The organism is Pseudoalteromonas sp. SR43-7 (assembly GCF_014163785.1).
Classification (GTDB): domain Bacteria; phylum Pseudomonadota; class Gammaproteobacteria; order Enterobacterales; family Alteromonadaceae; genus Pseudoalteromonas; species Pseudoalteromonas distincta.
The window spans coordinates 115,343-173,013 of sequence record NZ_JACJDY010000004.1 but is presented as its reverse complement, the minus strand read 5'-3'; the positions used below and the strand labels follow the sequence as shown (position 1 = coordinate 173,013).

At 39.6% G+C, this 57,671-nt stretch carries 54 protein-coding genes, 10 tRNA genes and 1 pseudogene (2 of these 65 running past the window's edge); 34 read left to right on the top strand and 31 right to left on the bottom strand.

The window, feature by feature from the left end; translation table 11 throughout:
• From speA to H5087_RS04785, 5 genes are all read right to left on the bottom strand, one after another.
• On the bottom strand, positions 1-761 hold the start of the coding sequence (speA, locus tag H5087_RS04805; protein WP_002958572.1) for a biosynthetic arginine decarboxylase. Its footprint begins 1,153 nt before the window's first position; only the first 761 of its 1,914 coding nucleotides appear in the window; its start codon is at positions 759-761; its stop codon lies off the left edge, out of view.
• Between the two features lie 547 nt (positions 762-1,308).
• A complete protein-coding gene (locus H5087_RS04800) occupies positions 1,309-1,641 on the bottom strand; it encodes a YnfA family protein (protein ID WP_182671350.1) in 333 nt (110 codons plus the stop codon).
• A gap of 53 nt (positions 1,642-1,694) precedes the next feature.
• The gene (locus H5087_RS04795) at positions 1,695-2,564 is read right to left on the bottom strand and encodes an MYG1 family protein (protein WP_182671349.1); all 870 of its coding nucleotides are present in this window, start codon (positions 2,562-2,564) and stop codon (positions 1,695-1,697) included.
• Positions 2,565-2,796: 232 nt separating this feature from the next.
• Positions 2,797-3,258, bottom strand: a complete 462-nt coding sequence (locus H5087_RS04790) for a GNAT family N-acetyltransferase (RefSeq protein ID WP_182671348.1) — start codon at positions 3,256-3,258, stop codon at positions 2,797-2,799.
• 207 nt (positions 3,259-3,465) lie between these two features.
• Positions 3,466-5,718 (bottom strand): EAL domain-containing protein, encoded by a 2,253-nt coding sequence (locus tag H5087_RS04785; RefSeq protein ID WP_024597466.1) that lies wholly within the window; start codon positions 5,716-5,718, stop codon positions 3,466-3,468.
• Positions 5,719-6,028: 310 nt separating this feature from the next.
• Between H5087_RS04785 and cysZ the strand changes: the two genes are divergently transcribed.
• Complete coding sequence (gene cysZ, locus H5087_RS04780) at positions 6,029-6,739, top strand: sulfate transporter CysZ (RefSeq protein WP_182671383.1); 711 nt, start codon at positions 6,029-6,031, stop codon at positions 6,737-6,739.
• Between the two features lie 72 nt (positions 6,740-6,811).
• Here the strand turns inward: cysZ and H5087_RS04775 are convergent, their stop codons facing one another.
• From H5087_RS04775 to hemA, 14 genes are all read right to left on the bottom strand, one after another.
• Positions 6,812-7,333, bottom strand: a complete 522-nt coding sequence (locus H5087_RS04775; protein WP_182671347.1) for a hypothetical protein — start codon at positions 7,331-7,333, stop codon at positions 6,812-6,814.
• Position 7,334: 1 nt separating this feature from the next.
• Complete coding sequence (locus H5087_RS20285) at positions 7,335-10,643, bottom strand: PKD domain-containing protein (RefSeq protein WP_182671346.1); 3,309 nt, start codon at positions 10,641-10,643, stop codon at positions 7,335-7,337.
• A 16-nt stretch (positions 10,644-10,659) separates the two neighbouring features.
• On the bottom strand, positions 10,660-11,745 hold the full coding sequence (gene rlmM, locus H5087_RS04765; protein WP_182671345.1) for a 23S rRNA (cytidine(2498)-2'-O)-methyltransferase RlmM: 1,086 nt from the start codon (positions 11,743-11,745) through the stop codon (positions 10,660-10,662).
• Positions 11,746-11,762: 17 nt separating this feature from the next.
• Complete coding sequence (locus H5087_RS04760; RefSeq protein ID WP_024595287.1) at positions 11,763-12,131, bottom strand: DUF423 domain-containing protein; 369 nt, start codon at positions 12,129-12,131, stop codon at positions 11,763-11,765.
• A gap of 19 nt (positions 12,132-12,150) precedes the next feature.
• The gene (locus H5087_RS04755; RefSeq protein WP_182671344.1) at positions 12,151-12,786 is read right to left on the bottom strand and encodes an alpha/beta family hydrolase; all 636 of its coding nucleotides are present in this window, start codon (positions 12,784-12,786) and stop codon (positions 12,151-12,153) included.
• A gap of 2 nt (positions 12,787-12,788) precedes the next feature.
• Positions 12,789-13,691 (bottom strand): transcriptional regulator GcvA, encoded by a 903-nt coding sequence (locus H5087_RS04750; protein WP_002958561.1) that lies wholly within the window; start codon positions 13,689-13,691, stop codon positions 12,789-12,791.
• 121 nt (positions 13,692-13,812) lie between these two features.
• Positions 13,813-14,667 carry a 3-deoxy-8-phosphooctulonate synthase gene (gene kdsA, locus H5087_RS04745; protein WP_002958560.1) on the bottom strand — a complete coding sequence of 285 codons (855 nt, stop codon included), beginning with the start codon at positions 14,665-14,667 and terminating at the stop codon, positions 13,813-13,815.
• 9 nt (positions 14,668-14,676) lie between these two features.
• Positions 14,677-15,930: a DUF819 domain-containing protein gene (locus H5087_RS04740; protein ID WP_024595290.1), complete on the bottom strand. Its 1,254-nt coding sequence runs from the start codon at positions 15,928-15,930 to the stop codon at positions 14,677-14,679.
• Between the two features lie 14 nt (positions 15,931-15,944).
• Positions 15,945-16,772: a tetratricopeptide repeat protein gene (locus tag H5087_RS04735; protein ID WP_002958558.1), complete on the bottom strand. Its 828-nt coding sequence runs from the start codon at positions 16,770-16,772 to the stop codon at positions 15,945-15,947.
• A gap of 149 nt (positions 16,773-16,921) precedes the next feature.
• Complete coding sequence (locus H5087_RS04730; protein WP_182671343.1) at positions 16,922-17,296, bottom strand: SirB2 family protein; 375 nt, start codon at positions 17,294-17,296, stop codon at positions 16,922-16,924.
• A 29-nt stretch (positions 17,297-17,325) separates the two neighbouring features.
• A complete protein-coding gene (locus H5087_RS04725) occupies positions 17,326-18,870 on the bottom strand; it encodes a response regulator (RefSeq protein WP_182671342.1) in 1,545 nt (514 codons plus the stop codon).
• Positions 18,871-18,924: 54 nt separating this feature from the next.
• Complete coding sequence (gene prmC / locus H5087_RS04720) at positions 18,925-19,764, bottom strand: peptide chain release factor N(5)-glutamine methyltransferase (RefSeq protein ID WP_182671341.1); 840 nt, start codon at positions 19,762-19,764, stop codon at positions 18,925-18,927.
• Positions 19,765-19,766: 2 nt separating this feature from the next.
• Entirely contained in the window at positions 19,767-20,852 is a 1,086-nt protein-coding gene (prfA, locus tag H5087_RS04715) for a peptide chain release factor 1 (protein ID WP_002958554.1), read from the bottom strand.
• A 7-nt stretch (positions 20,853-20,859) separates the two neighbouring features.
• Entirely contained in the window at positions 20,860-22,116 is a 1,257-nt protein-coding gene (gene hemA, locus H5087_RS04710; protein WP_024594740.1) for a glutamyl-tRNA reductase, read from the bottom strand.
• A gap of 83 nt (positions 22,117-22,199) precedes the next feature.
• Between hemA and lolB the strand changes: the two genes are divergently transcribed.
• From lolB to H5087_RS04630, 16 genes are all read left to right on the top strand, one after another.
• Positions 22,200-22,787 carry a lipoprotein insertase outer membrane protein LolB gene (gene lolB, locus H5087_RS04705; protein WP_033020640.1) on the top strand — a complete coding sequence of 196 codons (588 nt, stop codon included), beginning with the start codon at positions 22,200-22,202 and terminating at the stop codon, positions 22,785-22,787.
• Positions 22,788-22,789: 2 nt separating this feature from the next.
• On the top strand, positions 22,790-23,647 hold the full coding sequence (gene ispE / locus H5087_RS04700) for a 4-(cytidine 5'-diphospho)-2-C-methyl-D-erythritol kinase (RefSeq protein WP_154903382.1): 858 nt from the start codon (positions 22,790-22,792) through the stop codon (positions 23,645-23,647).
• Positions 23,648-23,735: 88 nt separating this feature from the next.
• Positions 23,736-24,683, top strand: a complete 948-nt coding sequence (locus tag H5087_RS04695) for a ribose-phosphate pyrophosphokinase (protein WP_002958550.1) — start codon at positions 23,736-23,738, stop codon at positions 24,681-24,683.
• Between the two features lie 149 nt (positions 24,684-24,832).
• Entirely contained in the window at positions 24,833-25,444 is a 612-nt protein-coding gene (locus H5087_RS04690; RefSeq protein WP_002958549.1) for a 50S ribosomal protein L25/general stress protein Ctc, read from the top strand.
• A gap of 19 nt (positions 25,445-25,463) precedes the next feature.
• Positions 25,464-26,048, top strand: a complete 585-nt coding sequence (pth, locus tag H5087_RS04685) for an aminoacyl-tRNA hydrolase (protein ID WP_002958548.1) — start codon at positions 25,464-25,466, stop codon at positions 26,046-26,048.
• A gap of 53 nt (positions 26,049-26,101) precedes the next feature.
• A complete protein-coding gene (gene ychF / locus H5087_RS04680; protein ID WP_002958547.1) occupies positions 26,102-27,193 on the top strand; it encodes a redox-regulated ATPase YchF in 1,092 nt (363 codons plus the stop codon).
• A 454-nt stretch (positions 27,194-27,647) separates the two neighbouring features.
• Positions 27,648-27,724 (top strand) — tRNA-Met (locus H5087_RS04675).
• Between the two features lie 46 nt (positions 27,725-27,770).
• Positions 27,771-27,855 (top strand) — tRNA-Leu (locus H5087_RS04670).
• A gap of 39 nt (positions 27,856-27,894) precedes the next feature.
• Positions 27,895-27,969, top strand: a tRNA-Gln gene (locus H5087_RS04665).
• 5 nt (positions 27,970-27,974) lie between these two features.
• Positions 27,975-28,051: transfer RNA gene (locus H5087_RS04660), tRNA-Met, on the top strand.
• A gap of 89 nt (positions 28,052-28,140) precedes the next feature.
• Positions 28,141-28,225, top strand: a tRNA-Leu gene (locus H5087_RS04655).
• A gap of 40 nt (positions 28,226-28,265) precedes the next feature.
• Positions 28,266-28,340, top strand: a tRNA-Gln gene (locus H5087_RS04650).
• A gap of 71 nt (positions 28,341-28,411) precedes the next feature.
• Positions 28,412-28,496 (top strand) — tRNA-Leu (locus tag H5087_RS04645).
• 39 nt (positions 28,497-28,535) lie between these two features.
• Positions 28,536-28,610 (top strand) — tRNA-Gln (locus H5087_RS04640).
• 71 nt (positions 28,611-28,681) lie between these two features.
• Positions 28,682-28,766: transfer RNA gene (locus H5087_RS04635), tRNA-Leu, on the top strand.
• Positions 28,767-28,806: 40 nt separating this feature from the next.
• Positions 28,807-28,881, top strand: a tRNA-Gln gene (locus tag H5087_RS04630).
• A 41-nt stretch (positions 28,882-28,922) separates the two neighbouring features.
• On the opposite strand, the gene H5087_RS04625 is transcribed toward H5087_RS04630, so the two are convergent.
• Together H5087_RS04625 and H5087_RS04620 are read right to left on the bottom strand one after the other, a co-directional pair.
• Complete coding sequence (locus H5087_RS04625) at positions 28,923-30,506, bottom strand: bifunctional diguanylate cyclase/phosphodiesterase (protein ID WP_182671340.1); 1,584 nt, start codon at positions 30,504-30,506, stop codon at positions 28,923-28,925.
• 154 nt (positions 30,507-30,660) lie between these two features.
• Positions 30,661-31,830, bottom strand: a complete 1,170-nt coding sequence (locus H5087_RS04620; RefSeq protein WP_259397737.1) for an FAD-dependent monooxygenase — start codon at positions 31,828-31,830, stop codon at positions 30,661-30,663.
• 256 nt (positions 31,831-32,086) lie between these two features.
• On the opposite strand from H5087_RS04620, the gene miaB reads away from it, so the two are divergent.
• From miaB to lnt, 5 genes are read left to right on the top strand one after another with little or no spacing between them, the layout of a single operon-like run.
• Positions 32,087-33,535 (top strand): tRNA (N6-isopentenyl adenosine(37)-C2)-methylthiotransferase MiaB, encoded by a 1,449-nt coding sequence (miaB, locus tag H5087_RS04615; RefSeq protein WP_182671338.1) that lies wholly within the window; start codon positions 32,087-32,089, stop codon positions 33,533-33,535.
• Between the two features lie 50 nt (positions 33,536-33,585).
• Positions 33,586-34,644 (top strand): PhoH family protein, encoded by a 1,059-nt coding sequence (locus tag H5087_RS04610; protein ID WP_002958543.1) that lies wholly within the window; start codon positions 33,586-33,588, stop codon positions 34,642-34,644.
• A 4-nt stretch (positions 34,645-34,648) separates the two neighbouring features.
• The gene (gene ybeY / locus H5087_RS04605; RefSeq protein WP_182671337.1) at positions 34,649-35,107 is read left to right on the top strand and encodes an rRNA maturation RNase YbeY; all 459 of its coding nucleotides are present in this window, start codon (positions 34,649-34,651) and stop codon (positions 35,105-35,107) included.
• Positions 35,108-35,129: 22 nt separating this feature from the next.
• A complete protein-coding gene (gene corC / locus H5087_RS04600) occupies positions 35,130-36,014 on the top strand; it encodes a CNNM family magnesium/cobalt transport protein CorC (RefSeq protein WP_002958541.1) in 885 nt (294 codons plus the stop codon).
• Positions 35,995-37,545, top strand: a complete 1,551-nt coding sequence (gene lnt, locus H5087_RS04595) for an apolipoprotein N-acyltransferase (RefSeq protein ID WP_182671336.1) — start codon at positions 35,995-35,997, stop codon at positions 37,543-37,545. The genes corC and lnt overlap by 20 nt, the downstream gene beginning before the upstream one ends.
• 480 nt (positions 37,546-38,025) lie before the next feature.
• Here the strand turns inward: lnt and H5087_RS04590 are convergent, their stop codons facing one another.
• The 5 genes and pseudogenes from H5087_RS04590 to H5087_RS04575 all read right to left on the bottom strand — a co-directional run bounded on the left by H5087_RS04590 (position 38,026) and on the right by H5087_RS04575 (position 41,690).
• Positions 38,026-38,475, bottom strand: a complete 450-nt coding sequence (locus tag H5087_RS04590; RefSeq protein ID WP_182671335.1) for an ATPase — start codon at positions 38,473-38,475, stop codon at positions 38,026-38,028.
• Between the two features lie 89 nt (positions 38,476-38,564).
• Positions 38,565-38,912: a hypothetical protein gene (locus tag H5087_RS20140; RefSeq protein WP_259397736.1), complete on the bottom strand. Its 348-nt coding sequence runs from the start codon at positions 38,910-38,912 to the stop codon at positions 38,565-38,567.
• Positions 38,913-39,311 (bottom strand): annotated as a pseudogene (locus tag H5087_RS20135) (alpha/beta hydrolase); the annotation flags it as partial.
• 130 nt (positions 39,312-39,441) lie between these two features.
• Positions 39,442-40,452, bottom strand: a complete 1,011-nt coding sequence (locus tag H5087_RS04580; RefSeq protein ID WP_182671334.1) for an RDD family protein — start codon at positions 40,450-40,452, stop codon at positions 39,442-39,444.
• A gap of 152 nt (positions 40,453-40,604) precedes the next feature.
• A complete protein-coding gene (locus H5087_RS04575; protein ID WP_182671333.1) occupies positions 40,605-41,690 on the bottom strand; it encodes an alkene reductase in 1,086 nt (361 codons plus the stop codon).
• A 180-nt stretch (positions 41,691-41,870) separates the two neighbouring features.
• On the opposite strand from H5087_RS04575, the gene H5087_RS04570 reads away from it, so the two are divergent.
• Positions 41,871-42,638, top strand: coding sequence for a hypothetical protein (locus H5087_RS04570; RefSeq protein WP_182671332.1), 768 nt, complete (start codon positions 41,871-41,873; stop codon positions 42,636-42,638).
• A gap of 67 nt (positions 42,639-42,705) precedes the next feature.
• On the top strand, positions 42,706-43,230 hold the full coding sequence (locus H5087_RS04565) for a CIA30 family protein (protein WP_182671331.1): 525 nt from the start codon (positions 42,706-42,708) through the stop codon (positions 43,228-43,230).
• 21 nt (positions 43,231-43,251) lie between these two features.
• Here H5087_RS04565 and H5087_RS04560 read toward each other — a convergent pair whose 3' ends face one another.
• The 5 genes from H5087_RS04560 to H5087_RS04540 form a co-directional block, all read right to left on the bottom strand.
• Positions 43,252-43,788, bottom strand: coding sequence for a hypothetical protein (locus H5087_RS04560; RefSeq protein WP_182671330.1), 537 nt, complete (start codon positions 43,786-43,788; stop codon positions 43,252-43,254).
• A 145-nt stretch (positions 43,789-43,933) separates the two neighbouring features.
• The gene (locus H5087_RS04555) at positions 43,934-44,188 is read right to left on the bottom strand and encodes a hypothetical protein (protein ID WP_182671329.1); all 255 of its coding nucleotides are present in this window, start codon (positions 44,186-44,188) and stop codon (positions 43,934-43,936) included.
• A gap of 25 nt (positions 44,189-44,213) precedes the next feature.
• The gene (locus H5087_RS04550; RefSeq protein WP_024594701.1) at positions 44,214-44,690 is read right to left on the bottom strand and encodes an FKBP-type peptidyl-prolyl cis-trans isomerase; all 477 of its coding nucleotides are present in this window, start codon (positions 44,688-44,690) and stop codon (positions 44,214-44,216) included.
• 2 nt (positions 44,691-44,692) lie between these two features.
• The gene (locus tag H5087_RS04545) at positions 44,693-47,116 is read right to left on the bottom strand and encodes a Lon protease family protein (RefSeq protein ID WP_259397735.1); all 2,424 of its coding nucleotides are present in this window, start codon (positions 47,114-47,116) and stop codon (positions 44,693-44,695) included.
• Between the two features lie 77 nt (positions 47,117-47,193).
• Complete coding sequence (locus tag H5087_RS04540; protein WP_149594549.1) at positions 47,194-47,652, bottom strand: zinc ribbon-containing protein; 459 nt, start codon at positions 47,650-47,652, stop codon at positions 47,194-47,196.
• Between the two features lie 175 nt (positions 47,653-47,827).
• Here H5087_RS04540 and leuS point away from each other — a divergent pair, with 175 nt between their 5' ends.
• The 10 genes from leuS to H5087_RS04490 all read left to right on the top strand — a co-directional run.
• Positions 47,828-50,416, top strand: coding sequence for a leucine--tRNA ligase (gene leuS, locus H5087_RS04535; RefSeq protein ID WP_182671327.1), 2,589 nt, complete (start codon positions 47,828-47,830; stop codon positions 50,414-50,416).
• A 1-nt stretch (position 50,417) separates the two neighbouring features.
• A complete protein-coding gene (lptE, locus tag H5087_RS04530; RefSeq protein WP_024594704.1) occupies positions 50,418-50,909 on the top strand; it encodes an LPS assembly lipoprotein LptE in 492 nt (163 codons plus the stop codon).
• Positions 50,909-51,946, top strand: a complete 1,038-nt coding sequence (gene holA / locus H5087_RS04525) for a DNA polymerase III subunit delta (protein ID WP_182671326.1) — start codon at positions 50,909-50,911, stop codon at positions 51,944-51,946. The genes lptE and holA overlap by 1 nt, the downstream gene beginning before the upstream one ends.
• Before the next feature lie 21 nt (positions 51,947-51,967).
• Positions 51,968-52,603, top strand: a complete 636-nt coding sequence (nadD, locus tag H5087_RS04520; protein ID WP_182671325.1) for a nicotinate-nucleotide adenylyltransferase — start codon at positions 51,968-51,970, stop codon at positions 52,601-52,603.
• A gap of 55 nt (positions 52,604-52,658) precedes the next feature.
• Positions 52,659-52,976: a ribosome silencing factor gene (gene rsfS / locus H5087_RS04515; RefSeq protein ID WP_002958523.1), complete on the top strand. Its 318-nt coding sequence runs from the start codon at positions 52,659-52,661 to the stop codon at positions 52,974-52,976.
• 37 nt (positions 52,977-53,013) lie between these two features.
• Positions 53,014-53,484: a 23S rRNA (pseudouridine(1915)-N(3))-methyltransferase RlmH gene (rlmH, locus tag H5087_RS04510; protein WP_182671324.1), complete on the top strand. Its 471-nt coding sequence runs from the start codon at positions 53,014-53,016 to the stop codon at positions 53,482-53,484.
• Positions 53,485-53,493: 9 nt separating this feature from the next.
• Entirely contained in the window at positions 53,494-55,362 is a 1,869-nt protein-coding gene (gene mrdA, locus H5087_RS04505) for a penicillin-binding protein 2 (protein ID WP_033020633.1), read from the top strand.
• Positions 55,359-56,465: a rod shape-determining protein RodA gene (gene rodA / locus H5087_RS04500; RefSeq protein ID WP_182671323.1), complete on the top strand. Its 1,107-nt coding sequence runs from the start codon at positions 55,359-55,361 to the stop codon at positions 56,463-56,465. Before mrdA ends, rodA begins: the two co-directional genes overlap by 4 nt.
• On the top strand, positions 56,465-57,229 hold the full coding sequence (locus tag H5087_RS04495) for a septal ring lytic transglycosylase RlpA family protein (protein ID WP_182671322.1): 765 nt from the start codon (positions 56,465-56,467) through the stop codon (positions 57,227-57,229). The genes rodA and H5087_RS04495 overlap by 1 nt, the downstream gene beginning before the upstream one ends.
• Positions 57,230-57,328: 99 nt before the next feature.
• On the top strand, positions 57,329-57,671 hold the 5' portion of the coding sequence (locus H5087_RS04490; RefSeq protein ID WP_002958518.1) for a serine hydrolase. The gene runs 821 nt beyond the window's last position; only the first 343 of its 1,164 coding nucleotides appear in the window; it begins with the start codon at positions 57,329-57,331; its stop codon lies beyond the right edge, outside the window.

Here is a 57,671-nt window from a genome sequence, read left to right as displayed (position 1 = left end):
CCTAAGTGAAAATGCACAAGCTGCAATAAATCAAGCTGGTTTGCGCCTTTTAAACGATTAACTACATGTAAAACTTGCGATGCAGATAAACCAAATTTTGATTTTTCGCCGCCACTCGCTTGCCACTTACCTTTACCTTGCGACGCTAAACGTACACGAATACCAATGCGTGGTTTTACGTTAAGCTCTTTTGCTTGGCTAAGGACCATGTCTAGCTCAGAAAGCTTTTCAAGTACGATATACACTTTATGACCTAGCTTTTCGCCAATAAGTGCTAAACGTACGTATTCTTTATCTTTGTAGCCATTACATACAATAACAGCGCTGGTTTTTTCAGCCAGTGCTAGTACCGTTAGTAATTCAGGCTTGCTGCCGGCTTCTAAACCAAGTTGTTTTTTTTCTACTTGTGCTTGGCTTGCTACTATTTCTTCAACCACTTCACGTTGTTGGTTTACTTTTATTGGGTAAACTAATAGGTAGTCTTTAGGGTAACCATAGTTTTCAATCGCAGTATTAAATGCGCCGCATAAGCTGTGTACACGATGGTGTAAAATTTGCGGAAAACGAACTAAGGCTGGTAAGCTTAAACCTTTATCTTGTAGTTGCTTTGCGATATCTGTTAGTGCAATGGTTTGCTCTGGGGCATGAGCCTTGGGCGCAACATACACATCACCTTGATCATTAATACCAAAAAAACCTTGGCTCCAATGACGAACATTGTAGCTCGTGCGAGCTTGTTCTAGTGATGTTGTCTCTTTCATTTATCTTTCTCTTTTGTTTAATTAATGCCGACTCGGCTAGTGCCGCGCATTAAAAGAAAAATAGAGATTCAAGTCCAACAAGTATTTTTACTCGTAACGAGTGATTTTTGATGTTAAAAAAATAACCAAACAACTATTGCCCGCTGGCATATATAAAACAGGACTTTAATGATTTTTAAAGATAAGAAAAGTTATAAAAAATGGCTATTTTTAAATGACTCATTATAAATTTTATTAGTAAAAATGAATTAGCTCGTTCAATAAAATTCATCTTGAGTTACTTTGTTTATAAAATTTACTTTTGATGGATTAGAGCAAGACGTTCTCAACACCTCAATTACTCACAGTTGAGGCTGCGTGTTGTGACCAAGTAATACCTATGTATTCTGCAAAGTGAATAAAAACTGCACGTCAAAAACGTTTAGCATACATCCACCAGCTTCAATCATGACTTGGCGCATATGTAGCGTTAGGTATTGCCTGTGGTATTGAAAGTAGGAAATTGCAGTAGTGTATAAGCGAATTCGATTAATTGAGTATAAGCTAGCTATGCACTTTTTGGGGCGAACATAATTATAGCCATACCTAGCAGTGCAACTAGACCACCAATAATATCCCACATAGTAAGCTTTACGCCATCTACAACCCATAACCATAATAGCGCAACACAAATATATACGCCGCCATAAGCTGCATATACCCGCCCTGCTGCAGTAGGGTGTAAAGATAGCAACCATGCAAATAGTCCCAAACTTAACGCTGCAGGAATTAAAAGTAAAATGCTTTTATCTTGTTTTAGCCAAAGGTAGGGCAAATAGCACCCCACTATTTCAGCTAAGGCTGTAATAATAAAAAGTGCGATTGTTTTTAATTCAAACATAATGCTCCGCGCAAGCATAACAATCTATATAAATTGTTATGCTTAGTGCGTTGTTATTCGCTAAGCGCCATAGTGGCAAGTTTCATTGTACTTTCAAACGACTTAGTGCCCGCTATAAATAAACCGTTGTGACAGAACACGGCATCGGCAATACCTGTTTCATCTACAAACGCTTGATCAGATAAACCAGACCACGCTTTAGGAAGCGGTTTTCTATCTTCAAACGAGCCAGGCTCAACGGGTACTGTTTGTAATATCCATTGCCCAGAATGCGATGGGTAAACCATGTATAGCGCCTCACTTGATAAAATATGCACTGTTTTTTTCCACGGTGTGTACTTTTCAAGCACGATTACTCTAGCATCTTCTGCACTTTCAATTGCTTTGGCGACAATCTCTTTTGCATTAACACTACCGTGAGCTGAAGCGATAAAACGAATGAGCATGCGAGCTGCAAATTCAACGGCTTCATCAAAGCAGGTATCAAAGTTACTTTCTTCTTCCCATGTAGGGTTAAACATTGAAATTGTTTGGCTCAAGCTTATCCCTTTTGATACACCTTCAACATGACCACAATCAATGGCGTCAATAGTTGAAACTAAGCCTGAATCCACTCTATCAGCAACGGCCTGGTTATCATCACACAGTGCTAAGCCGTATTTTTTCCACACTAAACCAAATGATGAAAAAGGAATGCCATTTTCTCGCTCGCCTGCACCACCACGTTGATGATGATCAAAGCGATTAGTTTCAGGGTCGTATTCCCCACCTACATCTATTACGTAGTCGGCACTTTCTATAAGCGCTTTATCGCGTGTGCGTACCAATTTAAACGTTGGCAAAACATGCCTAAGTACCGCAATACTAAAAACGTCATCTGCATGAAAATTACCATTGTGGGTTACTACTGTTATTTCGCTCATTTGTTTATTGCTACTTTTAGAAAAGATAAAAATTCTCGCTTTGTAAGTTAGTCACTAATTATCGAGGCAGATTTTATACGAAGACAGGTGTTAAAAACAGTGAAGTATTTTTGCATCACTATAAAAGCTGCTTTTATAGTTACTAGTTTGAGTATGACTTTTATTACAAGATAATAATGAAGGCAGATATTTACGACACATTAAGCTTTAACATGTCGCAGCGTTAATGAACTTATTTACTAAGCCCTAATTCCATAAAAACACTTTGTGGATTATCTACATATGAGCCAAAACTGCTACAGCGTTTAAAGCCTAAATTTTCATATAAATTGATTGATTTTATTTGTTTTGGGCCTGTTTCTAAGCGTATTAACGGGATTTTTTTTTCGCCAGCTTGATGCAATAAAATCTGCATAATACGTCTTGATAGCCCTTTACCACGATGACTTGGTTTTACATATAAACGTCTTATTTCGCCATAAGGCTGAGTATCAAATTTCTCTACAATCGCACCGCAGGCAATAATACCTTCTTCAGTTTTTAAACCAATAGCGTACACATTAGGTAAGGTTAATTCGTTTAACTCCAGAGACTGTGCGGTAGCAACAGGGTATAAAGAGTTTATAAGCCGGTCTATATCATCAAATACATTTACCACGTCGGGATCATTCGGGTTCAAATCGACTAACTGCATAAAGCTTCCATTCATTGTTATAAGTTTATTAAGCTTTAAATAATATATTTAAGCGGTCATAGCTTAGCATTGTTTAATTAAAAAATCTTTACTCCTTATTTAGCATATGGGTTATGACATTTCACCAGCTAAAAGAGCAAAAGTGGCCTAGCAAGTGTGTAAATTTTGCTAAATTATTACTAATTAATAAATAGTAGTGTTCAAGTATTATTGCGCATTAGTATTAGCGCTATGCCATTTTGCATAGCCTTCTTTATCCATCGGCCTTGCAATTAAGTAGCCTTGCATGGCGTCAATATTCATTTTTTTAAGTAAGTCATATTGTTCTGTTGTTTCTACGCCCTCAGCAACTACCTCTAAGTTTAAGCTTTTTCCTAGGCTGATAATTGTTTGCGCAATATTAAAGCCAACCGTGCTATCTAAAATTTTATCAATAAAGCTTTTATCTATTTTTAATTCTTTAACAGGAAACGCACTTAAGTACGCTAAGCAGGAGTAACCGGTTCCGAAATCATCAATCGAAAATAAAAAGCCAGCGGCAATGAGTTCTTTCATTTGTCTAATTGTATAATCTATATCGCTTGAGAGCATTGACTCAGTTATTTCTAACTTAATTTGCTGCGCTCGAATATCAAATTTATTGATAGTGCTAAACAGCTCTCCTTTTAAATTTGATGAATTAAACTGGCTTTGACTAATATTAATTGAAACACTAAACGAATCGTCAATTATGTTATCTGCTTTAAGTTCGTTTATTAAAATACATATATCATGTAAAACAATATTTTGTAGTTTTTGAATAAGCCCGTATTGCTCTGCAATTGGTATAAATTCGTTTGCCGCTATTAACCCTTTTTGAGGATGGTTCCACCTAATGAGTGCTTCAGCACCAATAACATCACCATACGTATTTACCTGAGGCTGAAAATAAGCACAAAACTCATCAGATGCAATCGCTCTGACTATATCGGTTTCTAGTTCAGTTTGTTTTTCAAGCAGTGTTTGTAAGGCTGGATCGTAAAAGCTACTGCTATTCCCCCCTTTATTTTTAGATCGATACATAGCCGTGTCTGCAAATTTTAATATATTGCCTGCCTGCGCATTTACGCTATCAATTAGACAAATACCTATGCTGCAGCTTACTTGAAATGCAAGGTTGCCCACTTCAAATTTATCATGAAAAGCTCTTTGAATCTCTTTGGCTACTATTTTGCACTCGATGCTCGCCTGCTGTGTATTTTCTCCAACGTGTTTTAGTAAAATAATAAACTCATCGCCACCCGCTCTGGCCAACGTATCAGAGCCTTTTATTATTGCGCTTAACCTTTTTGATAATTCCACAAGTACTTCATCACCCGCACTGTGCCCAAGTGAATCATTAATACGCTTAAAATTATCTAGGTCTAAAAATAATAACGCCCCTATATTTTTATCACGCTTAACACTCTCCACACACATGCTTAATTTGTCGCTAAGCATTCTTCTATTTGGAAGATTCGTTAATGGGTCATAAAAGGCAAGCTTATGTACTTCTTGTTCGGCCTTTTTCTTTATTGAAATATCTCTGGCCATCCATACTACGTGCCTTTTTGTAGGACTATTGGGGTGGTAATGATCTAATGCAGCAGCCCTGCCTTCAAAAACTATATTCCCCTTTGGTACAGCTAATTCATATTCAAAAATTTGTGTCTCGTTGGTCGAGAGTGTTTTTTTAATAACGTCCATTATCATTTGTGCATCGTCTTGAGAAAGCAGGTCCTTAACACTTTGACCAATAAGGTCCTTGCTTGAATCAAGCAGTAACTCATTAGAAGTTCCATACACATCGGTATAAATTCCCTCTTCACTTAAAATAAGGATGAGATCGGGCATTACCTTAGTGAAGGCTTTAAACTTTTCATTACTTTGCTGTAAATTCGCGAGAAGCTGTTTTGCTTTGTTAAATTCGTTACTTTTTTCAAGAGCGATACTAGAAAAGTGCACAAAAAAATCGATTAACTCTAAATCTTGCTTTGATGGTGATTTAGGAGTGCTGTGATAGATAGCAAAGGTGCCTAATAAATCGGCTTGAGTTGAGAAAATAGGCGTTGACCAACATGACTTAAGACCAAACTTTAGTGCTAAGTCTTTAAAGTCCTCCCATAGCGGTGAAGTTTCGATATTTTCAACAATAGTGCGCGATTTCGAAAATGCAGTAGTACCACATGAGCCCACTTTTGGCCCTATATAGACTCCATTAAGCAAACTACAGTACTCTGGATGAATATTAGGAGCTGCGCAATGAAAAAGCTGCTGGCCTTTAACTGATAAGATTGAACACCTAGCGGATTCATCATCAATAATCTGCTCGATTGATGAACAAATTTCAGTAAGCACCTCACTTAAAGGTACCCCTAATGCAATTTTAGATAAAATGCCTTGCTGGTGAGATAATAACTTTTTTAACCTATCCGTACCCATTTTCCTTTACCCGTATTATTTATACACATTGAAACAACAAAAGCTTTAATCAAGCGCTTTTTTCTTACGCAGTAAAGTTCAGTATAGTCATGATTAGTAAGTTTTTTATTTTATTGGCAAAAAATAATCGGGCCTGTCTTAAATAATCATAGTTGCATATTACTGAACACCTATTGTTACTATATAAACAAAACCACAATATTAAAGCTAACACTTTGTTACTTAAAAGTACTGTTCAAAATTTTTAAGCTATTTATACTATAAGTAATGGTAAATATTTTTTGAGGTTACAGTGCAGATCACACAAGGTATGGAATACTTTTTTTCGGGGTTTAAATTAATTAGCCAAAAAGGGCTAAAGCGTTTTGTCCTTATTCCGCTATTAATTAATATTTTGCTGTTTGGTAGCTCGCTGTTTTTTTTAGTTGGCTGGTTAAGTGATAGTTTTAGCTACATAAACAACATGCTCCCCGAGTGGTTAAGCTGGTTAGAGTGGCTAATGTGGCCTATTGCTGTATTAGTTGTTTTGTTTAGCTATAGTATGCTCTTTACAGTTATCACTAATTTTATTGCAGCCCCTTTCAATGCGCTCTTGAGTGAAAAAGTTGAGCTTTACCTAACAGGTCAAAAAATTAACGATGACGGCTTTGCCGAACTAGTTAAAGATATACCTCGCATGCTTGCCCGTGAGTGGACAAAACTATGCTACTACCTTCCTCGCGCAATTGGCTTTTTTATATTGTTATGGGTTTTACCGGTCATTGGTCAAATACTATGGGTGTTATTTACTTGTTGGATGTACGCAGTTCAATACGAAGACTATGCGTTTGATAATCATAAAATTGACTTTAAGCAAATGAAAGACGATTTAAAATCTAAGCAAGGTTTGTCATACGGATTTGGTTTTGCTGTTATGTTGTTAACTGCTATCCCTTTTATAAACTTAATAGTTATGCCAGTCGCAGTGTGCGGTGCAACACGTTTATGGGTAGATAACTATCGTCCAAAATATCGCAGTTAATTAAAAGGTTGCTGACTTTTTTAATATTCGAAGGACACCGCATTCTAGATTAAAAAGCACCTAAGGTGCTTTTTAATCTATTTTTAAAGCAATAAACTCAAGCGATGCACGCCTTGGTAATGCATCGCTTTGTTTATCTACTTCTTCAAATTTTTTAATCAAAATACTAAAGCGCTGATTATTAATATTAACGGCTGTAACTTCACCAATTTTTATACGGAAGTTTTGCTGCTGATCAAACAGCTTTAGTATTTGACCTTTTACACGCTCTACGTATAAATAAGGTGTTTGGTCTGGCATCTTTAAACGAATGACATTGATTTTACTTAGTTCATGTACCGCGACCCAATTCTGGCTCTGCATTAACGTATTATAACGACTAATACCTTCAGGCTGATAAACAACATCTTGGCTTATAACGCATGTATTACAGCCCTTTACTGATTCAATTCGCCAGTCAACAGCTGTATTTTTATAATACAAATTATCATTTTTTAGTAACCACTCACGTGCATTGTTAGTATCGCTACACGCTATTAGTAAGCTAAAAAAACTACTCAAGATAATAAACTTAGTGCTTAGCATTGGCTTCATACTATTGCTCTTTAATTGCTTTTAACTCAGCAATAATTGCACTACTTGGCTGTGCTTCTTTTATATAACTGGGCAGCGTTTCAATATTAGCAGGCGAGCTTTGTAAATTATGCACCTTACTGTTATTTGTATTTGGCACGCCAAATCGATTACCTGCACTTTGCATATAAAACTGTAAATTAAGCATGCTCCACTCATCTACATCACTCAGTATTGATATTGTATTATCTTGGTTAGTATCAAAGCTGGTTAAGCTTTCGGTGTTAATTGCATTACAATTAAAATCAACTGGTAGTGAGCTATTTCTATTTAACCCCTGTACTTCAAGTATGGTGCTTTCATTTAAATCTGCTGAACTACCATTTGAATAATCAATAATAAAATCATCCGTAGAGCCTAAATGACTATTAGTATTTGGTGCAATATCGCAACTAGCATTGCCTGGGTAAAAACGCTCATAGTAGCGATCGCCTTCGTTATTACCTATTGTTGATAAACCCGCTAATTGATATAAATAATTCATAGAGCTTAAATGATTAGGCTTAAAATTAACTTCTTCATCACCGCCATGGTATAAACCTAAGTTATGACCTAACTCATGAAATATTGTTGATGCTTGATAATTATAAGTTACATTGGTTGCTACTTGCGTATCAAGCGTTAAACCCCAGCCCCCCATAGTTACCATTAAATCATTACCGCTTATCTCAGCAATACCCGAACCACTAATACTACCGTCTTCGTTACCACTACTTGCCATTAATAAATAATGGAAAATGGGCCTGCGAGTTATATCGCTATATTCCATTTTATAAGCAAATAAATTAGGGCTACTTAAATCGTATTCAAACGGGGTATAGCTATTAAAAGGGACAAGATTTCCGCCACCTAAATCAAAGTTTTGCGGTGCTGTATTTGTATTTTGATCAAACAAATCACCTACGTCAAAGTGGACTGTATAGCCTTTTTCTGCAAAAACAGTGGCTACTTTTTCAAGTGCTGTTCGATGTGGAGTAATACCTACATCACTGCTGTCCATATAATCAACTTCAATAAATATATCTTTTTGTGCGGTACGCGCCCCCCACTCATAAAGTGGTAAACCCGCGAATGTTGTACCCTGTTGCTCAGCGCAATCAGGAATACCATCCTCATCATCATCTATTGTGCAATTTATATTGTTTGGCCCAGCGGGTGTGTTAAACACAGAATAACTCCAATCAGTACTTTGATTAGTGTCTTTCGCATTAAGATCGCGCTTTAAGCTGCCTCCTTGCTCGGAGATGATTTGCTCTGCGTTACTACCTTGCCATTGTGATGGCGTTACTGGTTCTTGTACTGAGTTACCAAATTTTACAAAGTCGATTGTTTGTGTACCTGCACTATTAAGTAATTCTACAAAACCGTTTATGTACCAATAAGGTCTAATTTCATCACTAGCATTACCTACAAGCGCTATTTTAGGGTTGTTAACTGACGCATTTACTAAAAAATCATCTCCAAACTTACTTTGTAAAATAAGGTACTCACCATTTTCAAGCTCTTTATTGGGCAGTGAAAAAGTTGTCTGCGCACTAGTCGAGCTATTAATCATATTAATACTGCGGGATTTAAGCGAATAACTCTGTAAGTTTACAGCAGCCCCTGTGCCGTTATAAATTTCAATCCAAGGTAAGTCGTTACTAAATTGCACAGAAGAAACTTCCGTTATTTTTATATCTTGGCTAGAGGTAGTAAAAGAAGTAGCTGTTTGCGTTTCAATGGCCGTATCATCAAAATTAGTTAAATCAGCTGTAACACGGACAATATATTGGGTATCTTCATTAAAGCTTGCGCTTACATTTAGATTATGAAAATAAGTACTTGTGTCACTAGTAGTACCCGACAAACTTTCAATATTTAAGGCCAAGCAAGTAGTAAAATCATCTGCTGACACTTGTACACTTCCTGTACAAGCACCACTACTAGAATTAACTGCTAAAGTGCTCGTTAGCATAATATCTGAAAATGTAATACTAACAGGGCTATCTACAAGAACTGGGTCATTATTACTTTGGGGTGTTACATTACTAATTGTAGCGGGCGTTGAATCAACCACCGTAATATTCAGGGTAAATTCGGTTGTGTCTTTTGAATCAGACGCAGTTAACGTATAGCTTTGTGAAGTGATACTGTTTGCAGGAGGCGTGTAGCTAAAAAGTAAGGCTTGTGCATCAATAACACTAATTTGTGCACCATTTAAATCATCACCAAAATCAATCTGAACGGTATCGTTATCGGCATCGTTAACTACTAAACTAAATTCTGTGGCTTGATTATATTGCACGCTAATACTTACATCATCTGCAGTTGGTGGATTGTTTGGTGCTAATACTACAACTGTTTTTTGAGCGCTATTTGTAGCGTTATCGTCATCGGTTACAGTAACCACAAATGTAACATTGGTATTTTGTGAAACAGTGGGCGCATTAAAGCTAATGCTTGTTTGTGTTTGAGTAAGTTCAACTACAGGACCACTTATTTGCTGCCAAGTTATGCTATTAATACTACCATCGCTGTCTTGTGCATCTGCAACTAAGGTTACACTGTCACCTTTTTCAGCTTCTTCAGGGCCTGTAACAATGACTGTTGGCGCGCTATTTACTTGATTAATTAAAACCGTTTTACTCGCTTGAGCGCTTTTACCTGCATTGTCAGTTACGGTTACGCTAAAACCTAGTGTTGTATTTTCAGATACATTAGGGGCGGTAAAACTAAGGACTCCATCAGTTTGTGAAAACTCAATATTGTCCCCAGCAGACTGAATCCAATTAATATTACTTATAGTGCCATCTGTATCTTGAGCGTTAGCAACTAAACTAACTTGTGTGCTGGCAAGTGCACTACTTGGGCCTGTTATATTAACTGTAGGAGCATTATTTTGAGAGGTGATAGTGCCTGAAAAAACTTGTTGTGCAGTAGCACCTGAGTTGTCAGTAACTGTAACCGAAAAGCTAAAGGTCGTATCGGTTGTTACACTAGGTGCAGTGGCTGTAAGCGTGTTACCGTTAGAGGTAAACGTAAACTCGGGCCCGCTAAGTTGTTGCCATTGATAGCTGGCAATTTGTCCGTCGCTATCATTTGCAAGCGCTGTAATAGTAAATGATTGATTAGAAGTAATAACGTTACTGCTAACTGAAAGCGTAACACTGGGCGCAGCGTTACCAGAGGGCGTAGTTGTATCACTACTTTCGCCTCCCCCGCCACAACCTGTGATTAAAAGTGATAAAAAAAGTAAACTTAGCCATTTATTAATATTGTTTTTTACCACTTTTAGCCTCTACATATTAACTATACAAATTTTGTGGCACCTTAGTAACGTTTAAATGAACGGTTATTTCCTCACGATCATGATATAGATGTTTAGCTTGCAACTCGTAATTGATACCTTGTTTCTCAAGCTCTTTTCTGATCATCGAAAGACATTCATAAACACTATCAAAGCGTTTTTTCATAGGCAGCTTTAAGTTAAATATAAACTCTTTTGCGTATGCATTTACTGCCCAGTCAATCATTAGCGTAGTCACTTTGGTCGGTTTTTCCACCATATCGCACACTAACCAAGTAGTATTTCTTTTTTCTGGGCGATATTTAAAACCGTCAGCTCTAAAATGTTTAACTTGCCCAGTTTGCATTAAATCGTCATTCATTGGGCCGTTATCAATCGCACTTACAAACATACCACGGCGTACAAGCTGATAAGTCCAACCACCAGGGCATGCACCTAAATCAACACTGCGCATACCGGCAGCTACGCGTGACTCGCGTTGTTGCTCAGGTATAAATACGTTAAATGCTTCATCGAGTTTTAACGTTGAGCGACTCGGTGCATCGCTTGGCATACGAAGGCGCAAAATACCCATGAAAAATGGAGAATTATTAAAGCTATACGAGTAACCAACATAAGCCGTATTGTTTGTTAAAAACATGACATGCATTACTGGGCGATTTGCTTTTGGCTCACGTAGTACAGTATTTTGTTTTTCGAGGGCTTTTTTAAGCGGTGTTGAGATTTTTTTACAGAAAGTTAAAAGCTCTTTGCCTTCGTTTGTGTCTGGCGTTTCAACGCGCAGTTCTGAGCATAATGTAAAATCTTTAGCAGCTTCAACTACTGCGCTCACACGGTCCTCTACTGGCATGTTTTCAAGTAATGTGCCGGCAAACCATTGACGTGCAAACACCATGTTTTTAAAATCAACTTTTTTGATTATTTCATCGCTGTGATGCGCTTCAAAACATTCGTAAACAACATAACCTGTATTTGGTTTTGCTTTTACATACCCTGCAAAACCTTGCTCTGCAGCATGAAACGTTATTTCAGCAGCGGCATCGTTTTCAAAACCACTACGACAAAAAATCACAACACTAGACATATTAACCCTTAAACTCTTTAAAACTTAAATCGTGCAACTTGCACTAAAATAACAATCCAACCAATAATAAAGCACAACCCACCAAGCGGTGTTATAGGCCCAAGCCACTTCATTCCTGTTAGAGCGAGTAAATATAAACTACCACTAAAAAGTAGTGTGCCCATTATAAAAAAGCCACCAGCCCAACTCAGGTTTATGCCCCATTTAATTAAAATAGCCACCGCAATAAGTGCAAGTCCATGTACCATTTGATACTCAGCAGCCGTTTTAAAAACGCCTAATGAATACTCCGATAAGCGGCTTTTTAAACCATGGGCAGCAAATGCACCTAACATCACCGAAAGCATACAAAAAATACTACCAGTCATTAAAAATAATTTAATCATCTAACCCCCTGCTCGAGTCTTAACGTATCTCAATTTGTTGCTTAATAAATTCAACGGCACTTAACGCTGCTGTTTCTCTATTTTGCAGTTCAGTTACGCCACTTTTTTTACGTGGTTTTAATGAGTGATCGCCATCACTCAGCCAAGTAAACAAAGGCTGCTTTGGCATTTTCATAGTAAGAAGTTCTTCACGTGTACCAAATGTATCTCGCTCGCCCTGTAATACTAAAAAAGGGCAAACAATATCAGCAAAATGATCGGTGCGTAATTTTTCTGGCTTACCCGGAGGATGAAATGGATAACCAAATGCAATAACACCCGAAAGTCTTTGCTCTGTGCTGCACGCAAGCATTGATGCCATGCGACCGCCCATCGATTTACCACCTATAAATAACGGTAAATCTGGCTGCGCATTCGTTAGCACTCGTTCATAATAAGTAAGTAACTTTGGTGCTCGCTCAGGAGGCCTGCGTTTATTAGTTTGTTTAGCGATTTGCATATATTCAAAATCAAATAAACCAACATCAACACCCTGCTCGCTTATTAATTTTGCCATGTGCTGCATAAAGTCAGAATCGCTACCAGCACCTGCGCCATGTGCAAATATAAACTGTGCTATTGCAGGTTGCTCCGTGCTTTTAAACCATTCAATCATTATTAATACTCATGTTCTTGCTCATGCTCTACTAAGCTCAGCATCCACTCTTTAAACGAAACTATTTTACCAAGCTCTGTTTGCGACTCACGAAGCACTAAGTAATACGCATTTTTACTCTCTAGGCTATGATTAAACGGAATTACCAAACGCCCTGCGTCTATGTCGGGTTTAGCTAATACACTATTGCCAATTGCTACACCTTGTCCATGTACCGCTGCTTGTAACACCATAGAGGAGTGGCTAAATATAGGCCCTTGATTTACCTGGATGTTACGCACGCCTGCGGTTTTCATCCACGTTTTCCAGTTTTTACGTGTAGTGTCGTGTAATAGTGTGTGATGCGCTAAATCACTAGGTTGATCAAGCGGCTTTAATCCGCTTAATAACATAGGACTACAAAGTGGTACTAAATATTCGGTATGAAGCTTGTACGCTTGTACGCCATTCCAATGACCCCTTCCATAATAAATAGCAATATCTACGTCATCCGTGAGTGAGTTTTCATCTTGGTCTTGTGCTTTTATTCGCACATCTATCTCTGGATGTAACTCATTAAACAAACTCAAACGAGGCACTAACCACTGAATAGCAAAACTAGGGGTTAGGCTTACCGTTAGTGAGCCCTTAGCGCCACGAGCTAATAGCTTTTCAGTTGCATCAATAAGCTGAGTAAAAATCTCTTTAATATCTAAAAAATAGCCTTGGCCTTCTTCAGTTAATAATAAAGAGCGATTTTTACGTAAAAACAACTTCAGCCCTAAATGCTCTTCAAGTGTTTTTATTTGATGACTTACTGCCGCCTGCGTTACATAAAGCTCTTCTGCAGCTTTTGTAAAACTTAAATGGCGTGCAGCCGCTTCAAAGGCTTTTAATGCGTTTAATGGAGGTACCCGTCTTGACATAATAACCAAGCTTAGAATTAGTTTTTCTTATGCGTGAGATTATATACATCATATAAGTTTGTGTATATTAAAGGCATAAAAAAAGCGACCTGAGTCGCTTTTTAATAAACATCATGCTTAATTATAAATCGCTTGCACTTGTATCAAGTGGGGCAAAACTTTTAATTAAATCATCAACCGCTTTCATTTGCGTTAAGTAGCCTTCTAACTTACTAAGTGCTAGCGCACATGGGCCATCACATTTAGCTTCGTTAGGATTTGGATGCGCTTCGATAAATAAACCAGCAATACCCAATGCCATACCGCTACGCGCAAGCTCTGCAGCTTGTGCACGACGACCATCAGCAGAGTCAGCTCGTCCACCAGGGCGTTGTAGCGCATGTGTTGCATCAAAAATAACAGGTGCCATTGCCTTCATGTCATCCATACCCAGCATATCAACCACAAGGTTGTTGTAACCAAAGCTAGAACCACGCTCACAAAGAGCTACGTTGTTATTACCAGCTTCATTAAATTTAGTAATGATATGACGCATTTCATGTGGCGCTAAAAACTGTGGTTTTTTCACATTAATAATTGCACCTGTTTTAGCCATCGCCACAACTAAATCTGTTTGACGCGCTAAAAAAGCAGGTAACTGAATTACATCAACAACTTCTGCAACAGGTGCAGCTTGATGCGGTTCATGTACGTCAGTAATTAGTGGAATTTTAAACGTGTTTTTAATTTCTTCGAATATTTTTAAACCTTCTTCCATACCTGGACCACGGTACGAATTGATTGAAGAGCGATTAGCTTTATCAAATGAGGCCTTAAATACATAAGGAATATTTAGTTTCGTCGTAACTTCTACGTAATGCTCTGCAACACGCATTGCTAAATCGCGAGATTCTAATACGTTAATACCACCAAACAGTACAAACGGTTTATTGTTTGCAAGTTCAATTTCATTAATTTTAATAATTTGGTCTTTCATTTAAATTCCTTAAGGTGCAACTGCTTGCATCATTAATCCACAAATATAAGCCATATAAGTACCCACACCGTAGCCTAGTACAGCTAACAAGACACCAACAGGCGCTAATGACGGATGAAACGCTGATGCGACAACAGGTGCTGACGCTGCGCCGCCCACATTAGCCTGAGAACCCACTGCCATATAAAATAACGGTGCTTTAATCAGTTTAGCCACAATTAACATAATGCTTGCATGCACTAACATCCAAATTGCACCCACTAAAAATAGCCCAGGGTTATTGAAAATAGCGGTTACATTCATGTGTAAACCAATCGATGCAACCAAAATATATAAAAAGCTAGAAGCTACTTTTGAAGCGCCAAACGCTTCTATTTGCCTCACTTTAGTAAACGATAAGCCTATACCAATCGTTGTTGATATAACAATTAGCCAAAAAAATTTACTGTTTAAGCTGTATTCTTTTGCCCATTCATAAGTAGTGCCAAAGTACGGCCCCAAAAAGTCAGCGCAAAAGTGTGCTAAGCCAGTTATACCAAATGCAATTGCAATCAGCGTCATGTAATCATTAAGAGTTGGGATGCGTGCATGTTCTGCGTGATATTCTTCCACACGCTTTTTCAAATCTTCAATTGCGCTTGTATCAGCACCCGTCGCTGCATCAATCTTTTTATGATTTGCTGCCATTAACAATAAAACAGCCATCCAAATATTAGCGACAATTACATCTACTGTAATCATTACTGAGAATATATCACCACCAACTTCAAACATTTCTTTCATTGATGCTTGGTTAGCACCGCCGCCAATCCAGCTACCTGCAACAGTTGTCATACCGCGCCATACGGCATCTGGGCCATGCCCACCAACAATACTTGGGTCAAATGCGCTCACCACTAAAATAGCTAATGGCCCACCAATAACAATGCCTAAAGTACCCACTAAAAACATAATAAGTGCTTTAGGGCCTAAGTTAATAATCGCTTTTAAATCAATACTAATGGTAAGTAGTATCAAACAGGCTGGTAGTAAGTAGCGCGAAGCCACATAATAAACATTAGATTTATTACCATCTACAATACCAAAGGTATTTAATAACGAAGGTAAAAAGTAACACAGTAATAAAGCAGGTACGTATTTATAAAATCGTTTTAAAGCTGGACGCTCACTGTTTGAGGTTTTAAAAATAAACCCCAAAATAATAGCAAGCAAACCAAGCACAACGGCATCATTTGTAATTAATGCGCTTTGAGTTTCAACCATAATTATTCCTATTCTTAATGGTGCGTTTTATTATTATCTTCTAGTTCTTCTATTTGGTGTTGAATAATCTCTATTGCAGGATCGTCCGGACACTCATCTACAAAAAACTGTAAATCATCACGTGCCATTTTAGGGCAACCGAGCTGATTTAATAAGTAACCTCTGTCGCGTCTCTCATACGGGTCGTCGCCTATTAACTCCATTAGCATCTCTACACAGGTTAAAGCATGACCAAATTTATTTTCGCTAATGAAAGACCATTTTTGCTGAGCTAAAAATAACTTATATACTTCGTCATCAAAAATCAGTTCTAGTGGCTCTTGCTCTTGACCATCATCTTCATCTGCGTTTTCAGGGATAATATACCAACTTTGTTGTCCACTGCTTGGCTCTATTATGTAGCCTTCTTCGTCACTAATCGCCACATGTACGCCAACATCACCTTGGGTAAGACTAAGGTTCGCGTCACAGTTAGCTTGTTGTAAAAAATGACAAAGTATAATTGCCAGTGTTGTAGGTGAACCACTGCGCATAGAAAGCGTATAGCTTAATGTATTTAATTTATATTCAGGCACTTTTAAACCTGATGCACTAAATAGCCAATCACTGTAAAACATATCTAATAATTTTTCGAGGCGATCGTGCTCATCACTCACTTTTAAACACAGCGCTGAAATTTGCTGTTCAAAGTCAGTTAAAGTTTCATAACATGGTGTTAAATCTATCTGAGGGTCCCACTTTGACTCTGCTTTAATACAGCGGTAAATCGCTGGAGGTGTAAATTCATCGTAAGCATCATCAAGATAAGATTCATCGTGTTCGTCAAACCCGAGGGTAGTCATTAATACTGCAACATTTTAGAAAACGAAGGCGTAGTTTACCTAACTTTAAAGCTATATACCAATATAGAGGTGTATTTGAATATTTTCTGAGAGGGAGTTGTATTTGAGCTTTACAAAACAACTATAAAGCTCAAATAGTCAGGTATTACTTAAAGCAAAAAAGCTGATTTAGACGCCGCTAAATAACCTATCGCTAAAATAACAGCAGTGTTAACTAAAACGTAAGAAACTTTAGCCGCCATTTTAGTTTGTCTGGCGCTTTTAGCCCCAATACCAATGTATATAACCACTAAAACTATTTTTTCTAATAGCCAATATTGTTCAAACGGATTAATTTTAGCCATAAATATAAGCGTAAGTGCAGACACTAACAATAAAGTATCTATACTGTGACTACCAATCATTACCGCTTTATTTTTTGCTAATTTACCACTGCCCATTCGCGAAAAAGCGCGAACATAAAATAATATTACACTTAACATCGCAATTGCCATATGCGAGTGCTTTACTGCTAAATAATCCATATGCCCCTGTACTTCTGTTTTATAAAAATTTAATCAGGAAAACGGCTAAGAACCGCCTCTAACTCATCAAGCTTTTCGTTAAATACTTCAACCATTTTTGGTTCAAAATGTGTGCCTTTTTCAGCATTAATTTCATCAACCACATTTTGTAATGTCCAAGGCTCTTTATAACACCGTTTATGGCGAAGTGCATCGTATACATCAGCAAGTGCGACTATGCGGCCAAATACGCTAATTGCGTTTCCGCTTAGACCTTGCGGGTAACCAGACCCATCCCATTTTTCATGATGCTCTTTTGCAATAATTGCACCTGTACTCACAATTTCATGGGGAGAGTCTTTTAAAATAGTATAGCCTTTATCAGTATGGATTTTCATCACTTCCCATTCTTGAGGTTCTAACTTTGCTGGTTTGTTTAAAATCGCATCAGGAATACCCACTTTGCCTACATCATGAAGAGGCGACGCCAACCTTACTAAATCTGCATCATGTTTAGATAAACCATAGCCCTCAGCTAAAATATGACAAATATGTGCTACACGTTTAACATGATTACCTGTCTCGGTTGAGCGCTGCTCTACTGCTTCACTTAACCTATAAACAAGCTCTTGTTGTGTCGCTTCTATTTCAGACTGAAGCTGCACATTTTCAAAGGCAAGTTGCACATTTTGAGAAAATATTTTGATTAAATGACGCTGAGTATCCGTTAAATCCTTTGGGACACCTGATATGAACAGCATTGAATTATGATTGTACTCACTACTGCAGTACGCAAATAAGTAATTATCTTTATAAATGATACTTTTATCATTAAGCGCCTGATGACACGCACTTAACTGCTCAGCTTGTAATACCTCATCAAGCTCTTTACCTTCACTTTTTTCAAAATCGCCAGTGCCAGAGCAAACTATTAGTTTTTTATTTTTTTCATGTTCTGGGTTTTGTGCAACTAAAGTGGTGGCATACATAGCTTGATCAGCAATACCCAATAAAGATGTTAATTGCTGCATAACGCCTTCAATAAAGTGCTCTATTGAATGCGCAGAAAAAATATCACGAGACGCTATAATTATTTTCTCAAGCCCTTCGCGTGACTGCTCAATCGAAATAATATCCCGATACGAGCGTAGGCTCGACATAATAACAGTAAATAATTTTTGAGCAGTTAGCTCCGTTTTCGATTTGTAATCGTTAATATCATAATTAATAATGACTTGACGTTCAGGTGCCTGGCCAGGTTGGCCTGTTCTTAAAATAATCCGTATATGATTATTTTTAGCTTCTTCACGAATAAACTTAGCAACCTGCAAACCAGCGTCGTCGGTTTCCATTACCACGTCAAGTAGCACAATAGCGGCATCTGGATGCTCTTTTATGAGCTCTTTCGCTTCAGCACCTGAGTAGGCACTAATAAACTCTAAGCGTTTATTTTGAAATTCAAAATCACTCAGTGCTAGTTTTGTAACAGCATGTACTTCAGGTTCATCATCAACGATTAATACTTTCCAGGTACCGTGTTCAATCTCATCGATTGTTTCTTCTGGTTCATCTGAAAATAAAAAATCACCCATCATAGTCGAAATTCCTTCATGGCATTATTTAACGCACTAGTAGGCAATTATTATTCTCTAGGGCCACAGTGCAAGTGTTACACGGTCATTGTTACCAAGGTCTTTCACTGTTTTAATATTAACAAACGCCATTTTTTCAAAGAAATGACGTACAGCTTCACTTTGCTCAAAACCGTGTTCTATTAAAAGATAGCCATTAGATGACAAATAGTCACGTGATTGTGTAATTATTTGTTTAATATCAGACATTCCGCAATCATCAGCCACTAATGCCGATAAAGGCTCAAAGCGCACATCACCCTGATTTAAATGTATATCGCTACTTTCTATATAAGGAGGGTTAGTGACAATTAAATTGAATTTTTCGCCATGCAACTCACTAAACCAGTTACTCTGTTTAACATGTACATTATTAATCGCTAATCGCTGCTGGTTACGTGTAGCAAGTGCAACTGCATCGCTTACTCTATCTACTGCAGTAATTTGCCAACTAGGCATTTCACTACCCAGTGCCAACGCTATTGCACCAGTACCTGTGCCTAAATCAAGCACCTTTGCTGTAGCGGGTAGCGCTATTTCAAGTGCTTGCTCGACTAATGTTTCAGTATCTGGTCGAGGTATTAGGGTCGTTGCGTTAACTTCAAGCGATAAGCTCCAAAATTCACGCAGCCCAGTTATATGGGCTACGGGCTCACCTTTTAAACGTCTTTGGATAAATACATTAAACTGCGATTGTTGCTCATCACTAAGCGCATGTTCTGGCCAAGTAAAAAGGTAACTGCGAGGCTTTTTAAGTATATGAAGAAGTAAAACTTGTGCATCTAATTTAGCACTTTCGCTGCTAGATGCTAATAAGTCAGCACCTGCAGCAATTGCTTGTTCAAGAGTGTGAGCCACAATTACTCGTCGCCCATGGCCGCAAGTAAGTCAGCTTGATGCTCTTGCATTAATGGGTCAATAATCGCACTTAAATCACCGGCTACCACTTCGTTTAAACGATAAAGTGTTAAGTTAATACGGTGATCTGTAATACGACCTTGCGGATAGTTATAAGTACGTATACGCTCAGAACGATCGCCACTACCTACCAAGTCACGACGTTCAGAGGCTTCTGCCGCATGGCGTTTTTCATCTTCAGCTTGTTGCAGTCGAGCTGCAAGTACTGACATCGCTTTAGCGCGGTTTTTATGTTGCGAACGCTGATCCTGACACTCCACCACAACACCGGTAGGTATATGTGTAAGTCGAATAGCAGAATCAGTTTTATTTACATGCTGACCACCTGCGCCTGATGCACGAAATGTATCAACTTTTAAATCTGCTGTATTAATTTGTATCGCTTCAGCTTCTGGTACTTCTGCCATAACCGCAACAGTACACGCTGAGGTATGAACACGACCTTGTGATTCAGTCTCTGGTACACGTTGTACGCGATGTACGCCTGATTCAAACTTTAATTGACCGTAAACGCCTTCGCCACTGATATTTGCAATAACTTCTTTGTAACCGCCATGCTCACCTTCATTGGTGCTTACAACTTCTACTTTCCATTTTTTATTTTCTGCGTAGCGGCTGTACATACGAAATAAGTCACCAGCAAAAATAGCCGCTTCATCGCCGCCCGTCCCTGCTCGTACTTCAACAAACACGTTGTTGTTATCTCGCGGATCTTTTGGCAACATTAATACTTGAATTTGATCTTCAATCACTAGTATTTGTGCTTTTGCTTCTTTATATTCTTCTTGCGCCATTTCACGCATTTCAGGGTCAGAATCTTTAAGCATTTCTTCTGCACTGGCTAAATCGTCTTGCGTTTCTTTATAGTTTAAGAACGTTTTTACAATCTCTTCAAGCTCAGAATACTCTTTTGAAAGCGCACGAAAACGGTTTTGATCACTAATGACCGACGGGTCGCTTAGCAGCGCTTGTACTTCTTCGTAACGCTCTACTAAGGTTTCTAATTTATTATAAACAGACTCTTTCATTTAACGGTTATTCCTGATCAATACCTAACATTTTTTTCAACTGGTTTAGCTGCGCCACTTCACCTTTTTTCGCTGCATCTTGTATTGCACGGGTAGGCGCGTGCATTAAGCGATTGGTTAATTTATTGGCGAGCTCTAATATAATTTTTTCTGCATCTTTACCTGTATTGAGCTGACTAACAGCACGCTCTACAAGTTCAGACTTAATTGTTTGTACATCGTTTCGATAATGGCGGATTAAATCTACCGAATCGAGTGAACGCATCCACATTGCAAATTCTTTGGTGCGTTCAGTAATAATTATTTGCGCTTGCTGTGCAGCTTGCTCGCGCGCTGCCATATTCTCGCTTACAATGGTTTGTAAGTCATCAACGGAATATAAATAGGCAGCATCTAGCTCCCCAACTTGGCTTTCTATATCACGTGGAACCGCTATATCTATAAATAGCATAGGTTTGTGACGTCGCTGCTTTAGCGCCTGCTCAACCACCCCTTTACCAATAATAGGCAAAGTGCTGGCTGTAGAACTAATCACTATATCGGCTTTATGCAAACGCTCAGGCAATTGCGCCAAAGCAATCACATCTGCCGACACTTCGTCAGCTAAGTTACGAGCTCGCTCAATAGTTCTATTTGCAACAGTGATATTTTGAGGCTCATTTTGGTATAAATGTTTAGCAACCAATTCAATGGTTTCACCTGCGCCAATTAATAACACATTGGTCTTATCAAGCTTGCCATAAATATGCTTTGCCAAGTTAACTGCAGCAAACGCTACCGATACCGCACTTGCGCCAATATCGGTTTCAGTTCTAACTTGTTTCGCTACTGAAAATGTTTTTTGAAACAACCTATCAAACGTAACACCTACTGCATCGTGGTTTTTAGCACTAAAAAACGATTGCTTTATTTGCCCCAGAATTTGCGGTTCGCCCAACACCAAAGAATCCAACCCACACGCCACGCGCATTAAGTGATTAATAGCATCGTTATCTTCGTAGCAATAAGTGTTTTTGCTCAGTTCATGTTCATCCAAACCATGGAAACTGGCAAGCCAGCTCAACAGTGTTTGGGAATTTTGCTGAGCGAGGCTACAATAGATCTCGGTTCGATTGCAGGTAGACACAATAACCGCTTCATTAAAGTCGGCATGGCCACTTAATTGTTGCAACGCCTCTGAAATTTGCTCAGGCGAAAAAGCCACTTTTTCACGTAATTCTACGGATGCGGTTTTGTGATTTATACCTAGTGCTATTATGGTCATATTTGCCAAATATTGCTGAGCCCTACTTCAAAGGCGGTAATTTTACCAAAAATCAGCGGAATATGGAAAGTAAGGAACAACATTTGATTCGACAATATTTGATTTTATTCATGTTTTTTTTGTTTTTAGGTGGCTGTGCTCATCAAATTGATACAAAAACAACACTTTATGATGATTGGAAACCACGTTTAGCTGCTCAAAAAACTTGGCAAGTAGAAGGTAAACTTGCATTTATTAGCCCAGAAGAGCGTCAATCTGCAAACTTAAATTGGCAGCAAACAACAAATTCCAATAATTTAATACTGACTACTTTTATTGGTACTCGTATTTTGTCGCTTAAACAAACAGCTAACGGTGCTGAATTAGAGTTTGACGGTGAACAATACTTTGATACTAACGCTGCAGAGCTTTTAAAACGATTAACGGGTTTTACACTACCGGTTGATAATGCCGATAACTGGCTTAAAGGCACTATTGACGATGAAAGTTTAATTGTTGATGAGCTTGGGCGTGCAAAGCAAGTATTATGGTTTGATAATACAGGCAAAAAATGGCAAATAGATTATGGCACTTATGTACAAAACGCAGGTTACTGGTTACCTACTAAACTGACGTTAAAGCACCAACAAATAAAAATTAAAATTCAACTATACGATTGGCAGTTTAAATAAGTATGAATAACAAAACCTCTTTTTCACTTATTGCTCCGGCAAAACTCAATTTATTTTTACATATTAATGCTCGCCGAGAAGATGGCTATCATGAACTTGAAACCTTATTTACTTTTTTAAATTTTGGTGATGAGCTGCATTTTGAGTTAACAACAGATGGGAGTATTTCTGTCGGTGGTGATACTAAAGACATCCCTCTAAATGATAATCTCATCTATAAAGCGGCTTTATTATTACAAACACACTGTAAAACCTCTTTGGGTGTAAAAATAAATTTAATTAAGCGCTTGCCGATGGGGGGCGGTGTTGGAGGAGGTTCATCTGACGCAGCGAGTACTTTATTAGCCCTAAATAAGTTATGGAAATTGGCACTAAATTTAGAAACACTAGCACAATTGGGGCTCAAGTTAGGGGCAGATGTTCCGGTGTTCATACAAGGTCAAAGCGCCATAGCGCACGGTATTGGTGAAAAACTACACCACGTAACACTTGAACAAAAATGGTACTGCGTTGTACACCCTAACCAACATGTAAGTACCGCAAAAATATTTACACATCCAGATTTAAAACGCGACACACCAAAAATAATAGGCGACTGGAAACACCATACTTTGACCAACGATTGTGAGCCTTTAGTTAAAAAGCTTTGCCCCGAGGTTGAAAAAACCCTCCAGTGGTTGCTAAAATACGCACCGTCGAAGATGACCGGAACAGGTTCATGTTGTTTTGTCGAATTTGCTAGCCAAGTTCAAGCACAAGATGTACTTGAAAATCTCCCCCATACTTGGCAGGGTTTTGTGGCTTCAAGCGCAAATGTCTCACCTGCTCATACGGAGTTAACCGCCATATTCGATCAATGAAGTAACGTACAAGTAATCATAAGTTAACCCGCAGTGATATTTATCATTGCCCGTTAGTCCAAATATTCAGTGCCTGAGGAACCCTACCGTGCCTGACATGAAGCTCTTCGCTGGTAACGCAACACCTGAGTTAGCTCAAAAAGTTGCAAAACGTTTATATATTGAATTAGGCGATGCTGTTGTTGGCCGTTTTAGCGACGGTGAGATCAGTGTTCAAATAAATGAAAATGTTCGTGGCTCGGACGTTTTTATCTTGCAATCAACCTGTGCCCCTACAAACGATAACCTGATGGAACTTATCGTTATGGTTGATGCTCTACGTCGTGCATCTGCAGGTCGTATTACTGCCGTCATTCCTTATTTTGGTTATGCGCGCCAAGACCGTCGTGTACGTTCTGCTCGTGTTCCAATTACCGCTAAAGTTGTTGCAGATTTCTTATCAAGTGTTGGTGTTGACCGTGTTCTTACGGTTGATTTACACGCTGAACAAATCCAAGGCTTCTTTGATGTACCTGTAGATAACGTATTTGGCAGCCCTGTATTACTTGAAGATATGAAAGAACGCGACTTTGAAGACGTCGTTGTTGTATCTCCAGATATCGGTGGTGTTGTACGTGCTCGTGCAATTGCAAAACTACTAAATGATACCGATTTAGCAATCATTGATAAACGTCGCCCTCAAGCAAATGTTTCTCAAGTAATGCACATTATTGGTGACGTTGAAGGTCGTGATTGTATTATCGTAGATGATATGATTGATACCGGTGGTACATTGTGCAAAGCCGCAGAAGCACTTAAAGAACATGGCGCTAAGCGTGTATTTGCATACGCAACGCACCCTATCCTTTCAGGTAAAGCAGCCGAAAACTTACGTGACTCAATGATTGATGAAGTAATTGTAACTGACTCAATTCCGCTATCTGATGAGCTTAAAGCCCTTGATAAAGTTAAGGTACTTACGCTTGCTGACATGTTAGCAGAGACTATTCGTCGTATTAGTAACGAAGAATCTATCTCAGCGATGTTTGAACACTAAAATTAAACATTCCTGAATATAAAAGCGCCTTTTGGCGCTTTTTTTGTAAGCGATGTTTATTTTATCTGGGCGTGGTGGTATGATAGCGCGCCTTTTGGCTAGGGACCTTGGTCGCAAAGGCCCTACACATTTAAATAACTGGAGACATCATGTCTAACAAAACTTATACGTATAACGCTGAACTTCGCGTAGAAACTGGTACTGGTGCGAGCCGCCGCCTACGTCGCGAAGACAAAGTTCCTGCAATCCTTTACGGAGCTGATAAAGAAGCTTTATCTCTTACTTTTGCTCATAAAGATATGATCAAAGCTCAAGAAGACGAAGGTTTCTACACGCATATCCTTACGCTTAACGTTGATGGCGAAGCTGTTGAAGTAATCTTAAAAGATATCCAACGTCACCCATTCAAGCCTAAGCTTACTCACCTTGATTTCCAACGTGTAGATGCTACTCATAAATTTCAAACTAAAGTTCCTCTACACTTCATCGGTGAAGAGATTGTAACTAAAGCTGGCGCAACTGTTGTTCACCAGTTAACTGAAGTTGAAATTACGTGTCTTCCAAAAGCACTTCCAGAATTCATTGAAGTAGATGTTTCTAAGTTTGTTGTTGGCGATTCAGTTCATATCTCTGACCTAACTTTCCCTAAAGGCGTTAGCTCTGTAGATTTAGCTAAAGGCGAAGGCCATGATCAGTCTATCCTGACTATCAAAGCAAACAAAGCAGCTCCAGTTGAAGACGACGCTGCAGCAGCAGAATAATATTTAAGGTCTCGCAACCTTGAATTCTATTCAAATGCTTGTGGGCCTGGCTAATCCAGGCCCCGAATACGCAAACACACGCCACAATGCAGGTGCTTGGTTCATCGAGCAAATCGCTGCACGCTATAACTGCACTCTAAAACACGATCCTAAATATCACGGCCTAACAGGCAAAGTGATCATTCAAGGCCAAGAATTCAAATTATTGATCCCCACTACTTACATGAATTTAAGTGGTAAAGCGGTCAGTAGTTTAGCTAATTTTTTCAAAATCCCTGTCGAGGACATTTTAGTTGCCCATGACGAATTGGATTTAGACCCAGGCGTTGCCAAATTAAAAAAAGGTGGCGGGCATGGCGGTCATAATGGTTTAAAAGACATTATTGCAAAAATGGCAAATCAAAAAGACTTTATGCGCTTGCGCATTGGTGTAGGTCATCCGGGGCATCGTGAAATGGTAACTGGTTGGGTGCTTGGAAAAGCGGCCAAAGAAGACCAAGAAAAGATGGATGCTGCTGTTGATGAAGCAGTTCGTTGCATGGAAATACTTGCAAAAGATGGTGTGTTAAAAGCACAAAACAGACTACATTCGTTTAAACCCTAGTAACTTGGGTCCAAGTACACCGTTTAAACGAATTCTAAACAAGGTATCTTACTATGGGTTTTAAATGTGGCATCGTTGGCTTGCCTAACGTAGGTAAATCAACGCTTTTCAATGCACTAACTAAAGCGGGTATTGAAGCCGCTAACTTTCCTTTTTGCACCATTGAGCCTAATACAGGTGTGGTGCCTGTGCCAGATCCTCGTCTAGACGAACTTGCTAAAATTGTTAATCCTCAACGAGTTCTTACCACTAGTATGGAATTTGTAGATATTGCTGGCTTGGTAAAAGGCGCATCTAAAGGTGAAGGCCTTGGTAACCAGTTTTTAGCTAACATTCGTGAAACCGATGCAATTGGCCACGTAGTTCGCTGTTTTGAAGATGAAAACATCATTCACGTAGCAGGCACTATTGACCCTGCTGACGATATTGACGTAATCAACACTGAGTTAGTACTTGCTGATATGGATAGCGCTGAAAAAGCCCTTTTCCGTAACGCAAAAAAAGCAAAAGGTGGTGATAAAGACGCCAAAGAGCAAAATGCCGTACTTGAAAAAGTAAAAGTGCATCTTGATGAAGGCTTAACTTTACGCGCTTTAGCATTAACTAAAGAAGAAAAAGCAGCAATCAGCTCTATCAACTTCTTAACTATTAAACCAACTATGTATATTGCAAACGTTGCTGAAGATGGTTTTGAAAATAATCCATACCTTGACCGTGTACGCGCTATTGCTGCAGCTGAAGATGCGATTGTTGTTCCTGTATGTGCTGCTATCGAATCTGAGCTTTCAGAATTAGATGACGAAGACAAGCTTGAGTTTATGGCTGATCTTGGCTTAGAAGAGCCCGGCCTTAATCTTGTTATTCGTGGTGGTTATGAATTACTACAATTACAAACTTATTTCACTGCGGGTGTTAAAGAAGTGCGTGCATGGACAATCCCTGTAGGTGCAACAGCGCCACAAGCAGCGGGTAAAATCCATACCGACTTCGAGCGTGGCTTTATTCGTGCGCAAACGATTGCTTTTGACGACTTTGTTGCCTTTAAAGGTGAAAGCGGCGCAAAAGAAGCAGGTAAGATGCGTCAAGAAGGTAAAGAGTACATTGTTAAAGACGGCGATGTAATGAACTTCTTGTTCAACGTATAAGTTAAATGAAACCAAATTAGTATTGGTAATAATTTTAAAGGCTCGTTTTTACGAGCCTTTTTTGTACCTCCAACGTTATAAACTTATAAAATTGATATAGCCCTAACCTAAATGCCTACGTTTAATTTAAAAAACACACTGCGCAGAAGATCAAACCTCAATAATAAGTACCTCTTAAACAAATTAATGTTAAGATTTAACCAGAGCGTAATAATTTGTCGAATAATCAAACAGCTTCAAACTATTGGTTTTTGCTTTTTTTATTTAGCGACAAATTTTGTATGTGAATTGCACTCAAAAAATCATCATTTTTATTAAAATTTAGCCGCTTAGCTTAATTTTCCTGCAAACAAACACAGTTAAGTGTTTTTTTGCAAAAAAGGTGTTGACGAATTTGGGTCATATCAGCATAATACGCCCCGCACTCAGCGATGAAGTGCTAACAAAAAAAGATGGCTAAGTAGCTCAGCTGGTTAGAGCACATCACTCATAATGATGGGGTCACAGGTTCAAATCCCGTCTTAGCCACCATATTTTTTTGTTGCTCAATGAAGAGTTTAAAATAACTACCTTGTGTGCGGGAGTGGCGGAATTGGTAGACGCGCTGGATTTAGGTTCCAGTATCTTAGGATGTGAGAGTTCAAGTCTCTCCTTCCGCACCATAATTCTTGATAAGAATTAAAACTATCAATTGTTATTGTTGGGATATCGCCAAGCGGTAAGGCACCAGGTTTTGATCCTGGCATTCCCAGGTTCAAATCCTGGTATCCCAGCCAACAATGGCTAAGTAGCTCAGCTGGTTAGAGCACATCACTCATAATGATGGGGTCACAGGTTCAAATCCCGTCTTAGCCACCATTTCTTTTTTTAGAAGTGGCTCTGCAAGAGTTAAATTGCACTCAATGAAGAGTCTAAAATAACTACCTGTGTTTCATAACACAAACGATGCGGGAGTGGCGGAATTGGTAGACGCGCTGGATTTAGGTTCCAGTAACTTCGGTTGTGAGAGTTCAAGTCTCTCTTTCCGCACCATGTTCTTGATACGAACTAAAAATATCAATTAATTCTTTGTTGGGATATCGCCAAGCGGTAAGGCACCAGGTTTTGATCCTGGCATTCCCAGGTTCAAATCCTGGTATCCCAGCCAACTTCTTCTACCAAGGAAAGTTGGATAAAAGAATAACTCTTGCTTAGAGTTTAAATGAGCAAATTAGTGATGCGGGAGTGGCGGAATTGGTAGACGCGCTGGATTTAGGTTCCAGTATCTTAGGATGTGAGAGTTCAAGTCTCTCCTTCCGCACCATGTTCTGATAAGAACTAAGATTATAAAAGAATTCTTTGTTGGGATATCGCCAAGCGGTAAGGCACCAGGTTTTGATCCTGGCATTCCCAGGTTCAAATCCTGGTATCCCAGCCAACTTCTTCTACCAAGGAAAGTTGAATAAAAGGATTACTCTAGCTTAGAGGTTAAATGAGCACATTAGTGATGCGGGAGTGGCGGAATTGGTAGACGCGCTGGATTTAGGTTCCAGTATCTTAGGATGTGAGAGTTCAAGTCTCTCCTTCCGCACCATGTTCTTATTAAGAACTAAAATTAATATCAAATTTATAGTTGGGATATCGCCAAGCGGTAAGGCACCAGGTTTTGATCCTGGCATTCCCAGGTTCAAATCCTGGTATCCCAGCCAATTTGACTTCCTTCTCTAAAACTTCTGAATATTCATTAAATTCAGCTTACTTTTTCTGTACTTAAATATACATTTATAAATTCATCTATATTTATTGGTTTGCTATATAAATACCCTTGTAAATAATCACAGTTAAGACTCAACAACGCCTGTTCTACCTCTTTAGTTTCTATTCCTTCAGCAACTACATCGCAATTTAATCGGCTCGCCAAAAACAACGTAGATTCTACAATAGCGTAATCAGGCGGATTAATGAGCATATCTTTGATAAACGATTGATCTATTTTTATCTGGTTTATGGGCAACTCCCTTAATAACGACAGTGACGAAAACCCCGTACCAAAGTCATCAACACTAAATTTAAACCCGCGCATACTCAACTGTTGCATCATTTTTCTAGCAGCCGGTATATTTGTCATCATTGCACCTTCTGTAATTTCAAAAATTAACGAGTCGCTTAATGTAGGGTCGGTTGCGAGTAAACTAATTATAAAATCGTAAAACTCGCTGCTTTCAATATCTTTAGTCGATAAGTTGACATGTATAGTACCGGTGAAACCAAATAGCTTGAGCTTTCTAATATGATTAACGGCTTCTTGTACAACCCATTTCGATAAAGGAAAAATAAGCCCTGTACGCTCAGCTACGGTTATAAACTTTTCTGGACTAATAAAGCTACCATCATCTTGCGGCCATCGGATAAGCGCTTCTAGGCCATGTAATTGCAGATCTTTAGAGTCCATTATGGGTTGTAAATAAAGCTCAAACTCATCTTTATGTAATGCCACTTTAATTTTGGCTGATAAATCAAAAAAGTCCTCAGCTCGTTTACCTATTGCAGATGAGTAATTTACCAAAGGTTGAAATGTTTTTTTAGCTTCATGCAGTGCCAAGTCAGCTTTTTTTAATAGCTGATCGGGCAATCGGCTATCATCAGGAAAACGGCTTACGCCTATACTTAATTGTATTTTAACCATTTGCTCATTCGTACAAAACGGACTTTTGACGGCTGAGTTTATAATGTTTACACAATAATTCATGCTTTCATCTGTATCGGTATGCAATAAAAAAGCAAACTCATCGCCACCTATTCGATATAACTTAGCAATGCCGCATAATTCTTTATTTAATTTATTGGCAAATGCAGCCAAAAGTTGGTCACCACACTGATGCCCAAACGCATCATTAATTTGTTTAAAGTTATTTAAGTCGATATAAAATAGTGAAAATGGGGAAGGATATTCAACTTGTTTACTTAAAGATTTAAAAAATTTATCGCGGTTAGGTAGAGTTGTTAAGTTATCGTGCTCAGTTTGATATTTTTGATACTGCGTTGCTTGCTCTATTTTAAGAATACTTTTTAAGCTCAGTTTAATAACTAAAAAAACAAACCCACCACCGCCAAGTAACAACATAGCCACCATATTCATAACGACGGGTGCAATGTCGTGGTTTGAAAAATAATAAAGTATCCACCAATACCCTATAATAAAAAAAATAATAGCGCATAGCAGTACACTCCATGCTCTTTGCGATGTTTTTTTGCAAACTTTAACGGTTGTTTTTAAGCTAGCAACAAGTAGTAGCGCACCTAAAATAATTATTACTGTAAAAAAATTATCCACACACAGGCTCTTTAAAGTTATTAAATTGCGATTTAGTGATGTAACACCAGTTAAATTAAAACCGTGTTCAATATAGCCGAGTCACTATTTGCTGACTTAAAAACAGACATAAAAAAAGGCTCATAAATGAGCCTTTTTAATCTCTACTTTAAATTTAGCCTAAATCACCGCTAATTGCGTATTTTAAAACCCAGTTTTTTATAGGGCCTGTATTATTAGCCATTTTTAAAAACTGGCTACGTGCCCATTTAAGTGGCGTAATTTGATTAGAAAACCCAAAGTAACAAGCATCCATCATGCTCATCATTAATAAATTAGCCCTGCGGCGAGCTCGCTCGTATTCTTTAAGTTTTAGTGGGCAACCTATATCCCCTGCATTGTCTAAAACCTCAGCAAGTGCCACTACATCCTGAAAACCTAAATTTACCCCCTGCCCTGCAAGCGGATTTATTGTATGTGCAGCGTCACCGACTAAAACCAAGCGCCCTTGTGAATAGTTGTTAGCGTGTTGGCGAGTAAGCGGAAATATTGCATGAGTTTGTACTTCAAAGTCTCCAGCAAGTTCAGGAAATTTATTAAGTATGTGCATTTTTAGCTCAGCTGGGTTTAGTCCTTTAAATGATTGCAGTGTATTTGCATCGTCGTACCAAATTAAATTAGCGTATGGTGCCTGCATTGGCAAAAATGCGAGTGGCCCACTTGGCGTAAACTGCTGCCATGTTTTTATTTGTTGCGGCGCATCGAGTTTAATTAATACCCCCATGCAATGTTGCTGATACTGCCAGCCGGTAATTCCTATATTAGCTTTAGCACGCAGCTGCGATTGTCCGCCATCGGCTGCAATCACTAAATCAGCGGTATAGGTTTGAGCTCCATACACAAGCGTAATTAAATCATCCGTTTGCTCTATTTTAGTAATAGGTGTGGCTTGCTCAATAACCTCAATTTTATAATGATCAAATTGCTGCCATAAACTTGCTTGAATTAAACTATTTTCAATTAAGTGGCCTAAATGCGTGGTGTTTATATCGGCGCAGTCAAACAATAAATTATCACCACCGCGCTCAAATGCCTCTAATTGTTGATAAGGCGCTATGCGGTTTTGCCTTAAAAGCGGCATTGCTCCTAATTCATCAAGTAAATTTTCTGAAAAACGATTAATAGCCGACACTCTAATATCAACCTTATCACTACTAAGAATCTGTGATGGATCTATTAGGTGTTTTTCGATTATGCGTACGCCAAAGCCCTGTTGAGCAAGCTTTATCGCCATAGCCGCGCCAACCATGCCACCACCAACTACTATCACATTATTTTTAGTCATGTTTTTCATCATTTTATTATTACTTGAGTCTGTTTTGATTGTATCAAAATTAATTTGTTTTATACCAGAGGATATCCCTAACAGCTGATTAAACTCGCCTCGTATTGATTTGAGATCACAAACATGAAAACTATACTTGGATCTGGACGGGTATCCAGCTAAAATACGCCTCCTTTAAGTGAGCATGCTTGCTCCTTAATCCTGTTTCAAGCACATTTTTGTGCCACTATCGAATTGAACACGAGGCTATATTTCAATGAGCAAAAAGCTGCATATTAAAACCTGGGGTTGTCAGATGAACGAATACGACTCTCAGAAAATGGCTGAACTTTTAGATGCCACCAACGGCTACCAGCTAACTGAAGATGCAACAGATGCCGACGTAATCTTACTTAACACCTGTTCAATTCGTGAAAAAGCACAAGAAAAAGTATTTCACCAATTAGGTCGCTGGAAGTTATTAAAAGACGACAAGCCAGATTTAATCATTGGTGTAGGTGGTTGTGTTGCCTCACAAGAAGGTGACTCTATTCGCCAACGTGCACCATTTGTAGATGTTATTTTTGGTCCGCAAACGCTACACCGTTTACCAGAAATGATTAAACAAGTGCAAGGCGACAAAGGCTCATCGGTTGTTGATATTTCATTCCCAGAGATTGAAAAATTTGACCGCCTGCCAGAGCCAAAAGCAGAAGGCCCTTCTGCATTTGTATCAATTATGGAAGGGTGTTCTAAATACTGTACTTTTTGTGTTGTACCGTACACACGAGGCGAAGAAGTAAGCCGCCCAGTTGATGACGTACTCCTTGAAGTGGCACAACTTGCAGAGCAAGGCGTTCGCGAAGTAAATCTATTAGGCCAAAACGTAAACGCATACCGTGGTGATACTCACGATGGCGAGATTTGCTATTTCTCAGATTTAATTCGTTTAATAGCAGCTATTGATGGCATTGACCGTATTCGTTATACCACCTCACACCCTGTAGAATTTACGCCAGACATCATCGACGTATACGCTGATGTGCCAGAGCTTGTCGATCACTTACACCTACCAGTACAAAGTGGTTCAGACCGTATATTAAACCTAATGAAACGTGGCCATACGGCAATTGAATACAAATCGACAATTCGTAAGTTACGTAAAATTCGTCCAAACTTAAGCATGTCATCAGATTTCATTATTGGTTTCCCAGGCGAAAGCAAAGAAGACTTTGAAGCAACCATGAAGCTTATTAGCGACATAGGTTTTGATATGAGCTTTAGCTTTATTTACAGCGCACGCCCAGGTACGCCAGCGGCAGATTTGCCGGATGACGTAACAGAGCAAGAGAAAAAAGAGCGCTTATACTTACTACAAAACCGTATTACACAAATGGCGCAGCAAATTAGTCGTCAAATGTTCGATACAGAGCAACGTATACTTGTTGAAGGTCCTTCTAAGAAGAACCCTATGGAATTACGTGGCCGTACCGAAAACAACCGTGTAGTAAACTTTGTTGGCCCGCACACAGTGATCGGACAGTTTGTTGATGTACGTATTACCGAAGCACTACCTAACTCTTTACGTGGTGACTTAATTCGTACAGAATCAGAAATGAACTTACGACGTGAAGTCGCTCCTTCAGCTATTTTAACTAAAGCTGCAGCTGCAGAGCCAAAACCAGACACTGTTAACGAAATTGGCGTAGCTACTTTCGTTCCTTAGTCACACAATTAGCGCCAGTTAACGCTGGCGCAGTACTATAGGAAGCAATTTTGAGTAATCAGTTAAAAACATTAGAGATTTATTTAGAACCTGCCGATAACAAACGCCTATCTTCTTTATGTGGCCCGTTTGACGAAAACATCAAACAAATTGAACGCCACCTGGCTGTTGAAATAATTCACCGTGACAACTTTTTTAAAGTAACCGGTAAACTACACAACTGCGCCGGCGCTGTAGAAATCTTAAAAAACCTTTATGTTGATACTCAGCCAGTTCGTGGTGTTTTAGGCGAAATAGAACCCGACGCCGTTCATTTAGCTATTACCGAATCAAAAGCCTTAGAGCAAGATGCATCCAGCAGCGCTTATGGCAAAGAAATGGTTATTAAAACCCGCCGTGGTGTTATTAAACCACGTAACGACAACCAAGGTGTTTATGTGGCTAATATTTTAAACCACGACATTACCTTTGGTATTGGCCCTGCAGGTACTGGCAAAACTTACCTTGCAGTTGCTGCCGCCGTCGACGCTCTTGAGCGCCAAGAAATACGCCGTATATTACTAACGCGCCCTGCTGTTGAGGCGGGCGAAAAGCTTGGCTTTTTACCAGGCGATTTAAGTCAAAAAATAGACCCATACCTGCGCCCCCTTTACGATGCGCTTTTTGAAATGCTAGGTTTTGAAAAAGTAGAAAAACTCATCGAAAAAAATATCATCGAAGTCGCACCGCTTGCTTACATGCGCGGGCGTACTTTAAACGATGCCTTTATTATTTTAGATGAAAGCCAAAATACCACCGCCGAGCAAATGAAAATGTTTTTAACCCGTATAGGGTTTAACTCAAAAGCGGTGATTACAGGCGATATTACACAGGTCGATTTACCTCGTGGCACACGCTCAGGCCTTCGCCATGCAATTGAAGTACTTGATGGCGTAAACGAAATTAGCTTTAACTACTTCAAAGCCCACGACGTAGTACGTCACCCTGTTGTAGCACGCATAGTTGAAGCCTACGAGCGAAACGACGAAAGCGAGCGACTTAAGCGCATTGAAAAGCAAAATGCAAAAGACGCACTCGCTGCTCTTCAACAGCCTACTACTAAAGAGTAAAACTTTGACAACCGAACTTGATCTACAAATAGCCTGTGAATTTGACAACCTCCCAAGCGAAGAACAATTTGCACTATGGGCCGACAAAGCCCTTAGCCAATACCGTGACGAGTCCGAACTCAGTATCGTTATTAGCGACGAAGCGCAATCGCAACAACTTAATAACGACTATCGCGGTAAAAATAAACCGACCAACGTACTGTCGTTCGAATTTGAAGCACCACCAGGCATAGATATTCCCTTGGTTGGTGATTTAATTATTTGCCCAGCCATTGTATTAGCTGAAGCAATTGAGCAAGAGAAGTCATTTCATGACCACTTTGCCCACATGGTTATTCACGGATGCTTGCATTTGCTTGGATTTGACCATATAAAGAGTGAAGACGCTTTAGAGATGGAAAGCATCGAAAAGCAAATACTTGCAGAGCTAAACATAGCAGACCCATACCGGGACGATATTTAAATTAACGGAGCAATTAGACGCAATGAGCGACGGTAACTCGCAATCTAGCCAGGGTTCTTCTGGCAAAACGTGGTTGGGCAGAATAGCCCAAATGTTGCAAGGGGAACCCCAGAATAGAGAAGAGCTGGTCGAAGTTATTGCCGATGCGCAAGAACGAGACGTAATCGATCCAGAAACAAAAGAGATGATAGAAGGTGTGCTTGGCGTGTCTGAGCTTAAAGTGCGAGACATAATGGTTCCGCGCTCACAAATGATCACTCTTGAGATCGACAGCCCGCTTGAAGAACTAATTCCAATGATGGTTGACTCAACTCACTCTCGTTTTCCAGTGGTGATTGAAGACAAAGATCATGTAGAAGGTTTTTTACTCGCTAAAGATTTATTGCCACTGATCTTAAATAAAGACGAGCATTTACCATCAATACGCGATTATTTACGTCCAGCAATGGTAGTACCTGAAAGCAAACGTGTTGATACATTGCTAAACGAATTCCGTCAGCAACGCTACCATATGGCTGTTGTTATTGACGAATACGGCGGCGTATCAGGCTTAGTAACGATTGAAGATATTCTTGAAATAATTGTTGGCGAAATCGAAGATGAGCACGACGAAGAAGAAGAACATCAAGATATTCGTCAACTTGCTAAACATGTCCACGTAGTGCAAGCACTCACACCTGTAGATGACTTTAACGAGCATTTTAAAACAGGCTACAGCACAGACGAAGCCGATACTATTGGCGGAACTGTACTGCACGCATTTGGCCATATGCCAAGCCGTGGTGAAACGATTGACATAGAAGGTTACCAATTTAAAGTAACCAACGCCGACAATCGTCGTATTTTGCAACTGCAAGTCACCGTTCCTAAGGCTGATGATAACGACAGTGAAGAAACTGCTAACTAGACTTACCCTATTAGCAAAAGATAAAAAAGCATGGCTCGCACTCGTTGCGGGCCTTGTTTTAACTTTTGGCTATGCCCCTTTTGAAATTTGGCCCATCGTATTTATTAGTCTTGGCGCCATAATTTTTTGCATTAATCCCAATAATACCGGTAAAGCACACGCAAAAACCGGTGCTAAATATGGCTTTATATTTGGCCTAGGCTGGTTTGGTGCAGGTATAAGCTGGGTACATGTTTCTATTGCCACCTTTGGCGGTATGCCGCTTATAGCGTCGCTCTCGTTAATGGCTTTTTTGTGCTCATACTTAGCATTATTTCCCGCACTTGCCTTTTGGGCAACTACACGCTTTGCTAGTGGCCCTAAAAGCTTTGGCGCATTACTAATTGCCTGCTTTGCAATTAGTGAGTATTTACGTGGCACCGTACTTACCGGTTTCCCGTGGTTAAGCTTTGGCTACACACAAACCGACGGACCACTCAGGCTGCTCGCCCCTTATATTGGCGAGTTTGGCTTAACTCTTACCTGTGTCGCTATTGGCTTTGCACTATATAGACTTACCCAAAAAGATTTTAAAACCCTGGCGGTTACTGCGACAGCTGTTGCGCTTATTTTTACAGGTGCAAATACCACAGGCAGCATTCATTACACAGATAAAAACATGTCAGTATTGCTCGTACAAGGCAACATACAGCAACACCTGCGCTTTGAGCCAAGTGAGTTTTGGACCACAATGAGCAAATACCAAGACATGACACGTCCACATTGGGATGCCGACTTAATAGTATGGCCAGAAGCCGCAGTGCCTGAAATAGAAATGCTTGCCGATTCCTACCTAGCCAATTTAGACAGTGCCGCCTCGTTTAATAAAACCGCCCTTGTAACCGGTATTGTTGACTACCAGCGAGACACCAAAAATATATTTAACACACTTATTGTGGTCGGTAATAAAGAACGCGGCGACGAGCATGGGCATTACCATTACCTTGATAAAAACCGCTATCAAAAACACCAGCTACTACCTATTGGCGAATTTGTACCGTTTCAAGACTTTTTGCGCCCTATTGCCCCATTATTCGATTTGCCTATGTCATCGTTTACCCGTGGCGACAAAGTACAAAACAACTTACGCGCCAATGGCTATAACTTACTCCCTGCTATTTGCTACGAAATTGTTTTTGCCGACTTAGTGCGCGGTAATTACAAAAGCGACTCCGACCTACTCTTTACGGTAAGTAACGATGCCTGGTTTGGCGACTCTATTGGACCTTTGCAACACATGCAAATAGCCCGTATGCGCGCGCTCGAACTACAGCGCCCTCTAGTGCGTGTTACTAACAATGGTGTAAGCGCCGTATACGACCCTATAAGCCACACTCAACAAACCATGCCTCAGTTTGAAGCTACAACATTGAAAGCCAACATTAAGCTCATAAAAGGCGACAGCGTGTACAGCCAATACGGCAATATGTTTGTGTGGGGATTTGTGTTGTTGATGGGAGTTGTTGGGTTTGGGGTTAGGTTGAGAAAGTGAATTAAAATTAATAGCTGTCGGTGGACAGCTATTTAAAAAAGTGTTTATTGTTAGGTTTCGCTTCGCTCTACCCAACCTACGCAAATTTACTTTTTAATCTATCCTATGCTAAAAATATAACGAGCTTTGTTCTATTTTTAATGCTTGGTGTTGCTCAATATCAGGTTTAAAAAGTTAAACTTGACTGTAATTTATAATTGGATTTTCACAGATAAACTCACCACCTTTAACGGCATACATCAATACAATATTGAGATTGAGCCTAAATGCCGACCGACTTTAACTTTATCGGTATGCGACTTTATTTCACTTACTTGCGGGAGTTTAATTAAGTATCAAATTTAAATGAGGTTAGCATACAGCATAGTAACATTTTATCGTAACCCGACTATTGGCGTCCTCGCTCCCAACTAAATAACTTTTTAGTCATAACTACTCGTTATGCTTTTTGCTTTCTATGGGGGTAGTTTACAGCAACTATCAAAACCACTTAAACTTTAGCTTTGCTGAGTGTACTCTGCTCACCTGTGGCCTCAGTAGATTACAATGAATATCAATATAGCTACTTTTATTTGGTTCTATAAAAATATCATCACTTTTACCTAAACAATTACCAACAAACTTTCCGTTTTTATCGAATGTAGATGCTATAACACCACCTGCATATATGCTTTCATTGGTGATATTTTTTAACTCGGCAGTTATTCTTACTCGCCCATTTTCTTTAAAGATATCAGAAAGGGTAAGTTTATAATCACTCTTTAAGTCGTCAGTGCCCTCCAATGCTTTATTTGATACCTGCTCTTTAAAGCCACTATCAACTTCTGCGGCTATTGTTAGCGCGTACACACTGATACCACCGAGTGTTGCTATTACAAACCCTATCCCCCAAAAAAAGCCCTTTATAGCCTCATTAAAATTATTACTCATTTAATTCCCTTTTAATTTTTCACTACTAAATTTCGTTAACAATATACCCAAAATTACTCCTTTCACTAACCTAGTATATAAATTAAGACTTATTTTTGTAATAAGCTTTTTAAACCATAGTACCAACTAAGCGCTGCCACCGTGCCATGAGTTTCTTCTTCAAAGTAACGTTGATTTATATATAAACTGTTACTCGGGTGCGCTTTTAGTTTTTTAGCAAGCTCTAAGCCCCATTTATAATTAGCCTCTCCAATTTCACCAAAAGCTGCATTATTAGCAAAAGTAAAATATACATTGCCTTTAAGCTGCTTATTTATAAGCTGTTGCTCGTCAAAATAACGATTGAGATAATTATTATCCCAAAGGTAGGCTGCATCAATAATTAAGTAATCAGTAAATAAAGAGTGATTTGTAAGTAAAACATAACTTGCGAACAAGCCGCCGAAAGATTCCCCAATTAATACCCGCTTATTTGATGTACGGTAATTTTTATTAATGAAGGGAATAAGTTCTTTTTCAAAGAAAGCGGTGTAGTTTGCGGCATTGCCAATTTTTTCAAATTTCTCTAGTAGCTTGCCGTTAAAAGTCCAATCGACATTGGTAGGGGTAAAGTCGCGCTCTCTTATCGCATTTTTACTATTAGGAACAGCGACAATAATTGCTTGTTGAATTTGTTTTTCTAGCCGCTCAGTACTGAGTGCTTCAACAAGCCCCGCTAAGGCTTTTAAATGGGTTGGGTCGCCATCAAGCAGGTAAATAACAGGATATACTCGTTCGAGGTTTTGCTTGTAGCTTGGCGGTAAATAAACACTATAACTGCGCTGCTCACCTAAAATAATAGACTTAAGCTGATGTTTTTTGCTAACACAATATTTTCTGACGCATACGAAGCTGTAATAAAATACAGATAACTAAACGCCATTAATAAAGCTTTCATAACCATCCTTGTAATTAATAAGAGCAAACTTAACTTTTTACAGTCTCTTCTACCGTTTCCACATTTACAACTTGATTCAAGTTACCTTTAATAACCACAGTGGCTGATATTTTATCTTGAATAGCTTGCCTGTTTGGGTCCCAATATATCTGTAAAAACCCTAACAAGCCTGTGGCAAAGCCTGCACCGTAGCCGCCGTAGCGACCAAAACAATCTAATAAACCTAATGGCTCACCGCTTAAGGCAACCACACGAATATTACATACCTTTTTACCCGGTGTTTGGCCGCGCCAAAGTAACGAGAACAACGTAAAGTAAACAGCAGCCCAGCCAAAACCTAAGCCCAAGTCTTGAATAATGCCTTTACTCCACTGCAAAATACTATTTGTGCTTGCTTGTGCAGGTTTTTCTTCTATTAACTGCGCAGGCTTTATTTCGTTATTTTCACTGAGTACTAAAAGTTGTAAAAGTACGGTAGCAAGTTGTGGGTTTTGTAGGTCGTCCATTTCTGCTAATTTAGGTACTTGCCCGATTAAATTATCAAGCGCGTTTTGTTGGCAAGATTGCTCACAGCTGTCATCGGCTGTTTGCGCTAAATAAGTATTTACCTGTTGTTTTTCTGTGGCGGTAAGCTGAATTTCATCTTGTATTTTTACGCCCTGAACAGCTAAACCTTGATCAGCGTTATCGTCTTCTAGGTAATCAATGCCAATTGAAAGCACAGTAAGTTCGCTTACAAATAAAATACTTGCTGCCGTTATTTTTAAGATTCTTCGCCACACATTCGACATTTTTGGAAGGTATTGCTGTGCCGTACCTTTATAAAAAGCCATAGCCGCGACAAATGCTATTAGAGCAGCGCTAAGCTTGGCCGCTAAAAATATCAGTGCAACATCAATAATAATCGCTAGTGCACGCTGAATAGGTGTAGCTAAAGGCAAGCCCAGTAAAGCGCTGTCAATTTTAAAAGCGTAGGGTGTAATAACTTCTCGGGTTTCAGAATTTGATAATTCTAATTGTTCTATTTCTTTGGCTTTCATTTATTTTCTTGTTATTAAAATAGGTAACCCGGTTAACTTACGCGTTTTTTATTTTTTGCTCAAGGTAAAGCTATTAGAATCAGTGCACAAAAAAGGGCTGCATAAAATGCAGCCCTTCATGTTTTTACTCGATGTTTATTACTTACTAGCAATTATACCGTTGGATAATCGGTATAGCCTTGCTCTGCACCACCAAACAAAGTGTCGGGGTTGTGGCTGTTAAGAGGCTTGCCTTGCTTTAAGCGTGCTGGTAAGTCTGGGTTTGATACAAATGGGCGACCAAAGCCAATCATGTCAGCCCAGCCTTCGCTAAGTGCGTTGTCTGCGCGCTCTTTTGTGTACTTGCCTGCGTAAATTAATACACCGCTGTAGGCTTTGCGAATCGATTTTTTAAATTCAACACTCATTAAAGGTGCGTCATCCCAATCGGCTTCGGCTATATGCATGTAACCTACACCGGCTTTATTTAATGCCTCAGAAACCGCTAAGTAAGTTTCTTCAGGGTTTTCGTCTACTGTGCCATTAAGAGTTGTTAACGGGGCAAGTCTTACGCCTACTTTACTGCTACCAATTTCGTCGCTAACAGCATTTACCACTTCAATTAAAAAGCGTATTCGGTTTTGCACACTGCCGCCATATTCATCGGTGCGAGCATTTGACTCTGAGTCTAAAAATTGATTAATGAGGTAACCATTTGCAGCATGAAGCTCTATGCCATCAAACCCTGCATTAACTGCATTTTTAGCTGCTTGGCGAAATTCGCCTATGACATGCGTAATATCTTGTTTGCTCATTTCGCGTGGGAGTTGGGTGTCTACAAACCCCGGTGCGCCGTTTGTATCTACAAATACTTTTACGTCTTTTGCAGCAATGGCCGAGGCTGAAATAGGCTGCACGCCACCGGTGTTGTCACTATGAGTTACACGGCCAACATGCCAAAGCTGAGCAAACATCACTCCACCAGCGCTATGTACTGCGCTTGTTACTTTACTCCAGCCTGCAACTTGCTCATTTGAATAAATACCCGGAGTCCAAGCGTAACCTTTACCAAGCTCACTAATTTGTGTTCCTTCGCTTACAATTAGTCCGGCACTTGCGCGCTGTGCGTAATATGTTGCCATTAAGTCGTTGGCTATATCGCCAGGCTGCGTTGAACGCGAGCGAGTCATTGGGGGCATAACAATACGGTTTTTTAATGTTTTACCTGCAAGTTCTATTGGTTCAAAAAGTAATGTCATAATGCCTCCTAAGTTTGATTGCGCTCATAATAACGTAACCAAGCACATGCAAAAACAACAAAAACTGCAAAATAGTTTTGTTGTATCTGCAATAAAGCCACAAAGTAAAACACATTAACTTTAGGTGAACTAAATGTATTTAATTGACTCTTAACAGCACTATTAAATTGAGGGTTTGGTGTGAATAAAGGGAATGCATGGCCGTGGGTTATCTCGTTGTGTATACACGCTATTGTGTTGTACTTTTTGTTTTCGCAATCTATTAAAGTTGCGGCGCCAAAGCAGGGAAAAAACGCAATAATACAGGCCTATGTTACGGTTAATTTAGCAAGCCTACCTAAGCCAAGCTCAGTTGTTACAACAACCAATGCGCCTGATATAAAAACTGTGAACACTAAAACTGATGCACCAAATTCAGCGACCTCTAACACTACACCTATAAAAAAAGATTCTACAAAAGCCAAAGTAAGGGTAACTAAAAAAACGCAAGCCAAAACCATCACGTTACCAAAGACACAAACAGAGCTTAAAAAAGACCCTGTTGAACCCCTGGTAGTCGCGCCTTCAGAGCCAACAACAAAAGCTTCTCATACATTTAAAAAGCTAAATCCATACGCGCCTCTATTTGGCTCTCCTGTAAATAATATGACTCATAAAAAAATGGTCTCCTTTGGTGAAGATAAAAACTCTGAAAATAAAGAGATAAACAATAAGCCCACTATTAAAACGCCAGTAAAATCTGATAATTCAGAAGTTATTAGCCAAAATACAACTGGCACACGGCGATTAGAAAAATTTAACGGTAAATGCTATTTAATTGATACCTCGACCGTATTTGGTAGTAATGGCATGCCTCAAGGTAGCGGTAACCCCTGTCCTGAAGATAAAACTGATAAAGAAATTATGTTTGAAAAAATCATGAAAAAATGGAGCCATAAAAATAATTAGCTTTAAATAAGTGAACAAATAATATCTTTATCCGTATTGGTAGGCTTAAAGTACTTAGGAGTCAGCCATGATCACCAAACAACTATCATCACTTTTTGTATTTAATTTATTAGTAGTAAGTGCACAAGCGAATGCAAACCAGCGCTGGTATGTAGTTAACGATTCCGTAATGGGCGGTGTATCTAATAGCCAAGTAACACAAACTCAAGAAAGTTTGCTTTTTATAGGCAATGTTTCGCTTGATAATAACGGCGGTTTTGCATCAATGCGTACTGAAATTGACACACAAGGTCAAAATACTAAAACTGTAGCGCTGCGTGTTAAAGGTGATGGACAAACCTATCAGCTTAGGCTCAGAACAACTAATTACCTTGATGGCGCAGCGTACACTCACTCATTTAAAACTGTAAAAAATGAATGGGTAGATATAAACTTTGCTCCGAGTGATTTTACTTTAACGTATCGCGGTCGCGTGCTTGAGCAACAACCGATTATTGATTTTGATGATATAAAACAGCTAGGCTTTATGATTGCAGGTAAGCAAGAAGGTAAATTTAAACTTGAAGTGGGTAAAATTGAGTTTAAAAGCTAGCCCACCAGCATGTTGGTGGCGCTAAATAGTATAGTCGTCGCCCCGCCTCTTCATTTCACTAATAACCAGCTCAACCATTTGTTGTTTTATTGCTGCTTGCTCTGACTTTAACTCCCCTAATTGCAGCTCTAACAAATCTATTTGTTCTTGCTGTTGCGTATTTTTATATTTTTTAGAGCCTAAGTGCTCTGCATCTAGAGTTAAACTCGCATCACTTTTATTTAGCTCACTTGCAGAAGTATTTATAGTTAAACTACGTTGTACAGGGCTTTGTTTAAGTTTGTTAATTTGTTCTTGCAGCGCAATAACTCGCCCAGTGAAGTGCTTGTATACTTTTTCTAGGTTTTTATACTGATTGCTAAACGTTGCGTTATCTTCACTGTATTCTTGTGCTTTGGTATCTAGAAATTTTGATAACACATATTTTGGCTCTTCCTCATTTTCTTCCTCGCTCTTTTCTTCACTCGCTTTTTCAACCGGTAGTTTATCTGATTGCGCTAAAGGTTGAGTATTTGAGCTGTGTACTTGGTATGCAATGGGAGCCGCTAAAATCTTCATTATTTTATCCCTAAAATAGCTTTGTAACTATTATAGGTATCGACCTCGCATTAAAATTCTTGAGTAAATTTTAATGTTAGCTAAAAGCAAAAAACCCACTTTATTAAAGCAGGGCTTGTACCAATTTATCAAACTAACTCGTTGCTTACTTAGTGTTTTGGTTATCTTGTGAGAGCGCAATAAGTGCAAGCGCCGCATTTAGGCGAGTATTTAAATTATTATAAATAGTCATTCCAAACACACCAATAATACAAACTATTAAACCCATTTGTAGGTTAACGCTCATCTTTAGTAAAAAAACAGCTGCAACTAGTAAGCATAGCGCTAATGCATAAATAATAGATTGAAAGGTAAAGTTAATATCACCTTTGGCTATTTTAAGTAATTCATCTTTATTCATAATTTACTTCCTTGTTATTTAATCCCTAAGACTCAATTGCCAGTAGCTCTACTTCAAAAATAAGTACTGAAGCAGGAGGAATACTTCCTACACGTTTTTCACCGTACGCTAATTGGTGCGGTACATAAAAAATGTATTTATCGCCTGGGCTCATCAGTTGTAAGCCCTCAGTCCAGCCTTTAATCACTTGGTGCAAGCCAAAGCTAATCGGTGTTTTACGCTCTACTGAGCTGTCAAACACCGTGCCGTCGATTAGTGTGCCGTGGTAATGCACGTTAACCATACTTGTTGGGCTTGGTGTGTTTTCACTCTCACCTTTGTGTACTATTTTGTACTGCAAGCCAGAAGCTGTTTCTACTACACCTTCTACTTTTGCGTTAGCGGCTAAGTAATCTGCCCCTATTTGTGCATTTATGCCTGCTTGTTGTTTTGCTTTTTTACTATTTTGAAATATTAAAAAACAAAAAATGGCGATAACCACCGCCAAAATTATATTGATCATTATTAACCTTTTTCGTTATCTAGTTCTTCGTCTTTTTCGTCATCGTTATCGCCATTAACTATGTCGGCAATTTCTTTAAGGCGAGCAAGCGCAATTCCGTTTACTGAGTTTTCTGGATACTGGTCATCAATAATATCGCCAGCTTCTATATCCATTAACAGGTTAAGCGCTTGGTCTACGGTTTCAACTGCGTAAATATTAAATTTACCCGCTTCAACCGCATTAAGTATTTCGTCATCAAGCACTAAGTTAACTTGGTTTGATTTAGGAATGATAACGCCTTGCGAACCTGTTAAGCCACGCATTTTACACAGTTTAAAGAAGCCTTCTATTTTTTCGTTTACGCCACCAATAGCCTGTACATCACCATGTTGGTTAATAGAGCCCGTAAGCGCAATTGATTGGCTAATAGGTAGGCTTGTAATAGACGAAATAAGCGCACACAACTCAGCCAGAGATGCACTATCGCCATCTATATAACCGTAGCTTTGCTCAATAGCGATATTAGCGCTAAGCGTTAAGCTAAAGTGCTGTGCGTATTTATTACCTAAATAACCGGTAAGTAGCATTACACCTTTTGAGTGAATTGCTTTACCCAGCTCGGCTTCACGTTCAACATCTATTACACCATCGGCGCCAGCATAAACCGTTGCTGTAATACGCGCAGGGGTACCAAATGAGGTATCGCCAATGTGTAATACGGTTAAGCCATTTACTTTACCAATGGCTTGGCCGTCGGTTGCAATAAGTGTATGACCTTCTTTTATATCGCTTAGCATGTTTTCACTAATTTGGCCGGTACGGTATTGCTTACCTTCAATGGCTTCATCAATATGATGCGCATCTATAACAGTTAATTTATCTTGTTTTGCGTAATAACTTGCCTCTGCAACTAATTCAAGTACATCAGCAAAGCGCGCAGAAAGCTTATTGTGATGCTCTGCTTGGCGGTAACTAAACTTAAGTAAGCGCACCATAGCGGCTTGCGTGGCAGTACACTTTAATGTTTGCTCGCAGTACTCGGTAACTTTAGTTATAAATTGGTACTGTAATTTATCGCTACTTGGTAAGTAGTAATCAAAGTCAGCTAATACTCTAAATAACTCTGCAAACTCTTCATCGTATTCACCTATGGTGTAATACAGTTCGCGCGAGCCTAATAGAATAATTTTTACATCAAGCGGTATAAGTTGCGGGCGAAGTGTAAAACTACTGCCTACTGAGCTATCTTGATACGGTAAGTCGTTTTTAATTTGATGCGTTTTAAGCGAAAGTTTTAAACCATCCCACACTTGAGGGTTAGCCATTACTTTTTCAGCATCCATAATTAAATAACCGCCATTAGCACGATGCAATGCGCCCGGCTGAATAGAACGATAACTGGTAATTAAAGACCCTTGCGATGTGGAATACTCAATTTTACCAAATATATTACCAAATGTTGGATTGGGCTCGTAAACCACGGGTGCTGCATCGTCTTCTTTAAACTCAACTAAAATATTAGGTGCAAAAAAGTCGGTAAGCATGCCTTTACGATCAAAGTCTTCTTTGCTTTCTTCGCTTTCGTCTTCATCATCGAGCCATTCAAGTACCGCGTCTATAATTTCAACGCGTATATCTTTTAAATAACGCAGTACACCAATGTGTGTCGCGTACTTATGCTCTAAGTCTTTTAAAAGTGGTTTAGTGGCTTGCTCTGCAGTCGATTTTTTAAGATTACGCTGTTTTTCTTTTGATTCGCGCTTCCAGCGTGGCAGCTCAATTAACGCTTCTATTAATGCATCTTCTAGCTTTTCAATTTTTTCAAAAAACTCTTCGCGTAACGTTTCTTCAAGTTCGCCAAATTCGCTATCGCTTAATTGTTTACCATCTACAAGCGGTGCAAACCCAACTGAATTTTTTTCTTCGACTAATGCAACACTTTGCTCAAATGCCGCAATTTCTACTGCGGTAATAGCGCTGTCGTAGGCATCGTTAAATTCACGGTCGATTGATTTTTTTTTGCGTTGATATCCTGGGTTATCAAATGCAGCAGGAAATGTGTCGAGTACTTCATCTAAAAATGAATCTATGTCGTCACTAAGTTGCTTGCTTTGCCCTGCGTGCATAAACAGCGCAATAGGCTCTCTGTGGTCATCGTAATTATTTACGTATAACCATTCGTTTGGGGTTGGGCGGTCTTTTGCATGTTGCTTAAGTTTATCTTTAACAAGCGTAAAGCGCCCATGGGCAGCCTCGCCCATTACATAAACGTTGTAACCAGGCAGTTCCATTCCTAAAGAGAAATCTAAGGCACTTTGGGCGCGTTGTTGGCCTATAAATGTTAGTTGCTCGGGGTATGGATTGCTCATACACGTATGTACGTGATTAGTAGAAATACTCGGTGCGAGCTTTGAAACAGATAGTGGCAGCAATTTTTTCGTCATTCTAACTTCTTTTTTTACCAACATATTCGCTGGCCTTTGGGCGTATTAAGTGGCCCGCAGCCACTTAATACTTATATTTAAGGGTGCAGCGCCTTACGACTAAAATAGATTCCATCACATTCAATACACGGTGTAATTTGTGTCGCGTGATAAACATCGTAACTATGAGTGCAATTCTTACATACTAATGTGCCCATGGCTATCCATTCGCCTGCGTGATACACACCATTGTGCTTAAAATCTTGACTAAGAGATTGCCACTCAAGCTGGGTTTTATCTTCTATATGCGAAAGCTCAAACCATAATGATTCTTTAAGCTCTTGCCATGCAAGCGAATTATAGTGCGATTCGTTTTCTTGGACATGTTCTATATCGCGCTGTAAATAACTTTTATATAAAGCGTATCTTTCTTGCCCTAAATCTTTAAGTGCCTGCTCAGATTCAACAAATCGAGTAACTGCGCCTTTTACTTCATGATCTTTTACATCTTTTAGCCATTTGGTTAAATCGCCAAGCCATGTTTTATAATCTGCCATTTTTTACTCCTTCAAAATTGCTGTTAAATCACCCTATAACTTAGATAAGTATAGGTTAACCTGAACTGAAGGTTAGAATTTATCAAAACCGCGTTTTTGACGCTGTGAATAGCACTTTATTTGGGGTATCCTAATGGCAATTTTTTATTAGTTTGCAAGAAGTCTGGAACCATAGATGCAAGAGCAATATAACCCGCAAGATATAGAGTCAAAAGTACAAAGCTACTGGGAAGAAAACCAGGTATTTAAAGTCACTGAAGATGAGAGCAAAGAGAAGTATTATTGCCTTTCTATGTTCCCTTATCCGAGTGGTCGACTGCATATGGGTCATGTACGTAACTACACCATTGGTGATGTTGTTTCTCGTTTCCAGCGCCTGCAAGGCAAAAACGTAATGCAACCTATGGGTTGGGATGCGTTTGGTTTACCTGCAGAAAACGCTGCTATTAAAAACAAAACAGCGCCAGCTAAGTGGACATACGAAAATATTGATTACATGCGTACACAGCTTAAGCAATTAGGTTTTGGTTATGACTGGGATCGCGAAATTGCGACGTGTCATCCAGAATACTATAAGTGGGAGCAGTGGTTTTTCACTAAGCTTTACGAAAAAGGCTTAGTGTATAAAAAAATGTCTACGGTTAACTGGGATCCAGTGGATCAAACAGTACTCGCTAACGAGCAAGTTATTGATGGTCGCGGTTGGCGTTCAGGCGCTGTGGTTGAGCAAAAAGAAATTCCACAGTGGTTTATTAAAATTACCGACTACGCACAAGAACTACTTGACGATTTAGACAAGTTAGAAGACTGGCCAGAGCAAGTTAAAACAATGCAGCGCAACTGGATTGGCCGCTCTGAAGGGTGTGATATTGAATTTAAACGCACCGATAACGACGAAACTTTTAGCGTATACACAACTCGTCCAGACACCTTTATGGGTGTTACGTATGTTGCTGTTGCTGGTGGTCACCCTATTGCACAAGAAGCCGCTAAAAATAGCGATGCTGTTGCAATGTTTGTTGAAGAATGCAAAAACACCAAAGTTGCCGAAGCAGACATGGCAACAATGGAGAAAAAAGGCATAGCAACAGGCTTTTACGCAACTCACCCATTAACGGGCGAGCAAGTACCAATTTGGGTCGCTAACTTTGTATTAATGCATTACGGCTCAGGCGCTGTTATGGCGGTACCTGCACACGACCAACGCGATTTTGAATTTGCAACGGCTTACGGCCTAGATATTAAACAAGTAATTGCACCGGTTGAAGGCTCAGATCTTGAAGTAAACCTTGAGCAAGAAGCATTTACCGACAAAGGTGTACTTGTAAATTCAGGTGAATTTGACGGTCTTGATTTTGACGCTGCGTTTAAAGCTATTGCCGACAAGCTTGAAGCACTCGGTGTTGGGGAGCGTAAAGTAAACTTCCGTCTACGTGACTGGGGTGTGAGCCGTCAGCGTTATTGGGGTTCTCCAATCCCAATGCTTAGCGACGAAGAAGGCAAAGAACTTGCAGCAACAGAAGATATGCTACCAGTTCGCTTACCAGAAGATGTGGTAATGAACGGTGTAACGTCACCTCTTAAAGCAGACCCAGAATGGGCTAAAACAACAGTAAATGGCGCACCTGCGTTTCACGAAACTGACACGTTTGACACCTTTATGGAATCATCTTGGTACTACGCACGCTACTGTAGCCCACGCTACGACGAAGGCATGCTAGATCCAGCGGCTGCTAACTATTGGTTACCAGTAAACCAATACATTGGTGGTATTGAGCACGCTATTTTACACTTATTGTACTCGCGATTTTTCCATAAATTATTACGTGACTTTGGTTTAGTAAATTCAGACGAGCCGTTCGACCGCTTACTTTGTCAAGGTATGGTGCTTGCTGAAACATTTTATCGTAAAGATGAAAAAGGCGGCGATGTATGGATTTCGCCAAGCGATGTAAATACCGAAACCGATGACAAAGGCCGCGTAACTAAAGCATGGCATAAAGAAGATGGTGAGCCGGTATTCTCATCTGGCATGAGTAAAATGTCGAAGTCTAAAAACAACGGTATAGACCCACAACAAGTAATTGCCCAATACGGTGCAGATACAGTGCGTTTATTTATGATGTTTACAGCACCACCAGAGCAAACGCTTGAATGGTCAGACTCAGGTGTTGAAGGCGCACATCGCTTCTTAAAACGTGTATGGAAATACGCAGTAGATGTTAAAACAGTAGGTTACCAAGTACTTGATAAATCAGCGCTCACTAACCCGCAAAAAGTACTACGTCGTGACTTACACAAAGCAATTGCTAAAGTGACTGATGATGTTGAACGTCGTCAAACCTTTAACACCGCTATTGCAGCCATTATGGAGCTTTCTAATAAGTTATTAAAAGCACCACTGAGCGACAAACAAGATGTAGCGATTGCTAACGAAGCACTTGAAGCATTAGTTATTATGCTTGCACCTATTACTCCGCATTTATCACATGAGCTTTGGAAAGAGCTTGGTAAAGAAGGCGAGATTTTAGATGCAGCATGGCCAAAAGTTGATGAGTCGGCACTTGTTGAAGACGAAAAGTTAATTATTGTCCAAGTAAACGGCAAGCTTCGCGCTAAGTTAACAGTGGCAGCTGATGCCACTCAAGAGCAAGTAGAAGCCCTTGCGTTTGCAGAATCTAACGTAACTAAATTTACGGATGGCGCAACTATTCGTAAAATCATTTACGTACCAGGTAAACTACTTAACGTGGTAGCTAACTAATATGGCTGCATTTAACGCCATTAAAAATGGACTAGCCTTAGTGCTAGTCTGTTTTTTGTTATCAAGCTGTGGCTTTCATTTAAAAAAAGCCTCTAGCTTGCCTGATAACTTAAAACAGCTAACACTTGTAGGCGATGATGAAAAATCGACTTTATTTACTGAGCTTAAAAAAGAGCTTAAAGCGAGTAACGTAGAGCTAGTATCGTCAGCTAAAGATAAAGCCCAATTGTATTTACGCAAAGAAAGTATTGAACGCCAAACACTTTCGCTGTTTCAAAATGGTCAGGTTGCTGAATACGAACTTGCTTATGGCGTGTCGTATGTAGTTAAACTCCCAGGCGAAAAAGCGATAGAAAAACGTTTTGAGCTTTATCGTAATTACCAAGACGATCCGGATCATGCATTAGCAAAAGCAAAAGAGCTTGAGCTACTCATTAGCGAGATTCGTGAGCAAGCCAGTCGTCGTATTGTTAGAGAGCTGTCGCAACTATAATGCGCTGCTACGCTAATCAACTACCGAATGAATTAAATAAAGGGCTAAAGCCCTTTTATTTAGTATTTGGTGAAGAGCCTTTTCAAGAAGCGCAATGCGTACAACAAATTCGCGACTGTGCTAAGCAACAAGGTTTTGATGAAGTAATTAAATTTACTTTAATGCAAGGATTCGATTGGCAAGAGATCATAGCCCAGTATCAGAGCATGTCGCTGTTTAGCGCCCGCACTATTATTGAGCTTGATTTAAACCAACAAAAGCCAGGCGTTATTGGCAGCAATACCTTTAAAAAAGTAGTTGAACTGGTTAATCCCGATACTATTTTAATTGTTAAAGGCGCTAAAGCCAGTCAAGAAGTACAACGTGGCGCATGGTTTAAAGCCCTTGATAAACTAGGCGTGTTCGTACCTTGCTACCCACTTACGGGCTCTCATGTAAAACGATGGCTTGATGAGCAATGCCAACGTTTATCACTTAATATGCAAAGCGACGCCAAGGTAAGCTTAATAAATGCCACTGAAGGCAACTTATTAGCCTGTTTTCAGGAACTTGAAAAGCTTTCGCTACTACACGGCAATGCATTAATTACTCAGCAACTCGTTATGCAAGGGCTGTTAAATCAAGCCAAGTTTGATATTTTTGATTTAAGCGATGCACTATTAAATGGCCACGCTAAACAAGCTATAAAAGTACTAAACAAACTTGCCAGCGATAACACCGAAGTGGTGAGTATTTTGTGGGCTATAACCAAAGAGCTTAATACACTTATAAGTGTGCAACTTGGTTTATTAAATGGCGAACCTATAACAAATTTATTTAAACAAAAAGCAATTTGGAAAAACCAACAAGGTCCAGTTCAAAACGCAATTAACCGTTTAAATATGCACACACTAGAACAAATAAACAGTGATGTTGCGTTGTTTGATGCCAGTTACAAGCAAGGTAATTTAATTGCACCTTACCAAGCGCTTGCTCATATTTGCATTAAATTTTGCCAGCCGCTCAACATTCCTATGCCGTGCCACGCGGTTAATTAATAAATAACTAATGGGTGTTAAATGATCGCAATTTTTGGTGGCACTTTCGACCCCGTCCATTTAGGCCATCTAAATATGGCGCAGCAATGCGTTAATGCGTTTAATTTGGATACGCTTTATTTTATGCCCTGTGCATTACCTGCACATAAAGCAGCTCCGGGTATTAGTACGCAGCACCGAATTAATATGCTCAACGCAGCTATTGCACCTTATCCTCATTTTGAACTCGATTTAAGAGAGCTTAACCGAGCTGGTCCATCGTATTCGCTACTTAGTTTGCAAGAACTTCGTAAAGAGCACCCCACTACGCCTATTTTATTTTTAATTGGAATGGACTCATTTAACAACCTAGATAAGTGGTTTGAGTGGAAGGCAATAACACAGCTTTGCCATATTGTGGTGTACCAGCGCCCTGCTCAACATTGCACTGTAAAAGGTGAACTCAAAAGCTATATGCAACGCGCAAATGCCAGCGAAGTCGCGGCACTTAAACACTCACTTGCAGGTAAACTTTATTTTTTACCTGGTGAAATGCTCGATGCGGCCTCAAGTACTATTCGCAAGCAGCTAAAAAAAAGTAATAAAAAGAATGAACTATTGCCCGATGCAGTGAGTCATTACATAGAAGTGCATCAGCTCTATCAAATTGATGCTTAAAAACTCCTAGCGTGTTAAAATGCGCGCCATTAAATTTTTAAATTGAGACAAAACCTTGGATTCAAAACAACTACTCGCCTTTGCCATGGACAAAATTGACGATATGAAAGCGCGTGACATCGTTCATATTGACGTAACTGAAACATCAGATATTACAGATTACATGGTAATTTGTTCTGGTACTTCTAAACGCCACGTACAGTCAATTGCCGATCACTTAGCAAAAGAAGCGCGTCATGCAGATTCAGAGCCACTAGGTTATGAAGGTGAAGGCGACGGCGAATGGGCACTGGTTGATTTAGGTGATGTGGTTGTACACGTGATGCAAAACGAAGCACGTAGCTATTACGATCTAGAAAAACTGTGGGGCTAAACGCTCACTCATTTTAGACAATGCTTGGAAGTAATACGTGAAAATACAAATGATTGCTGTTGGTACTAAAATGCCAGCATGGGTAGAAACGGGATTTGCAGAATATCAGCGCCGTTTCCCTAAAGATATGGCGCTAGAGTTAATCGAAATTCCAGCCGGTAAACGTGGTAAAAATGCAGATATAAAGCGTATTTTACACATTGAAGGTGAAAAAACATTAGCGGCTATTCCAAAAGGCAATCGTATTGTAACGTTAGAGGTAACAGGGAAAGCACTGGATACTCACCAACTTGCTAAAAATATGGAAAAATGGCAACTCGATGGCCGCGATGTAAGTTTACTTATTGGCGGACCTGAAGGACTTGCTCCAGATTGTATTGCAGCGTCTGAGCAAAAATGGTCGTTATCTAATTTAACATTGCCGCACCCTTTGGTGCGTATAATTGTTGCAGAGAGCCTTTACCGAGGCTGGAGCTTAAATAACAACCATCCTTATCATCGCGAGTAACCCCTTGCCATGCTAAAACATAGACCCACTATTCGTGACCACTCCGCAGAAGCAAACTTATTTGCTAGGCGAGCATTCGTGGGTTTTGTTTTTGTATTAGGATTAGTCGCAGTATTGCTTTCTAATCTTTATACTATTCAAGTCGAAGATCACCAAGACTACCAAACCCGCTCCAACGATAATCGCATTAAAGTTATTCCTATTGCACCCAACCGTGGTTTAATTTACGACCGTAACGGTGTGCTACTTGCTGAAAACAAACCGGTTTACAACCTTGAAGTCATCCCCGAAGAGGTAGACGACCTTGACGAATCGCTTGATCAAATAAGTAAAATAATTGCGATTACAGAGCAAGACAAACAAGACTTTTTAAAAGATATAAAACACACCCGCCGTTTTAAATCACAAGTATTAAAAGCCCGCTTAGACGAAACAGAAGTGGCGAAATTTTCGGTTAATCAACATAAATTCCCTGGTTTTAGCATTGAGGCACGCCTTGCACGCTACTACCCATTTGGCGACACACTAACGCATGCGCTCGGTTATGTTGCCAAGCTTAATAGAAAAGAGCTAAACCAATTAGAGCAAGAAGACCGTGCAACCAATTACCGCGCCACACATGATATTGGCAAACTCGGCATAGAGAAATATTACGAAGAAACACTGCACGGTAAAGTAGGCTCACAACGGGTAGAAGTTAATAACCGTGGCCGTGTAATACGCACCCTGAGCATGACCCAACCGCAACCAGGTAGCGACTTAGTACTGACTTTAGACGTTGGCTTGCAACAAATAGCACAACACGCGCTTAAAGATATGCGCGGCGCTGTTGTAGTTATGGACGCCAAAGATGGCGGCGTGCTGGCACTTTATTCAAACCCAAGTTACGATCCAAACTTATTTGTACACGGCATTAGCAGCAAAAATTATAAAGCGCTGCTTAACCAAGACCGGCCATTAATAAACCGTACTACGCAAGGTCGTTATGCGCCGGCCTCTACTGTAAAGCCTTTAATGGCAGTATTAGCGCTTGAAGAAAATATAGTAAATGAGTCAACATCAATGTGGGATCCTGGCTTTTTTCAAATTCCAAATGTTGAACATAAATGGCGAGATTGGAAACGTTGGGGCCATGGTCATGTAGATGTATATAAAGCGATTGAAGAGTCGTGTGATACCTATTTTTACGATGCGGCTTATCGATTAGGCATTACTAAAATAAGCGATTTTATGGCCCGTTTTGGCTACGGTGATTTGTCAGGTATTGATATTCACGAAGAAACTACTGCTATTCTACCTTCAAAAGAATGGAAAGAAGGACGCTTTAAAGAGTCTTGGTGGCGCGGTGATACTATTTCGGTAGGCATTGGCCAAGGTTACTGGACTGCCACACCTATTCAAATTGCAAATGCAACTAACATATTAGTTAATCGTGGTATTAATCATCCCCCTCATTTGGTGCAAGTGATAAAAAAAGATAACGACATAACGCAAATTAACAACGAAGAAAAACCCCCTGTTATTTTAAAAGATCCGCGCCATTGGCAGGTATCGTTAGATGCAATGCATAATACAGTACAAAAAATATCAGGCACAGCCCACAAAGCATTTAAAGGGACTAACTACGACTCGGCTGGTAAAACCGGTACCGCGCAAGTAGTTAGTATTGCCCAAGGTGAACGCTACGATGCAGAATCTCTTAAAGAGCGCCAACGCGATAATACAATTTATGTAGGCTTTGCACCTTATAGCGATCCTAAAATTGTGGTTTCTGTTGTGTTAGAAAACAACCACGGCGGCATTCAAATAGCTCGCCAACTTATGGATTACTACTTTGCAGCCAATCCTGTTAATCTTGCAAGGAACGAGACACCATGACCGCTTTGCACGATAAACGCTCTATTTGGATGCGTATGCACCTAGACCTACCGCTGCTTATTGCACTACTTATAATGATGGCTGGCAGCATAATGGTTGTTTACAGCGCAAGCGGGCAAGAGTCTTCTATGATGATTAGGCACATGACCCGCATGGGCGGTGCGGTTGTTGCTATGATTGTTTTAGCCCAGTTTTCGCCTGCCACGTTAAAGCGGTTAGTGATCCCACTTTATTGTGTTGGGTTATTAATGCTAGTCGGTGTACTTTTATTTGGTGTAAGCTCAAAAGGCGCGCAGCGTTGGCTCAATTTAGGGGTGACACGATTTCAACCTGCAGAATTAATGAAGTTGGCTGTCCCGATGATGGTAGCTTGGTATATAGGTAGAAACCACTTACCACCTCGCCCGCTACATTTAATTATTGGTTTTATGATTGTAATGCTCCCTACATTATTAATTAAAGAACAACCCGACTTAGGTACCGCTATACTTATTGCAAGCTCAGGTATATTTGTATTATTTTTGTCTGGGTTGAGTTGGCGTTTAATAGGCTTTTTAAGCTCGATTGTAGCGCTTGCTGCATGGCCATTTTGGCACTACGGTATGCACGATTATCAAAAACAACGTGTACTCACCTTTTTAGATCCTGAGAGCGATCCGCTTGGTTCGGGTTATCATATTATTCAATCGAAAATTGCTATTGGATCAGGCGGCATAGAAGGTAAAGGCTGGTTGCTTGGTACACAATCGCAATTAGAGTTTTTGCCAGAGCGCCACACCGACTTTATATTTTCGGTTTTAAGCGAAGAATTTGGCTTATTCGGCGTATGTGTTTTACTTAGCCTGTACTTATTTATTATTGGTCGTGGTTTATACATTGCTGTTAATGCACAAGATGCATTTGGTAAATTGCTCGCAGGCGCACTCACCCTCACCTTTTTTGTATATGTATTCGTAAACATAGGCATGGTATCGGGTTTATTACCTGTTGTAGGCGTACCTTTACCACTGATTAGTTATGGTGGTACATCGATGGTGACGTTAATGGCAGGATTTGGCATTATTATGTCAATCGCGACAGATAAAAGGATGCTTTTAAAATAATGCGACACACAAATCAGCTTATATTTACCACGTTATTAATTTTGCTTTTAAGTGCTTGTAGTAGCGGTTCTAGTAGCCGTTATAGTATGCGTCATGATGCAGCGCCATTAAGAGCCCCAACTACACTTGAGATGCAAGACGCTATAGTTACTGAAACCACTAAAAGCGCTAGCGCTAGCCGCCCATACACAGTGCTTGGTAAAAGCTATTCGCCCATGCTTGATGAGACGGGTTATAGTGAGGAAGGCATTGCCTCTTGGTATGGTCGTAAATTTCATGGTTATCACACCTCAAATGGTGAAACGTATGATATGTTTGCGATGACCGCAGCGCATAAAACGCTCCCCCTACCTAGCTTTGTTAGAGTAACCAATACAGCAAATGGTAAGTCGGTAATAGTACGCGTGAACGACCGTGGCCCGTTTCATGACGATAGAATAATTGATCTTTCGTACGCAGCCGCTTATAAGCTTGGCTACTACACCCATGGTACAGCAAAGGTTAAGCTAGAGGCCGTTACGCTTGCCGGCGCAACTGCGCGTCAAACCTATATTCAGGTAGCTGCAGGTAGTACACTTGCTAACATTGAAGCACTTGCCAGTACATTGCGAGAGCAATACAAATTACCAACAAATATCGTTCAAAAAGACGATATTTACAGATTGCATTTAGGGCCAATAAAAGACACCCCTCATGCAGACGAAGTATTAAAAAAATTAAAACAAAATCAATTTCAAAACGCGTTCTTGCTTTACACTCAGTAAGACTAATACCCAAACCAGCCCAAGATGCTCGCATCTCGGGGTAGTTTGGGTATAAAATGGCGTAACGCGAATCTTTAACTTTAACCATTAATGAGTATGATGAAATCTATTAAACATAAAATCCTCAAAGGTGTATGCGGCCTAGTTTGTACAGCCGCCGTATTCTCAGCCAGCGCCCAAATTATTCCGGCACCACCTCAAGTTAATGCGAAAGGTTATTTTTTAGTCGACTTTACAACAGGTAAAGTTATTGCTGAAGGTGAAGCCGATACACAGCTAGCACCTGCAAGTTTAACTAAAATGATGACCAGTTATGTAATTGGTACTGAAATTAAAGCAGGTAATATTGCCACTACCGATATGGTAACGGTAAGCGAAAAAGCATGGGCTAAAAACTTTCCAGAATCTTCAAAGATGTTTATTGAAGTAGGTAAACAAATTA

What these genes read in the sequence shown, in the direction of transcription:
- H5087_RS04800 (WP_182671350.1), bottom strand. Translation starts at nt 1,641, where the DNA reads ATGTTTGAATTAAAAACAATCGCACTTTTTATTATTACAGCCTTAGCT.
- H5087_RS04795 (WP_182671349.1), bottom strand. Translation starts at nt 2,564, where the DNA reads ATGAGCGAAATAACAGTAGTAACCCACAATGGTAATTTTCATGCAGAT.
- H5087_RS04790 (WP_182671348.1), bottom strand. Translation starts at nt 3,258, where the DNA reads ATGCAGTTAGTCGATTTGAACCCGAATGATCCCGACGTGGTAAATGTA.
- H5087_RS04785 (WP_024597466.1), bottom strand. Translation starts at nt 5,718, where the DNA reads ATGGGTACGGATAGGTTAAAAAAGTTATTATCTCACCAGCAAGGCATT.
- cysZ (WP_182671383.1), top strand. Translation starts at nt 6,029, where the DNA reads ATGGAATACTTTTTTTCGGGGTTTAAATTAATTAGCCAAAAAGGGCTA.
- H5087_RS04775 (WP_182671347.1), bottom strand. Translation starts at nt 7,333, where the DNA reads ATGAAGCCAATGCTAAGCACTAAGTTTATTATCTTGAGTAGTTTTTTT.
- rlmM (WP_182671345.1), bottom strand. Translation starts at nt 11,745, where the DNA reads ATGTCTAGTGTTGTGATTTTTTGTCGTAGTGGTTTTGAAAACGATGCC.
- H5087_RS04760 (WP_024595287.1), bottom strand. Translation starts at nt 12,131, where the DNA reads ATGATTAAATTATTTTTAATGACTGGTAGTATTTTTTGTATGCTTTCG.
- H5087_RS04755 (WP_182671344.1), bottom strand. Translation starts at nt 12,786, where the DNA reads ATGATTGAATGGTTTAAAAGCACGGAGCAACCTGCAATAGCACAGTTT.
- H5087_RS04750 (WP_002958561.1), bottom strand. Translation starts at nt 13,691, where the DNA reads ATGTCAAGACGGGTACCTCCATTAAACGCATTAAAAGCCTTTGAAGCG.
- kdsA (WP_002958560.1), bottom strand. Translation starts at nt 14,667, where the DNA reads ATGAAAGACCAAATTATTAAAATTAATGAAATTGAACTTGCAAACAAT.
- H5087_RS04740 (WP_024595290.1), bottom strand. Translation starts at nt 15,930, where the DNA reads ATGGTTGAAACTCAAAGCGCATTAATTACAAATGATGCCGTTGTGCTT.
- H5087_RS04735 (WP_002958558.1), bottom strand. Translation starts at nt 16,772, where the DNA reads ATGACTACCCTCGGGTTTGACGAACACGATGAATCTTATCTTGATGAT.
- H5087_RS04730 (WP_182671343.1), bottom strand. Translation starts at nt 17,296, where the DNA reads ATGGATTATTTAGCAGTAAAGCACTCGCATATGGCAATTGCGATGTTA.
- H5087_RS04725 (WP_182671342.1), bottom strand. Translation starts at nt 18,870, where the DNA reads ATGATGGGTGATTTTTTATTTTCAGATGAACCAGAAGAAACAATCGAT.
- prfA (WP_002958554.1), bottom strand. Translation starts at nt 20,852, where the DNA reads ATGAAAGAGTCTGTTTATAATAAATTAGAAACCTTAGTAGAGCGTTAC.
- hemA (WP_024594740.1), bottom strand. Translation starts at nt 22,116, where the DNA reads ATGACCATAATAGCACTAGGTATAAATCACAAAACCGCATCCGTAGAA.
- ispE (WP_154903382.1), top strand. Translation starts at nt 22,790, where the DNA reads ATGAATAACAAAACCTCTTTTTCACTTATTGCTCCGGCAAAACTCAAT.
- H5087_RS04690 (WP_002958549.1), top strand. Translation starts at nt 24,833, where the DNA reads ATGTCTAACAAAACTTATACGTATAACGCTGAACTTCGCGTAGAAACT.
- ychF (WP_002958547.1), top strand. Translation starts at nt 26,102, where the DNA reads ATGGGTTTTAAATGTGGCATCGTTGGCTTGCCTAACGTAGGTAAATCA.
- H5087_RS04620 (WP_259397737.1), bottom strand. Translation starts at nt 31,830, where the DNA reads ATGACTAAAAATAATGTGATAGTAGTTGGTGGTGGCATGGTTGGCGCG.
- miaB (WP_182671338.1), top strand. Translation starts at nt 32,087, where the DNA reads ATGAGCAAAAAGCTGCATATTAAAACCTGGGGTTGTCAGATGAACGAA.
- corC (WP_002958541.1), top strand. Translation starts at nt 35,130, where the DNA reads ATGAGCGACGGTAACTCGCAATCTAGCCAGGGTTCTTCTGGCAAAACG.
- H5087_RS04590 (WP_182671335.1), bottom strand. Translation starts at nt 38,475, where the DNA reads ATGAGTAATAATTTTAATGAGGCTATAAAGGGCTTTTTTTGGGGGATA.
- H5087_RS04580 (WP_182671334.1), bottom strand. Translation starts at nt 40,452, where the DNA reads ATGAAAGCCAAAGAAATAGAACAATTAGAATTATCAAATTCTGAAACC.
- H5087_RS04575 (WP_182671333.1), bottom strand. Translation starts at nt 41,690, where the DNA reads ATGACATTACTTTTTGAACCAATAGAACTTGCAGGTAAAACATTAAAA.
- H5087_RS04565 (WP_182671331.1), top strand. Translation starts at nt 42,706, where the DNA reads ATGATCACCAAACAACTATCATCACTTTTTGTATTTAATTTATTAGTA.
- H5087_RS04560 (WP_182671330.1), bottom strand. Translation starts at nt 43,788, where the DNA reads ATGAAGATTTTAGCGGCTCCCATTGCATACCAAGTACACAGCTCAAAT.
- H5087_RS04555 (WP_182671329.1), bottom strand. Translation starts at nt 44,188, where the DNA reads ATGAATAAAGATGAATTACTTAAAATAGCCAAAGGTGATATTAACTTT.
- H5087_RS04550 (WP_024594701.1), bottom strand. Translation starts at nt 44,690, where the DNA reads ATGATCAATATAATTTTGGCGGTGGTTATCGCCATTTTTTGTTTTTTA.
- H5087_RS04545 (WP_259397735.1), bottom strand. Translation starts at nt 47,116, where the DNA reads ATGACGAAAAAATTGCTGCCACTATCTGTTTCAAAGCTCGCACCGAGT.
- H5087_RS04540 (WP_149594549.1), bottom strand. Translation starts at nt 47,652, where the DNA reads ATGGCAGATTATAAAACATGGCTTGGCGATTTAACCAAATGGCTAAAA.
- leuS (WP_182671327.1), top strand. Translation starts at nt 47,828, where the DNA reads ATGCAAGAGCAATATAACCCGCAAGATATAGAGTCAAAAGTACAAAGC.
- lptE (WP_024594704.1), top strand. Translation starts at nt 50,418, where the DNA reads ATGGCTGCATTTAACGCCATTAAAAATGGACTAGCCTTAGTGCTAGTC.
- holA (WP_182671326.1), top strand. Translation starts at nt 50,909, where the DNA reads ATGCGCTGCTACGCTAATCAACTACCGAATGAATTAAATAAAGGGCTA.
- nadD (WP_182671325.1), top strand. Translation starts at nt 51,968, where the DNA reads ATGATCGCAATTTTTGGTGGCACTTTCGACCCCGTCCATTTAGGCCAT.
- mrdA (WP_033020633.1), top strand. Translation starts at nt 53,494, where the DNA reads ATGCTAAAACATAGACCCACTATTCGTGACCACTCCGCAGAAGCAAAC.
- rodA (WP_182671323.1), top strand. Translation starts at nt 55,359, where the DNA reads ATGACCGCTTTGCACGATAAACGCTCTATTTGGATGCGTATGCACCTA.
- H5087_RS04495 (WP_182671322.1), top strand. Translation starts at nt 56,465, where the DNA reads ATGCGACACACAAATCAGCTTATATTTACCACGTTATTAATTTTGCTT.